General features: G+C 38.4%; 50 protein-coding genes (1 of these 50 only partly in view). 23 read left to right on the forward strand and 27 right to left on the reverse strand.

The window, feature by feature from the left end; all coding sequences use genetic code 11:
* The 7 genes from kynU to LY11_RS03205 form a co-directional block, all read right to left on the reverse strand.
* Positions 1–834, reverse strand: the 5' portion of a protein-coding gene (kynU, locus tag LY11_RS03175) for a kynureninase (RefSeq protein ID WP_111632296.1). Its footprint begins 456 nt before the window's first position; the window shows 834 of its 1290 coding nt (coding positions 1–834); it begins with the start codon at positions 832–834; its stop codon lies off the left edge, out of view.
* A 64-nt stretch (positions 835–898) separates the two neighbouring features.
* On the reverse strand, positions 899–1888 hold the full coding sequence (locus LY11_RS03180) for a Gfo/Idh/MocA family protein (protein WP_111632631.1): 990 nt from the start codon (positions 1886–1888) through the stop codon (positions 899–901).
* A 138-nt stretch (positions 1889–2026) separates the two neighbouring features.
* Entirely contained in the window at positions 2027–3841 is a 1815-nt protein-coding gene (locus LY11_RS03185; protein WP_170132612.1) for an IucA/IucC family protein, read from the reverse strand.
* Between the two features lie 28 nt (positions 3842–3869).
* The gene (locus LY11_RS03190; RefSeq protein ID WP_111632298.1) at positions 3870–5222 is read right to left on the reverse strand and encodes a lysine N(6)-hydroxylase/L-ornithine N(5)-oxygenase family protein; all 1353 of its coding nucleotides are present in this window, start codon (positions 5220–5222) and stop codon (positions 3870–3872) included.
* 13 nt (positions 5223–5235) lie between these two features.
* A complete protein-coding gene (locus LY11_RS03195) occupies positions 5236–7689 on the reverse strand; it encodes a GNAT family N-acetyltransferase (protein ID WP_111632299.1) in 2454 nt (817 codons plus the stop codon).
* Positions 7634–9175 (reverse strand): pyridoxal phosphate-dependent decarboxylase family protein, encoded by a 1542-nt coding sequence (locus LY11_RS03200; RefSeq protein ID WP_111632300.1) that lies wholly within the window; start codon positions 9173–9175, stop codon positions 7634–7636. Before LY11_RS03200 ends, LY11_RS03195 begins: the two co-directional genes overlap by 56 nt.
* A gap of 356 nt (positions 9176–9531) precedes the next feature.
* Entirely contained in the window at positions 9532–10647 is a 1116-nt protein-coding gene (locus tag LY11_RS03205; RefSeq protein ID WP_170132613.1) for a PepSY-associated TM helix domain-containing protein, read from the reverse strand.
* Between the two features lie 97 nt (positions 10648–10744).
* Between LY11_RS03205 and LY11_RS03210 the strand changes: the two genes are divergently transcribed.
* From LY11_RS03210 to LY11_RS03230, 5 genes are all read left to right on the forward strand, one after another.
* Entirely contained in the window at positions 10745–13177 is a 2433-nt protein-coding gene (locus tag LY11_RS03210) for a TonB-dependent receptor (RefSeq protein ID WP_111632302.1), read from the forward strand.
* A gap of 139 nt (positions 13178–13316) precedes the next feature.
* On the forward strand, positions 13317–14447 hold the full coding sequence (locus tag LY11_RS03215) for a thiol-activated cytolysin family protein (protein ID WP_111632303.1): 1131 nt from the start codon (positions 13317–13319) through the stop codon (positions 14445–14447).
* Between the two features lie 5 nt (positions 14448–14452).
* A complete protein-coding gene (locus tag LY11_RS03220; RefSeq protein WP_111632304.1) occupies positions 14453–14875 on the forward strand; it encodes a secondary thiamine-phosphate synthase enzyme YjbQ in 423 nt (140 codons plus the stop codon).
* Positions 14876–14990: 115 nt separating this feature from the next.
* Positions 14991–16106, forward strand: coding sequence for a GNAT family N-acetyltransferase (locus LY11_RS03225; protein ID WP_111632305.1), 1116 nt, complete (start codon positions 14991–14993; stop codon positions 16104–16106).
* 16 nt (positions 16107–16122) lie between these two features.
* Positions 16123–18495: a mechanosensitive ion channel family protein gene (locus LY11_RS03230; protein WP_111632306.1), complete on the forward strand. Its 2373-nt coding sequence runs from the start codon at positions 16123–16125 to the stop codon at positions 18493–18495.
* Here LY11_RS03230 and LY11_RS03235 read toward each other — a convergent pair whose 3' ends face one another.
* Positions 18496–19707 carry a glycosyltransferase family 4 protein gene (locus LY11_RS03235; protein WP_111632307.1) on the reverse strand — a complete coding sequence of 404 codons (1212 nt, stop codon included), beginning with the start codon at positions 19705–19707 and terminating at the stop codon, positions 18496–18498. It abuts the gene before it with no gap.
* Between the two features lie 345 nt (positions 19708–20052).
* Positions 20053–21537, reverse strand: a complete 1485-nt coding sequence (locus LY11_RS03240; RefSeq protein WP_111632308.1) for an aminotransferase-like domain-containing protein — start codon at positions 21535–21537, stop codon at positions 20053–20055.
* Positions 21538–21604: 67 nt separating this feature from the next.
* Here LY11_RS03240 and LY11_RS03245 point away from each other — a divergent pair, with 67 nt between their 5' ends.
* Genes LY11_RS03245 through bioA form a run of 5 tightly spaced genes read left to right on the forward strand, consistent with a single transcriptional unit; the run spans position 21605 to position 26276 of the window.
* Positions 21605–22210 carry a hypothetical protein gene (locus tag LY11_RS03245; RefSeq protein WP_111632309.1) on the forward strand — a complete coding sequence of 202 codons (606 nt, stop codon included), beginning with the start codon at positions 21605–21607 and terminating at the stop codon, positions 22208–22210.
* 1 nt (position 22211) lies between these two features.
* Positions 22212–23339 (forward strand): aminotransferase class I/II-fold pyridoxal phosphate-dependent enzyme, encoded by a 1128-nt coding sequence (locus LY11_RS03250; protein WP_111632310.1) that lies wholly within the window; start codon positions 22212–22214, stop codon positions 23337–23339.
* 5 nt (positions 23340–23344) lie between these two features.
* Positions 23345–23977, forward strand: coding sequence for a dethiobiotin synthase (gene bioD / locus LY11_RS03255; protein WP_111632311.1), 633 nt, complete (start codon positions 23345–23347; stop codon positions 23975–23977).
* Between the two features lie 11 nt (positions 23978–23988).
* Positions 23989–24990, forward strand: a complete 1002-nt coding sequence (bioB, locus tag LY11_RS03260; RefSeq protein WP_111632312.1) for a biotin synthase BioB — start codon at positions 23989–23991, stop codon at positions 24988–24990.
* On the forward strand, positions 24987–26276 hold the full coding sequence (bioA, locus tag LY11_RS03265) for an adenosylmethionine--8-amino-7-oxononanoate transaminase (protein WP_111632313.1): 1290 nt from the start codon (positions 24987–24989) through the stop codon (positions 26274–26276). Before bioB ends, bioA begins: the two co-directional genes overlap by 4 nt.
* A 34-nt stretch (positions 26277–26310) precedes the next feature.
* Here the strand turns inward: bioA and LY11_RS26860 are convergent, their stop codons facing one another.
* From LY11_RS26860 to LY11_RS03290, 5 genes are all read right to left on the reverse strand, one after another.
* Positions 26311–27183, reverse strand: a complete 873-nt coding sequence (locus LY11_RS26860) for a glycosyltransferase family 10 domain-containing protein (protein ID WP_211321472.1) — start codon at positions 27181–27183, stop codon at positions 26311–26313.
* 149 nt (positions 27184–27332) lie between these two features.
* Positions 27333–27524 (reverse strand): cold-shock protein, encoded by a 192-nt coding sequence (locus LY11_RS03275; RefSeq protein WP_068396992.1) that lies wholly within the window; start codon positions 27522–27524, stop codon positions 27333–27335.
* A 78-nt stretch (positions 27525–27602) separates the two neighbouring features.
* The gene (locus LY11_RS03280; RefSeq protein WP_111632314.1) at positions 27603–27929 is read right to left on the reverse strand and encodes a SnoaL-like domain-containing protein; all 327 of its coding nucleotides are present in this window, start codon (positions 27927–27929) and stop codon (positions 27603–27605) included.
* Between the two features lie 247 nt (positions 27930–28176).
* Complete coding sequence (locus LY11_RS03285) at positions 28177–28740, reverse strand: hypothetical protein (RefSeq protein ID WP_111632315.1); 564 nt, start codon at positions 28738–28740, stop codon at positions 28177–28179.
* A gap of 36 nt (positions 28741–28776) precedes the next feature.
* A complete protein-coding gene (locus LY11_RS03290) occupies positions 28777–29271 on the reverse strand; it encodes a hypothetical protein (RefSeq protein WP_146610795.1) in 495 nt (164 codons plus the stop codon).
* Positions 29272–29446: 175 nt separating this feature from the next.
* Between LY11_RS03290 and LY11_RS03295 the strand changes: the two genes are divergently transcribed.
* The gene (locus LY11_RS03295; protein WP_111632633.1) at positions 29447–29779 is read left to right on the forward strand and encodes an SMR family transporter; all 333 of its coding nucleotides are present in this window, start codon (positions 29447–29449) and stop codon (positions 29777–29779) included.
* Between the two features lie 6 nt (positions 29780–29785).
* Here LY11_RS03295 and LY11_RS03300 read toward each other — a convergent pair whose 3' ends face one another.
* Positions 29786–30499, reverse strand: a complete 714-nt coding sequence (locus LY11_RS03300) for a glycosyltransferase family 2 protein (protein WP_111632317.1) — start codon at positions 30497–30499, stop codon at positions 29786–29788.
* 305 nt (positions 30500–30804) lie between these two features.
* Entirely contained in the window at positions 30805–31662 is an 858-nt protein-coding gene (locus LY11_RS26865; RefSeq protein ID WP_211321473.1) for a glycosyltransferase family 10 domain-containing protein, read from the reverse strand.
* Positions 31663–31791: 129 nt separating this feature from the next.
* On the opposite strand from LY11_RS26865, the gene LY11_RS03310 reads away from it, so the two are divergent.
* Together LY11_RS03310 and LY11_RS03315 are read left to right on the forward strand one after the other, a co-directional pair.
* Positions 31792–32436, forward strand: a complete 645-nt coding sequence (locus LY11_RS03310; protein ID WP_111632318.1) for a glycosyltransferase family 2 protein — start codon at positions 31792–31794, stop codon at positions 32434–32436.
* Positions 32433–33155: a glycosyltransferase family 2 protein gene (locus LY11_RS03315; RefSeq protein ID WP_111632319.1), complete on the forward strand. Its 723-nt coding sequence runs from the start codon at positions 32433–32435 to the stop codon at positions 33153–33155. Before LY11_RS03310 ends, LY11_RS03315 begins: the two co-directional genes overlap by 4 nt.
* A 21-nt stretch (positions 33156–33176) precedes the next feature.
* On the opposite strand, the gene LY11_RS03320 is transcribed toward LY11_RS03315, so the two are convergent.
* Positions 33177–33887: a hypothetical protein gene (locus LY11_RS03320; protein WP_146610796.1), complete on the reverse strand. Its 711-nt coding sequence runs from the start codon at positions 33885–33887 to the stop codon at positions 33177–33179.
* Between the two features lie 124 nt (positions 33888–34011).
* On the opposite strand from LY11_RS03320, the gene LY11_RS03325 reads away from it, so the two are divergent.
* Positions 34012–34653, forward strand: coding sequence for a glycosyltransferase family 2 protein (locus LY11_RS03325; protein ID WP_111632321.1), 642 nt, complete (start codon positions 34012–34014; stop codon positions 34651–34653).
* A gap of 6 nt (positions 34654–34659) precedes the next feature.
* On the opposite strand, the gene LY11_RS03330 is transcribed toward LY11_RS03325, so the two are convergent.
* Complete coding sequence (locus LY11_RS03330; protein ID WP_111632322.1) at positions 34660–35379, reverse strand: glycosyltransferase family 2 protein; 720 nt, start codon at positions 35377–35379, stop codon at positions 34660–34662.
* A gap of 132 nt (positions 35380–35511) precedes the next feature.
* Here LY11_RS03330 and LY11_RS03335 point away from each other — a divergent pair, with 132 nt between their 5' ends.
* The 7 genes from LY11_RS03335 (at position 35512) to LY11_RS03365 (ending at position 39177) form a co-directional block, all read left to right on the forward strand.
* On the forward strand, positions 35512–35769 hold the full coding sequence (locus LY11_RS03335) for a hypothetical protein (protein ID WP_111632323.1): 258 nt from the start codon (positions 35512–35514) through the stop codon (positions 35767–35769).
* A gap of 20 nt (positions 35770–35789) precedes the next feature.
* Positions 35790–36485, forward strand: a complete 696-nt coding sequence (locus tag LY11_RS03340; protein ID WP_111632324.1) for a glycosyltransferase family 2 protein — start codon at positions 35790–35792, stop codon at positions 36483–36485.
* A 32-nt stretch (positions 36486–36517) separates the two neighbouring features.
* Complete coding sequence (locus LY11_RS03345; protein WP_111632325.1) at positions 36518–37183, forward strand: glycosyltransferase family 2 protein; 666 nt, start codon at positions 36518–36520, stop codon at positions 37181–37183.
* Positions 37180–37875, forward strand: coding sequence for a glycosyltransferase family 2 protein (locus tag LY11_RS03350; RefSeq protein ID WP_111632326.1), 696 nt, complete (start codon positions 37180–37182; stop codon positions 37873–37875). The genes LY11_RS03345 and LY11_RS03350 overlap by 4 nt, the downstream gene beginning before the upstream one ends.
* An 11-nt stretch (positions 37876–37886) precedes the next feature.
* Positions 37887–38174 carry a hypothetical protein gene (locus LY11_RS03355; protein WP_111632327.1) on the forward strand — a complete coding sequence of 96 codons (288 nt, stop codon included), beginning with the start codon at positions 37887–37889 and terminating at the stop codon, positions 38172–38174.
* A gap of 377 nt (positions 38175–38551) precedes the next feature.
* Positions 38552–38803 (forward strand): hypothetical protein, encoded by a 252-nt coding sequence (locus LY11_RS03360; protein ID WP_111632328.1) that lies wholly within the window; start codon positions 38552–38554, stop codon positions 38801–38803.
* A 122-nt stretch (positions 38804–38925) separates the two neighbouring features.
* Positions 38926–39177 (forward strand): hypothetical protein, encoded by a 252-nt coding sequence (locus tag LY11_RS03365; protein WP_111632329.1) that lies wholly within the window; start codon positions 38926–38928, stop codon positions 39175–39177.
* Between the two features lie 1020 nt (positions 39178–40197).
* Here the strand turns inward: LY11_RS03365 and LY11_RS03380 are convergent.
* The 8 genes from LY11_RS03380 to LY11_RS03415 form a co-directional block, all read right to left on the reverse strand.
* On the reverse strand, positions 40198–41637 hold the full coding sequence (locus LY11_RS03380) for a S8 family serine peptidase (protein ID WP_111632332.1): 1440 nt from the start codon (positions 41635–41637) through the stop codon (positions 40198–40200).
* A gap of 2 nt (positions 41638–41639) precedes the next feature.
* Positions 41640–43478: an FKBP-type peptidyl-prolyl cis-trans isomerase gene (locus LY11_RS03385; protein ID WP_111632333.1), complete on the reverse strand. Its 1839-nt coding sequence runs from the start codon at positions 43476–43478 to the stop codon at positions 41640–41642.
* Positions 43478–44320 carry a hypothetical protein gene (locus tag LY11_RS03390; protein ID WP_111632334.1) on the reverse strand — a complete coding sequence of 281 codons (843 nt, stop codon included), beginning with the start codon at positions 44318–44320 and terminating at the stop codon, positions 43478–43480. Before LY11_RS03390 ends, LY11_RS03385 begins: the two co-directional genes overlap by 1 nt.
* Positions 44321–44323: 3 nt before the next feature.
* The gene (locus LY11_RS03395; RefSeq protein WP_111632335.1) at positions 44324–44857 is read right to left on the reverse strand and encodes a hypothetical protein; all 534 of its coding nucleotides are present in this window, start codon (positions 44855–44857) and stop codon (positions 44324–44326) included.
* A gap of 48 nt (positions 44858–44905) precedes the next feature.
* A complete protein-coding gene (locus tag LY11_RS03400) occupies positions 44906–46096 on the reverse strand; it encodes an NHL domain-containing protein (RefSeq protein ID WP_111632336.1) in 1191 nt (396 codons plus the stop codon).
* Positions 46097–46138: 42 nt separating this feature from the next.
* On the reverse strand, positions 46139–47527 hold the full coding sequence (locus LY11_RS03405; protein WP_111632337.1) for a RagB/SusD family nutrient uptake outer membrane protein: 1389 nt from the start codon (positions 47525–47527) through the stop codon (positions 46139–46141).
* 11 nt (positions 47528–47538) lie between these two features.
* Positions 47539–51252 (reverse strand): SusC/RagA family TonB-linked outer membrane protein, encoded by a 3714-nt coding sequence (locus tag LY11_RS03410; protein WP_111632338.1) that lies wholly within the window; start codon positions 51250–51252, stop codon positions 47539–47541.
* Between the two features lie 152 nt (positions 51253–51404).
* The gene (locus LY11_RS03415; RefSeq protein ID WP_111632339.1) at positions 51405–52592 is read right to left on the reverse strand and encodes a FecR family protein; all 1188 of its coding nucleotides are present in this window, start codon (positions 52590–52592) and stop codon (positions 51405–51407) included.
* A 176-nt stretch (positions 52593–52768) separates the two neighbouring features.
* Between LY11_RS03415 and LY11_RS03420 the strand changes: the two genes are divergently transcribed.
* Positions 52769–54094: a glycosyltransferase family 2 protein gene (locus LY11_RS03420; RefSeq protein WP_170132614.1), complete on the forward strand. Its 1326-nt coding sequence runs from the start codon at positions 52769–52771 to the stop codon at positions 54092–54094.
* A gap of 6 nt (positions 54095–54100) precedes the next feature.
* On the opposite strand, the gene LY11_RS03425 is transcribed toward LY11_RS03420, so the two are convergent.
* The gene (locus tag LY11_RS03425) at positions 54101–54571 is read right to left on the reverse strand and encodes an RNA polymerase sigma factor (RefSeq protein WP_111632341.1); all 471 of its coding nucleotides are present in this window, start codon (positions 54569–54571) and stop codon (positions 54101–54103) included.
* A 421-nt stretch (positions 54572–54992) separates the two neighbouring features.
* On the opposite strand from LY11_RS03425, the gene LY11_RS03430 reads away from it, so the two are divergent.
* On the forward strand, positions 54993–57377 hold the full coding sequence (locus tag LY11_RS03430) for a family 78 glycoside hydrolase catalytic domain (RefSeq protein WP_111632342.1): 2385 nt from the start codon (positions 54993–54995) through the stop codon (positions 57375–57377).
* Positions 57378–57671 lie beyond the last annotated feature (294 nt).

The following is a 57671-nucleotide window of genomic DNA, read 5'->3' on the forward strand; positions in this document are numbered from 1 at the left end:
CTGATAGCCCCACCATCCCGCAAAACGGTTAAGTGTATCGTCTTTAAAATGTTTCTCATGAACAAAAATGCCGCCTATTCCACCGGGACCACTATTCTGGTACTTATAAGAACACCAGCAGGCAAAATCTATATCCCAATCATGTAACTGCACAGGCACATTTCCTGCAGCATGGGCAAGGTCAAATCCAACCAATGCGCCAGCGGCATGACCAGCCTCAGTAATAGCCTTCATATCAAACCATTGGCCAGTAAAATAGTTAATACCGCCAAACAAGACCAGTGCCAGCTCATCTGCATTTTCAGCGATGCGGGCAACAATATCTTCGGTGCGCAAAGTATATTCACCGGCTCTGGGCGCAATTTCAATAATAGCCTCTGCAGGATCATATCCATGAAAACGAACCTGGCTTTCCAGCGCATACTGATCAGAAGGAAAAGCACCGGCCTCCATAATGATCTTAAATCTTTTTTGCTGTGGTCGATAAAAACTAACCAGCAACAAATGAAGATTAACCGTTAGCGTATTCATCGGGCAAACCTCAGCAGGAAGCGCACCTACAATCGGTGCCATTAACTGCTTAAGCTCTTTATGATAAAACATCCATGGACTGTCTCCTTCAAACCAGCCTTCTACTGCCAGGTTTTGCCAGTTGTCCAGTTGTTTGCCCAGCACTTCACGTGCCGATTTGGGCTGAAGGCCAAGTGAATTGCCACACAGATATATAAAAGGTTTACCATTTTGCTGTGGAAATAAAAACTCATCACGGAATTTCCGCAACGGGTCCTGTTCATCCATTGTTTTAGCAAATGATAATGTATTTTGAAAATTCATATTTTTTGTAATTATTCAGCTCAGTGTAATGCTTTCTGCAATTTTAACAAAATAAATAAATGATTTAATTATTATGGTTTGAAAACTGGTCAATAATTTCCATCACGGTCACTCCATCTTCCGCTATACAAGGGTTTGCCGATTGGTTTAAGAAATAGCGAACGGTCGCCTCAATCATTGGTTGTTGTACATGCTGAAGCGGATCGAAATTAAAGAACGTTGTTTCCCCGTTAACTGTTAACTCTATTTTACCCGGTCCAAAAACAGCAAAAGAAATTGTTCCTTTTGATCCGGTGATTGTACAAAGGTCTTTTTGAGTGGCTACGGGCATATCAAAACACCAGGTTCCATTAAAGAATATATTGTTTTTGAATTTCAAAACTCCTGTAACCAGATCATCTGCCTGGTATAAGCCACCCTGATTACCTGAAATTCCAATTGCTTTTTCAATTGGCCCGAAAAAGTATAACATCAGGTCTAATTGGTGCGGTGCAATATCATGAAATAGTCCACCACCAGCAATTGCAGGATCTAAGCGCCATTGTATTTTCGGATCTGCTAATTCCTTCGCAGTCAGAGACGGCTGTAAATAATCAAGCTTAATAAATTTCACCGTTCCAATTGCCTGCTCTTTAAGCAGGGCTTTAATTTTTTTAAAAACTGGCTGTTCTCTGCGGTAATGTGCGATGGTCAGCTTCCCTGCATACAATGAAGCGGCTTCAACCATTTTTTTACCCGCCGCTGCATGCACAGCCATTGGTTTCTCAACGTAAACTGATTTCCCTGCTTTTAAGGCTGCAATGGTCAGTTCTTCGTGCGATAATGGTGGGGTGGCAATGTATATGGCATTGATTTCCGGATCATCAATTAATTCTTGTGTGCTGCTATACCATTTTGGGATTTGATGTCTTTTTGCATAATCTTCAGCCTTTTCAGCATTTCTGCTCATTACAGCTACCAGGCTGGAATCAGCAACTTTCTGAAAAGCGGGGCCGCTTTTAACTTCTGTCACGTCCCCACATCCAATCATCCCCCATTTTATTATATTCTGCATCTTATTCAGTTTAAGCTGGTAAATATGATAAAAATCTGCCTGCTTCATGCAGGTTAAAATCCCTTAGGCTCTAAAATAAAAAGCGTATAACCACTGCAGACATGCAGCGGTTATACGCTTTTCTAATCGCTAATAAGCTTAGACAGCCTGCTGCCTGGCTTCCATGGCAAAAGCCACAGGATTAACCAGAGTTCCAATGACTTCGGGAGTGGGTACGTCTGTACTTTCACTATAGCCGTGTGTCAATAAACGAACTCTATTGATGCAAACCCTCGCAAATTCAGGGACAAATAAGTCAAATTTCGAGAATTTATCCGCCAGTTCAGGATTTTCTTCCTGGAACTCTAAAATAGTATCCGCTACGTTTTTCCAGAATTCTTCCTCCTCTAAACCGACATAAGAATGGAAAACATTGCTTAAGTACCGGAATACAGCATCAAAAATTCCTGATAAAATGAATAACGGAGCTAATTCATCGTCGATTTCTCTCAATACATTAACCAGATCTTCCGGCAATTTCGCTTTCGATTCTTCGGTCAATACGATCTCTTCTACGAAATCTTTGATGATAATCCGCTGAGGGATATAATCTTTCATCACCATAATGGTGTTCTCTCCATGCGGACTAAAGAAAAAGGCATGCTTATAAAATATTCTTAAAATAGGTTTAAGGTAAGCCTTTAAATAAGCCTGAAGCCATTCTTTCGGAGTAATCCCCGATTTTTCAATCATGGCTCCAACCAAACTTTTCCCCTGGTCATCGACGTACAGCAAACTCGCCATCGTCATAATTTTTTCTCCTTCCTGAAGATAATTCTCAGCACTTTCTCTCCAGATAACACCCAAAAACTCCTGGTATTGATAAGGAGACTGCGGGATCGCACTGTATTGAGGATGAGTATACGCAGCAGTGGCTACCTCTCCTAATAAAACTACTTTAGTTTCCTTCAGATAGTCATCACCATCCAGCATATCCTTTGCCCATTGGGTAACTCTTGGCGCAATCGCCAGTTTTTTAGGCGACAAACCTCTGAATATCGAAGTATTTAAAATAGAGATTGCCGTTTTAACGTAGTGTTTGCGTGGATTACTGATATTGAAAAAAGTACGGATACTTTGCTGACATTTATATAAATCTTTTCCTAGAGCCAATGGCACAACATATTGACAGGCAATATCATGGGCAAGTTGTAAGACGATTTTATTATTCCATTGCCACTCATGTACAGGAATAAACAGGTAATCAGCAGGATTTAAATTTTGCGCGCTTAGTATTTCATTAAACTCGTTGATCTGCTCAAAACCTAATTCATCTTCGTAAAAAGATGCCATATCTATAGATGCCAGCGATTTAAAGTCAGCACGTTTTTGATGAACGGCTAACCATGCTAATTGCGTTGACTGCCCTGCTTCTGGCGCATATTTTCCCTGATCACTATGGTTAAACCCAATTCTGCCTTTATTAATCGTTGCCCAGGGGTGCCCGTCCATCTGACTTTCAATAGTCTGATAATCAGCATCAGCAAGCTGATCTGCAGTTAAACGTCCTTTTTCATGGATAAACGCATCAGCATACAAGGTATTCAGCGTTTCTTCCACGAAATGTGCCATGGTAAATGATTTCACGCCAAAAGTTTGCTGTGTTTCTGTGAAAAATGCTGGTGCATTATTTAAAGGTACAGCTGTTTCATCCACAATTTTACGCAGTGATTCTTTCTGGATATGCCAGTAGTCCAAAGCGCGAAGACTTGCAGCAAAGGTGTAATAGATATTTTCGTGATCCGTATTTAAACGGAAATGCGTTAAACCAGCAGCATCTGTTTCTGTAATTTCAGGTACTGCAAGTTTTTCGTGCATAAGTTCTACAATAGCCTTGGCGATATAATTTAAATTCACCTTAGCCCAAACTGCTTTCTTAAGCGGTTTAATATTGTCAAAATGATTGTAATTCATGTTCTGTATTTTAACTTTAGACAGCGACTTAAACTGCCAGGTTTTCTGTTGAAAGAATATCTTTAAGTGGGTTTTCTGATTCATCGGCCGTTGCCACACCAAAAGTCTGGAAGGCAATTTTTTTCTCAACTTTATAAGCTTCTCTGCCTAACACGGTATTGATAATTGAGGAGTTCCGGTAAGCCCCCATCCCTAAATCTGGTGTCACAAAGCCATGGGTATGCAGTTCTGCATTCTGAACAAAAATTTCATCGCCATTGGTATCGATCGCATAATTGCGCCCTACTCCATATAAATTGTCTTCATTCCTTGAAATCCGGTGATGAATGCCTTGCAAGAAAGCAGGCTCTTTGTATTTATAACCGGTAGCTAATACTACAAAATCAGTTTGCTCCACAAATTCTTTTTCTACCTCTGTATGGTAAAAATGTAAGTTAGCGCTGCCATCTTCGGCGGTAGTGATATTATTGAGCTGGCAATTTGGACTTAACTTCACGTTTGGTTCTTCACCATCTACACTTAATTCATATAGTTTATCAAAAATCTGATTGATCAAACTATAATTGATGCCTTTAAACAGTGAATTTTGCTTGCTCAATACTTGTTTGCGTTTTCCATCAGGCAGATTATAAAAATGGTCTACATATTCTGGTGAAGTAAGTTCTAAGGTAAGTTTTGAATATTCCATCGGGAAGAAACGGTCCGGCCGGGTAAACCATTTCAATTTTAATCCATTTTCAGTTTCCGGCAAAAGGTCATAGAAAATTTCTGCGGCACTCTGTCCTGAGCCGATAATACTTACACTTTGCTGCTTCAGCAGTTCACTCTTTTTATTCAGATAAGCAGCGGTATGGATTACATTTACGTGTTTGCCTGGCTCCACAAAGTCTGGCATTTTAGGGATCGTCCCAGTACCTAAAACAAGTTTACGGGTATAATAAACCTGTTTTTCTAAGTTCCGCTGATCTTCTACAATCAGTTTGTAAAGTTGCGTTGCTTCATCATAATCAGTACTTAAGACTTTCTGATTAAACTGGCAGGAAGGCAATTGTGCGATCACCCATTTGCAATAGGCATTGTATTCTTTACGCAGGATATAAAAATCTTCCCGGATATAAAATTTATACAAACGGTCAGTTTGTTTGATAAAATTCAGGAAACTGTAAGGGCTTGTGGGGTCTGCTAAAGTTACCAGGTCGGCCATAAAGGGAACCTGAAGGGTAGCATCGTTCAACATCATTCCAGGGTGCCAGTTAAAAACCGCAGCCTGATCGAAAAATATAACCGACAAATCTTCTAAAGGTGCTGCCAAAGCGGCCATCCCCAAATTAAAGGGGCCGATACCAATACCTATGATGTCGTAAATCTTTTGTGTTTTCATTTATTCTCAGAATTTATACTCCGGCCACCTGGCCCATTAACGCTACATCTTTACTTTCCGGGAATTTTTCCCAATACCATTCGCGATAGCAAAAAGTTAAGTTTGCATCCTTAGCTGGCATTTTTATAACACGCTGGAATTTGAAACCCAGCCTGGTCACGAAAATGTGCATGGCTCTGGACTCGACAGCCGCTTCACCTATACATTTCCCGACAACAGGATTCAGAAATACCATATCCATGATCATTTGCCCGATACAGAAACTGTATTTTTTATTCTTATCGGTCGGGGCAATTAATAAGTGTGCCCCATAATCTGTGGCTAGAGCTTCATAATAAGCGCCTACAGTATCACGCATTGGCCAATAAGGTTCAATAGTGAAAGTAGGTTCGCCATTAATTTCCCCGATAATACTATGTGAATGATCACTTGGGATCAGGGTACGGTAAAAGGTTTCCAGCGCTTTGATTGGCCCGTCCATTTTCCAGATTGGTTTGGCGTGCTCCTGGTTAAACCAGTCATGTGCCATTTCCAGATCTCTGTCTACATCAAATGAACGCAGCGAGATCGTAATGTCTTCTTTAGGAAAATATCTGCTGTAAATGACTTCATCAATTTTCGGTTTGATCAGGTTATCACAAAAGAAATACTTGTTGAGTGGATTAGGATAAGCTCTGTAGATAGCCGGATTTTCAATTGGCGCACTCGCTTCATCTATATTATACAGGTTGGTGAGTAAGTTTCCTTTCACTTCCCAGCTTCTGCTGTTGATCACATAATCAACAAAACCGGTAGTATCTGATTCTTCAAATTGTTTAAATTCAAGGTAAATCAAATCGATCAGCGTTCTTTCATCAGCCAGACCGTTGCAGCCCAGGGCATTCACAATACCCAGCAGATTATTAAGCAGCAGATAGTAGGTTAATTTAGGGAAAATCAAAGCTTCTGGCACTATAGATCCGCTTTCCTGAGCCAGATCTGGCAGATAACTTAATAATTCTTCGGTCTTGCCTGCTCTGAAAAAGAAGCCCTGGTTGTCTCTGAAATAAAGTTTAGCAGGAAAATTCTGGCTGTCCAGCTCTACCAATACATTTTGCTGATGAAATTCAAAAGCCATCCCGTATTTGTTCAGGATTCCAACAATCGGGCCTACACAGATATGCAGGTATTGTTTGAACCAATTAATAGCGACCTGATCAACGGGTTTATTTTTGAGCTTTGCAGCGTTTTGAATAACATTGACCATCCTTGGTTTTTCACCCAATAGGCTATCCTGACATAATGCGGCTAATAAAGTCACATTTTTATCTGCGGCTTCGCCTTTAAATACATTGTGGCGAATGCTGGTGTTAAAGCCATCAATAAATTTACCCTGGTAGGTTACGGAGAAAAAAGCAGGGTCAGTCACAAATTCAAGTTCTGGAAATTCTTTTTTCAATGTTTTGCCCAGCTCCGTTTTTAATAAACGGCTCACATCATACCCGCGGTGCAATTCCCTGGTTAAGTTAACACGCTCAGAGTTTGTAATTTTCACATGCAGTGAGAATTTATACATCCAGTCGCTTTCCCGGTTGTATACGGTACGCACGGAAGAAGTTGGTGTATATACAGCGCCCCAGTTGCCCAGGCTATATAACAGTCCTTCTTTTTCCATCGCTTTTACATCGGCCTGGGTGAGCAGATATTCTGCTTCCCAGGGATGTATTGGCAATACTTTCCATGCAGGATGCTGATCTATCAATGATTTTACGTGGTGATCTGCAGGAACTGCATTCAGTAATTCTGCCTTGAATGTATCAGTAATATCAAATCCTTCCGCATTTTTCTCCACCACCTGACCGGGTGCTATCAAGAAATAAGCTAACTGAAACTCGCCAGCAGTTTCAGGAGAGTATTTCAGGAGCTCTTCGTCGTTTTTGAACCCCATTCTTCCTTTAGTGAGCGGATGTGAGTTATGTCCAAGCGCTAAGGATTGTTCGGCCTCAATAAATTTCATCTTCACGCCGTTGACAAGTTTCCCCTTACGGTTGAAATATTCCTGGTACTTGGTAAGGTTTTCTATACTGTTTGATAAACGCGATTTTACCAGTTGTGCATTGATTTCCGGAAATTCAGCGCTTGCGAATACAATAATCAGGTCCATAAAGCGCAAAGCATCTATAGGCTTGATTTCATCGGTAGCCAGCTCACGTGAAATTACAGGAAAGTGAAATACATGTCTTCCGCTTTCCGCATAGTGTTTTAAAGGGGCAAAGACTTCAAATCCAAACTCAGAAAAATCGAAACGTAAGTGTAATTGGTGGCCTGTCAGCTTCATATAATCTGCCAGAGGGCGATCATATTTGGGAATTCCCTGGTAACGGCTCCAATTGCCAAACTCTCTGCAATAGCTGTTTAAGAGAGAATTGAAATTAATTTCTCCAGAATTCTGTTGTAGTTTTATTAAACTGTAGGTATTCGTTTCCATGTTGTTTGATGATGTTGAAGATGTTTTTAACGTGGTCAATTGTAGTGAGTGGGTTCAGTAATGTAAATTTGAGGTAGAACTGTTTGTTAATTTTAGTGCCCGCAACGAGCGCTTCTCCTCCATTGAACATGCTTTTTTTGATAAACTGGTTCATTGCGCAAAGGTCTGCTTGTCCGTCTCTTGGGTTGTAACGGAAAACAAGCGCACTAATATCAGATTCGTTCATCAATTCAAACGCCGGATCTGCTTGCAGCATAGCAGCAATCTGAGCTGCGGTATGAATGATGGTTTCAAAGTAACCTCCCAATTTTTCTTTCCCCATCATCCTCAGGGTAAACCAAAGTTTTAAGGCATCGAAACGGCGGGTAGTTTGAATGGATTTATTGACCTGATTGGGTAAACCATCATGGTCATGGTCTTTAGGGTTCAGATAGTCAGCGTGATGGGTGATCAGACCGAAAAATTTCTTGTCTTTAATCAAAAAGGCTCCGCTGCTTACTGGCTGAAAGAATGATTTGTGATAATCTACCGTTACTGAATGTGCCATTTCAATTCCATTAATCAGCCTGCGTGATTTGCTGGTTAACAGTAAGCCACAGCCATAGGCAGCATCTACATGGAACCATAAATCATATTTAGTACTTAAACGGCCGATCTCTTGCAAAGGATCAATATTACCGAAATCTGTAGTCCCTGCTGTACCTACAATCGCAATCGGAATGTTTCCAAGTGCAATTTCCTGTTTAATTGCATCTTCAAGCAATACAGAGTTCATTCGGAAACTACGGTCAGTTTTAATTTTCACAACGGCTTTTTCACCTAGTCCTAACAAGGAAGCATTTTTCTGAATGCTGAAATGGGCCATCTCTGAAACAAAGATTCTGAAACGTGAAGCTTCGGCAGGTAAACCGTCTTGTTTAATATTGTGGTTCAAAAGTTTAAAGGCATAATGATCTCTGGCAAGCAGCAGGCCCATGAGGTTACTCTGGGTACCACCACTGGTAAAAATACCATCTGACAATTCGCCGAAGCCGATTTCTTTACAAGTCCATTCAATCAGCTTTTGCTCCATTAAGGTTCCCCCGGCGCTTTGATCCCAGGTATCTAAAGAGGAATTAATAGAAGAGATCATCACTTCTGCCGCAATTGCAGGGATAACCAGCGGACAGTTTAAATGTGCAATATATTCTGGGTGGTGAAAAGCAACTGCATGATTGGTATATAAATTTTCCACTTCGTCCAACAGACTATCGTAGTCTGCTAATGGGGTGTCAAAGTCTACTTTTGCAAATAATGGCCTTAACTCTGCGGGGGTCACCCCACTGAATGGCTTTTTATTGTTATCCAGAAAACGCTTTACGGCAAGACTTACTTTACCTATGGCATCGAGATATTCTTCCTGGTTGTCGTGATGAAAAATGTCCTTTTGGGGATTATTTTCAAATAATGTGGTTAACTGTTCTTCTTGTAGGTTGATTGATAGCATATCGGTCTTAATTATTCACGGTTTTATATTTAATAGGGATTATTAATAAGCGTGTTTATTATCCTGCTCAAACATGAAGTTTGATGCGTATTTAAATCAGCAGAAGGGAAACCAATATGAGCGAAAATAAGGTCTGGAATCCTCTTCTTCATTGCTGTTTAAATTTCTTCGCTAAGTAAGATGTTATTAAGAACAATTACAAATTATATTTAGACTAATTACCGATAACATCATAACAAACTGATTTACAGTCTATTTTTAATATTATATTTTTAATTATTGTGTTAATATTTTTTTAACATAGAGGTTCAATGCGGCAGATCTGCTGCTAAACCGGTAAAATAAAAGGATGGGTTTTAAGCTTGGGTAATGCGTGCTTTTCGTTTATCTTTTCGCTTGCCCCGCCAGAAAAGAAAACCGGTTAAAGGTAAGCTGGCACAGATAAAACTGGACATAAAGGCAATAATTTTACCTGTTGTACCTAGTATTTGTCCGGTGTGCAAATCATAAGACATTTCATTTAATTTTAGCCCGTTGCTTTTGTCACGGTGGGCTAGTTCTTTAACGATAGCCCCCGTATTGGCATTGAAGTAATACCGGTCACTTTTGTAATAGAACAGCGCTTTTTCATAAACGGTGATGTTAAGCACTGCCGAGCCTTTGACAAGGGGAGCAATCAGAAACATGTCTGAATGCGGGGATCTTTTTACACTTTCCAGAAAGGTAACATCCAATAATTTATCGGGATCAAGCGGTTTGGTCAGCCTAACCTCCGGAATTTTTTCTTCCAAAGCATAGGTATTCCCCAGGTTAATGGTATTCTTCACTCCTGTTTTCAACCAGTCGTAACTGATCGACAATCCTGTAAAGGCGAGAACAAAAGCAATTAAACAGGTATAAATTCCTAAAACGCTATGCAGATCGTAATTTATACGTCGCCATTTCCCATTGAATTTAATGGTTAAAGACCGTTTAACTTGCGTTTTTCGTTTAGGCCACCAGATGAAAACTCCGGTGATGAGCATGCCTAAAAATATAAATACAGATACACCAACCACCATTTTTCCGATTGGCCCGGGCAGCAGCAGATAGATATGGATAAATTGGACAATCGTAAAAAAGTCTTTGCGCAGGTTTTGATCATGAAGTACCACACCGGAATATGGATTAATATGAACGGTATAGAATTGTCCCTTCCCTGTTAGGAAGATGACTGCTGCCCTGTTTTTACTGACATAAACGATTCTGCCTACCTGAAGTTCAGGATGGACTTTCTTTGCAATCGCACTCAGCTTTGAGGGTAAGAGCACTGCTTTATTTTGTACTTCGATTTTACGCCAGGGTTCTGTAGCATCCCTTATTTCATCTTGAAATGTATACAGACAACCTGTTACACTCACAATAAATACCACTAGTCCAGAGGTTAAACCCAACCATCTGTGTGCAAGGCGCGCTATCTTCTTCAAGTTCATTCTTAAAATTTGATCAAAAATATAAAAATAAAGCATTATTTGGAATTAATCCAAATAAATCATTGCTTTGCGGTGTAAAAATCAAAAAACCAAACACATGAGAAAAAATCTATACTTAATTTTAATATTAATGATTGCTTTTACGGTTGGTGCGAATGCGCAAACAGTAAGCGGAATCATTAGTAACAGTACCGAACCGCTAAGCGGTGCAAATGTCAGAATTGAGGGCAAAAAGCTGGAAACCAGTACCGACAAGGAAGGACATTTTGAATTAAAGCTTGAACCCGGTACTTATAACCTGGCTGTAAGTTATATTGGTTATAATCAAACTGTTAGAAAAGTAACATTAGTTAAAGATCAGCAGTTGAAACTGGAACTGGCACTGGACCCAAGCAATACGATGGATGAAGTTGTCGTGGTTTCTTCCCGTAAACCAAGTAAGGTCAGTGAAATTCCAGGAACAGTCTGGATCATTGACAATCAGCGTTTACAAGAGCAAATTAAAGGCGGTGTGAGTTTAAAAGAAGCTTTAGCCAGATTGATTCCTGGTTTAGACGCTGGTCCTGAAGGCCGTACAAATTTCGGTCAGAACTTAAGGGGCAGAAATGTACTGGTCATGATTGATGGTGTTTCTTTAAACAGTACCAGATCGGTAAGCAGACAGTTTGATTCGGTTGATCCTTTCAATATTGAACGTATTGAAGTACTTTCTGGTGCAAGTTCAATTTATGGTGGTGGTGCAACTGGTGGAATTATCAATATTATCACTAAAAAAGGACAGGCCGGGCCTCCTGCTTTCACTACTGAAGCTGGTATTCGCAGTGGTCTAAAACAGAATGCGGATCATGATGTGCGTTTTGCGCAGTCTATTTCAGGTGGTAGCGAGAATTTTAAAGGAAGGATCGGTATTGCTTATCAGAAAAACAATGCTGCTTTTGATGCAAATAACAAACAGATCTTCACAGATATTACGCAAACAGATTTACAGTACAATCAATCTTTCGATATTTTCGCGAATACAGAATTCAAACTGACTGCTAAACAAACTTTGAAAGTAAACGCACAGTATTACAATTCTGGTTATGTAGGCAACAAGGATCTTTTTCTGGGTGCCAATTATGCAGGTTTACTGGCTAAGCCAGAGCTTTTAGAAATGAGAAATGGTTTTGAATCTTCTGTAAAACCACAAACTTCACGCGCATCGATCAATGCTGATTACCATGCGGCTGATATTTTAGGTGGTCAGGATTTATATATCCAGGGGTCAAGCAGAAATGAAAAATTCAGCTTCCACCCTTTCCCTGGTCAGGTGATCAACCCGGCAATACCGGGTGGCCGTCTTATTTACGCAGGTTCTACTGTTCAAACAACCAGGTATAGTGCGGTTAAATTAGTATTGGCAAAACAATGGTCAGCTTTCAATTTGACTTATGGTGTGGATGGTGACAATGAAAACTTTATTGGTAATCAAACTGTATTTGACAGAGCGCTTGCTGCTTCAAGCGGCGGAATGATCAACAATGGAATTGCAACGGTACGCCGTTATCCTGGTGTTGACATCAACAGTCTTTCTGGTTTTATGCAGGCACAATGGAATCTGACCAGCAAACTGAGTTTATCAGGTGGTGTCAGACAACAAAGAATGTTTGTAAAAGTTGCTGATTTCGTTGGTATTAATGCACAAGTGCCTATTATTTTTGGTTTAGGTAAAACAGCTGCTACTATTCCGGGTGGCAAAAGTAACTACGATGTGAACTTGTTAAATGGTGGTTTGATTTACAAAATCTCTGCGCCTGAACAAGTATGGGTTAACTTTGCACAAGGTTTTAACCTGGCTGATCCGGCTAAATACTATGGTCAGGGTACTTATGCACTGAATGGTGCAAACTGGGATTTGGTTAAAGGAAGCAGCGTAACTACTTCTCCGCTTACGGGATTAAAAACCAACCAGCTAGAGACTGGATGGCGTCACCGCGGTAAAGTAGTAAATGCACAGGTTGCTGCTTTTTATTCCTGGTCTGATAAAGACATGAAAACAAATACTGCCAACTTTGCTGTTGAAGTAATTGACCGAAAGCAACGTAATTTTGGTGCTGAGGCTTCTATTTCAGCGACCTTACCGAGTGGTTTTGAAATTGGTGGAAATGGTTTATATATCAAATCTCAGTTCAAAGCTGATGATTCGTGGAAATCACAGGACATCAGCAATGCAAGTCCGTCAAAAGCAACTGCTTTTATTGGATGGAGCAACAAATCTATCGGATTTAAAGCGCAAGGCTTCCGCTCTTTCGATTTGAAAGACAATGTAGACAACAAATTGAAAGGATATACAACAGTAGATCTTTTAGGTCATGTGAAGTTACCTCTTGGAACCTTATCATTTGGTGTACAAAACTTATTAAACAAAGAGTATCAAACGATATGGAGCAAACGTGCTCAGGTTCTTTACAGCACGCTGGGAGTTCCTCAAACCTATTATTACTTAGGCAGAGGCCGTACTTATAACGTAAGTTATACGATTAACTATTAGTAGTTACTACCTTTAGTATCCTATTTTAAAAGCGGGTATCCATGATTTGGATGCCTGCTTTTTTTTAACCTGAAATCTATGTCATGTCACCACTTATCTGATTTCATAGTATTATCTTTACGGACAATCACATTTACCCATGAAGAAATTCAACCTATCTGTTTCAGCACTTTCTTTTCTTGTTTTATTATCCGCGGCTTGTAAGAAAACTGACAACCCGGTTGATCCGCCAGTTGTCATCCCTCCGGTAGTAGTTCCGCCTGTCGGGTTAAGCCAGTACATGAAATTGGAAGATATGGCCTCTTTGAGCGGATTCACGGTGCTTAAGGATAGTACGTGGGCGGATGGCAGCAGTCATACGCTTTTACTGGAACCTGCACTTTTCAACGGATTACTCATTTTACCTTCCTTCCAGCAAAAGATTTACCATGGTGCTATTGTAAAAATAAATAGTATCGGTAAAAATATAGCCCCTGAATTAGTGGAGCAATATGAATTAAACCCAGTGTCAGTTAGTTCCAGTAATTATTATCCGGGAGTTAAAAATCCGGTTATAGCAAACCCTTCTTATCTGGGCACCACCACATTTTTACAAAATCTGCTGGCAAATTATTCGGGTGCGAATCAATCTCAAAGTTTCACTTTTAATAGTTTTCCTTTCACACATCTTAACGAACTGAACATTTTTTTTGGTGGAAACGTAGACATAGCCGCCTTATTCCATGTTAAAACAAAGCCTGCTGCTACTGTGGCTAAAGTAAGAAATGGATTGGTATGGAAAGTTTCACAAATTAATTTCAGTGTGGATATGAGTTTGCATACAAGCAGCATTTTCAAAGATCCTGCAAATGATAAGCTGCTTCAGAATGAGAATCTGAGCTATATCAGCAGCATAGAATATGGCAGAATGGGTTTATTAGCTGTTCAGGCCGATACCACCCGTGAGACGCTGAATGTCATTGTAAACCGAATCAAAACTTCCGATCCATTAACTGAAGCGCAGCTGAAAATTGTTGCAAATGCCGAAATACATACTTACCTGAATGGGTACAGTGCCAGCGGTATAGAAGCGGTACAAAATGCTGCTGGTTTACAGAAAATAAAGGGTTTTATGGACCTGATTCAAAATCCGGGAACTTTTTCTGTTTCAAATTATGGTAGTCCGTTATATTATTACATGAGAAATATCGTTGATTATGGCAGAACCCTTCAGGATGGATACAAAGTTCGTATCGATGTACAGCGGGAAAAAATTAACAGCACTAAATAAAGAAAATGAAATTTTATCAGCATTCTATCCTGCTCAGAGAAAGAAAAAGAGGTTTTCACCTGATTACTTCTGATATTCTGCAAGAGTTTCCCGAAATCAGTGAACTAAAAACCGGGATGTGCCAGGTTTTTATTCAACATACCTCTGCTTCGCTAACCATTAATGAGAATGCTGACCCGACAGTGCGCCATGATTTCGAAATATTTTTTAATAAAGCAGTTCCGGAGAATGATCCGGATTATCTGCACGATGAGGAAGGTTCGGATGATATGCCTGCTCACCTGAAAACGGCTTTACTGGACACGTCTTTGATGATTCCAATTCGTAACGGGCGTTTAGCGCTGGGTACATGGCAGGGAATTTACCTGTGTGAACATCGCAATTATGGGGGGTCAAGAGCAATCATGTTAACCGCCTGGGGAGAATGATAGCGGCAAAATGCCAATGAATCATACAATCTATTATCCATTTGAATATATTTGAAGACCGAAATATAAAATCGGCTTATAAACAGGTATACACCTCTCCAATCAAATTATTCATATGAAAAAAATAATTGCGGTAAAATCAAAAAAAGAACTTAAAACATTTATTGATTTTCCTCATGAGCTTTACAAAAATGATCCGTACTATGTTCCGGAATTGTTTATTGCTCAAAAAGATTTGTTAACCACCCATCCTTTTCATAAGCATTCTTCGCTGCAAACTTTTTTGCTGTATGATGGAGATCAGGTAACGGGTCGTATTGCCGCAATCCAAAATAACAATCACAATATTGCCAACAATGCCAATGATGGTTTTTTTGGTTTTTTCGATTGTATCAATGATGCAGAAAGCGCTTCTTTACTGATTCAGGAAGCTGAAAAATGGTTAAAAGAGAAAGGCTTGACTAAAATGATCGGACCTGTTAACTTTTCTACGAACGAGCCTTGCGGTTTACTTATCCAGGGTTTTGATTCCCGTCCGGTAGTGATGATGCCTTATAATGCTTCTTATTATCCTGCATTGCTGGAGCAAACAGGATTGGCAAAACAGGTGGACCTGATTGCCTGGAAGTGGAGTGGTGATGATTACGATGACCGTTCTGTCCAGTTAATGGATAAATTACAGTCACGTTTATTGCGCAGTAATATCACTATACGTAAAATTAACATGAAAAAATTCAAGGAGGAAGCAGAAAACCTTCGTGAAGTATATAATAAGGCATGGGATAAGAACATGGGTTTTGTCCCATTGAATGATGAGGAATATGATTACCAGGCCAAAGACCTTAAATTAATTTTAGATCCTGATTTTTGCCTGGTTGCAGAGCAGGAAGGAAAGATTGTTGGGTTTGGTGTCGCTGTACCGGACATTAATGAGATCCTGATCAAAATTAAACGCGGCAGGTTATTCCCTACTGGTTTATTCAAACTGCTGATGAACAAGAAAAAGGTTTCAGGAATCAGAATTTTGTTGCTGGGCGTAGTGGAGGGTTACCGCAAAATGGGAATTGAAGCTTGTTTGTATGGCAATATCATTAAAGCTTACAAAGCTAAAGGATTAAAGTACGCAGAGGCATCCTGGACACTGGAACACAACGATTTAGTCAACAATGCAATCCGTGCAATTAAAGGAGATCCGTATAAAAAATACAGAATCTACGAAAAACCAATTTAAGGCCTGAGAGGTATACATGAAATTCAACAGTCATTTTTCAATTGCTCAGCGCCCGGGATTGCTGATCCTGTTTATCGTATTATTTTTTACTAGTACGGGGCTTTTGGCGCAGCAAAAGAAAGCTGCTAAAGGGAGTAGCGATCTGTCTTACCTGAATGATTCGACAGTACTCAACAAGAGCGATTATTTGCTCAGGTTGGGTAAAGTATTTGAAACCATCAACCAGGTACAGGTAACTACTTCTTCTTTTTACCTGCTGAAACCTATCGCCACGCACTTAACGCAGGACGAAGCGGCAATCGGCTTGATGAAGAAGCGTTTATCACAAAGTGAGCGCACCCTGAATGTACAGAATCTGCAGATGTACCAAACGTTGCTTGATGAATTGGAAGCCAACAATTTGGGCTGCATGGAAGATCTTCAACGCTATGAGAAGGAATTAAACGGGCTTAAAACCCAGATTCTTACGCTGCGCAAGGATACCGTGCTGATGAAAATCTTCAAAACAGATTCTTTAAAGCGGATGTTTAAAGCTGAATTTGTTGAGCTGGGCAAGAAACGTATTGTGATGGACAGCCTGATTAAAAGCAATACAGGTTTGATTAACAATCTTCAGGCACGCACATCTGCTAATATCATCAATGTCAGGGAATTAAAATATGCAGCTGATACTCAATTGTCTTCTGTAAGTATCAAGGCATTCAGCAAGGAAAGACGATATTTATGGGAATCTGTAGATAAAAAGGCCAATAAAAGTGTCAATTTCCAGCGTTTCCTGGATAGCGAACAGCAGATTTCCAGGTATTACTTTGAGTATACCGCTGGTCTGAGACGTTTATTATTAGTACTTGGTGCTGCTTTTTTCTTCTGGGTCTATTTTAACTTTAAAAGCCTGAAACAAAGAGGAAAATCGGATGCTGTTAAAGATCTTAATTTCACTTTCGTCAGGCCAAAGCCTTACCTGATTACGTTAATCTTCATCCTCACTTTAGCACCTGTTTTTGACTTGCTTGCCCCTGCGCTGTACATAGAGGTAATCCATATTTTACTGGCCTTAAGTGTTACTGCCCTGCTTTTCAAGCGACTTCCGAGAGCAGTTTTCTATAAATGGTGTATTTTTGTATTGCTGTTGATTTTCCCAATTGTCTTACGTGCGATGGGAATGCCTGCACGTTATCAGCGCTGGTTATTATTGATATTCGGCATTGCTTCACTCGTTTTTGGCTTATATAGTTACAAAATTTTAAAAGAGAAAGCAGCAAAATACAGGTTATTGAAGACCGTTGGTATAATTTATATCATCTTTAATTCACTGGCAATTGTCTGTAATTTATTTGGCCGTTTTACTTTAACCCAGATTTTCTACAGCAGCGCTGTAAGTTCATTATTGCATGCCATATCGCTGATTATCCTTGCAGGAATGATTACTGAAGCATTTTTACTACAAATCAAGACGAGCAGAATCAGGAAGAATTATCCGGAACATTTTGACTGGGAGCCTGTGGTAAAAAGCCTGCGCAGTTTGTTAGGCATTGGGGTATTCCTGATCTGGCTAACGTTATTATTGGTCAACCTGAATATATTTGACACATTTTACGAGCTTTTAGTGTCCCTTTTAACTGAAAAACGTCACATTGGAACGCTTATCTTCACTTTTGGCGGTATTGCTTTATTCCTGATCATCATTTGGGTGGCTAATTTCCTTCAGAAGTACATTGCTTACTTTTTTGGAGACACGGGTGATGATTCCCTGGATGATAACAAAGGAGAACGTTCTAAATTGATAGTAACGAAATTAGTATTGCTTATAGGGGGCTTTTTAATCGCTGTAGCGGCTTCCGGACTGCCAATTGACAAGATAACCGTTGTACTGGGTGCTTTGGGTGTAGGTATCGGCTTAGGGCTTCAGAATATTGTAAGTAATTTTGTTTCCGGTATCATTTTAATATTTGATAAAACAGTTCGTATTGGCGATGTAGTGGAGATCAGTGACAAAAAGGGCCGGGTTAAAGAGATCGGAATTCGTGCAAGTACTTTATTGACAGATGATGGCGCGGAGATTATTATTCCCAACGGAGCTATTTTATCTAATAATATTATCAACTGGACGCTGACGAATAATCAGATGCGGGTAGTGATCGAATTTTCAGTCGGCAATCCTTTTCATAGAGAGGAAGTTATTGATTTGATTAAGGATGCAGTCGCTTCGAGTGATAATATTTTTACGGGTAAAGAGCCTAAGGTGATCATTGTTCCAAAAAACAAGACCAGCAGTATGATTAAGGTATATTTCTGGTGTAAGGATATATCAATGGCCGAAAATACAAAGAGCACGATCAACTCAGTTATCTTTGATGAACTGGAAGAAAAAGGCATTGAGATTTTATAATTAAAGTGCATAACGTTTGATTTCCGGCTCCCACAGATCAGAACATCTGTTGATATAATCATTTATAATTTCCTGAGTACAGGGTTTGACCAATGATTGTTCACTCAGCTCAATAGTGCTGTAAAGGTGGCTATATATCAGATTTTCAAGACTTTTGACGATCTTCTCTGCTTTATATTGCTTAGCGGCCTTTCGCTTCGCGGATTCGGATAGTATTTCCCTTATTTTTTCATCTTCATACAAGAAAAAAAGCACATCAGCAATGTTCTTTGGATCACGTGACACCACAAAGCCTGTCTGTCCATTATCTACTAACTCAATTTGTACGTTATCCTGGTTTAAGGTATTCACCGTAATAACCGGAAGCCCAACGGCCATAGCTTCTGCAATTGACTTTCCAAAGTTTTCTCCAACTTTACTTGCAGCCAGAAATACATCCATAGAGCGGTAATAGAGCAACAACTGCTGCAGATCTGATGTAGTATCAAAAACAATTAGTTTATCCATTATGCCGAGGCTTTTTGCGTATTCAAGGATCTCTGCGGTGGCCCCGACCAACAGGAACTTTGCATGGTTCACTTTTTTTGCAAATTCCGCGAATCCATCAAGCGTAACCAAGTCAAATTTAGCGTTATCTGAACGGCCTGCCCTGCCCACGATAAAGGAGTTCTGTAAGTTATTTTGCTGTTTAAATGCTTTCACCTGATGCGGCGCTGGCAGCAGGCTATTGATCTGGCTAATATCAACCGGATTTGACAATACTTTTCTTTTTGAGGTAAAATCGTCTTCCAGATCACGATCAGCAAGCATCCGGCGGACAAGAATCATTTTTGATATAAATAAGTCATAGTCTATCAGCTTGTAATAGCTTGAATGCTCAGCCATACCAGCGTTATTGGTCATCAGCACGAGCTTTGGTTTGTTTGCTTTTACGATAGCAAAGAGCTCCGGATCCAGCGAGCCGTCTCCGTGCCAATGAAATACGTCAGTTTCCTGAAGCAGTTTGGTAAATTTATTGAGATCTGCGTTGAGCAAAATAACATTGACACCTGATTCCCTGATCAATTCCACTCCTTCCCCGCCTTCTTTTACGCCAACAACTGTGACTTCGAAACTCTCTTTGTTAAGGAATTTACTGATTAACCGAATGGTATATCCAGCACCTCTCAGGCCTAATTGATTTCCGGCCTCCATAATTTTTATCCTTTTCATCTATTTATTATTTTTTTGTCAGATGGAGTCTTGATGAATAAAATATTATTGCCTTGCGGGCTTAATACTAAGTTTGATCATGTCGGGTTTATAGCGTAATATTTTCTGCATCAGGCAAACAATTTACGTACTTTTTTAAGCCGTAAAAGGGTCATATGTCCCAAAATACAAGTATATATTATCGGGGCATCTGCATTTTTATCTGAAATTCATCAAGAAAACAACGCTGGATCAACCTATCTTGCCAGCTAAACACTAAAATAATATGAATAATAAAAAACAACTGAATAACAAAATGTTATAAAAACAATACTATCAAATGATAACTTGATTTAATATTATTTTTCAACTTTCTTTTACGGCCTGAGTTAAGAGGTGTACTGCTTCTTCAAGCTCTCCGGTAGTCAGATTTCCGAAGCCTAATCTCATTGCTGTAAAGCTGTCTGTCTGGTACAATAACTCCTGAGGAAGATGCAGGTTTCTCTTCAAACAATTTTTACTGATCCGCATCAGGTTCAATTGAGGATTCCATTTTGTCCAGACTGATAATCCGCCGGGTGGCGAAGAAAAACTAAGCTCTTCTCCGAGCTGCTCCCGGAGTAAATTCACAAAAGTATCACGGCGCTCCTGGTAGATTTTCACTGCCTTTTTCAAATGACGCTGAATCTCTTTTTCTTCGAGTAATTCAGCCAGCGCCTGTTCCATTAACATATCTCCCTGCCTGTCTACCAGCCTTCGGAATTTGGCCATTTCCCTGATCAGATTTTCAGGAGCAATCAGGTATCCTGAACGGAAACCGGGTGCCAGTGATTTACAAAACGAACCAATGTAAACCACCATTCCATTGGTATCTGCACTGGCCAGCGGCAACACTGAATTCCCGTTATAATGAAAGTCATAATCATAATCGTCTTCCAGGATAATAAAGCCATAAGTAAGCGCAAGCTGCAACAATTCGACTCTGCGCTCAGCACTCAGGGTAACTGTGGTTGGATAATGATGGTGTGGCGTGAGGTATAGCATCCTGATCTTTTTGGTCTTGCATAACTCCCGGATTGCGTCTACAGATATTCCGTCTGCATCTACAGGAACAGAGATTATCCTGCCTCCGCACTGCTGAAAACACATATTTGCGAGATAATAACTTAAATCGCCGACAATAACCAGGTCCCCAGGCTCGATCAGCATACTGGATGCCATATAAATACTCATATGAATACCCCTGGTAGTGAGTATGTTATTCTTATTAATATGTAATCCCCTGGTATTATTCAGATAGGATGCAAGTGTTTCCCTGAAGTATTCATTTCCTTCTACGTGAGAATAGCCGAAGTGCTTGTAATTGGTTTTGCTCTTTAAAATTCCGCCATAAACTTTGGACAACCGGTCTAATGGAAGCAGCCTTATATCGGGCAGACCATCATTAAACTCCAATCCTGCTGTGGAACTCACGGTTAAAACGTCGAGCAGAATGCTTTGTTTAAAGCGGTAACCTGTTTCTGCAGGATAACTGGTCAGAATTTTTTCATCATAAGATTGCAGCGCAATGTTTTCCTGTGGCCCTTTATTTCTCACAAAAGTACCCTTATTTGGCCTTATTTCAGTCCATCCTTGTGCATCCAGCTCGTCATATGCAGCAATAATAGTTTTTCGGTGCACTTGAAGATCTTCTGCCAGACTTCGTGTTCCGGGCAGCTGAACACCAGCCAAAAGCACCCCTCTTTGTATCGCATTGATCATTTGATGGGCAATTTGAAGATATACCGGACGATCTAATAACCTATCGATACGAATAACACTTTGAAAAGAAATTTGAACCGGACTACTCATAAACTTAAAACTGGTACCTATTAACTGTCCGGCAAGGTAATACTTTTGGCACAAACAAATGAAACCAATGGAATTAGAAGAGCTTCTTCAACATATAGTCAGCAATGACCACACTCATGCCCGCTTCCTGAACACACTCTCTTTGCAGGAGAATATCGGGGCTAGAAAGATATCAGCGAATGAAAGGCCTGAAACATCCACCTATATGGTATTAAAACATGCGGCGGAAGAACACCGCCATGCCTTCTATCTGAAGAAACAAATAGCCAGGTTAAATGCAACTGCATGCCCTACTTATGAGCCGGACTACCTGCTATCACCTTATAGCAGTAAGTACTACCTGAATAAGCTCGATGTAATGACCAGCCGTTATTTAAGGGACCACCTCCAGTTAACTGGTTCGGCTTTAAAGTTTGCGGCTTATTTACTGGTAACTTATGCGATCGAGGTACGCGCCGACTTGATTTACCCGATTTATCAGGCAGTACTTACCCAGCAAAAGAGCAAGGTTAGCGTACGTTCTATTATTCTGGAAGAACAGGGACATCTGGAGGAAATGACTGTACAGCTCAAAAATTTCTCCACAAACTGGGAGAGTCATGCGGAAAGGATTACTGCTATAGAAGCCGTATTATACCAGGACTGGATCAATGATTTAGCCAAAGCTGTATAGGATGAAACATGGCGCTAACGAAATAATGCTGGATAAATTAAGGCTAAGACAGGCTAATTATACTTTTCGTAGTTTACAGAAAGAGAATGATTTGTATGACTTCAGCTCAAATGATTATTTAGGTTTAGCACGCTCTTATGAGTTGCATCAGGCGATTCAGGAAGCACTAAAAAAACACCCGCAGGCAGCAAATGGCGCAACAGGCTCCAGGTTACTTAGCGGCAATTCTGCTTTTACTGAAGCGCTGGAACAGGAGATTGCAGGTTATCATCAGGCAGCAAATGGATTGATTTTCAATGCTGGATATGCAGCAAATTCTGCGATATTTTCCTGCCTGCCTCAAAAAGGCGATACGATCCTTTATGATGAGCTCATCCATGCTTCGGTTATTGACGGGGCAAGATTGAGTTTTGCTTCACGGTTTAAGTTCAGCCATAATGATCTGGAAGACCTGGAAAAAAAACTGAAAAGAAGTACCGGAGTATGTTATGTCGCGGTGGAAAGTATTTATTCAATGGACGGGGACAGTGCCGATTTGCTTGGCATTGCGAAGTTATGTACAAAATATCAGGCACATTTAATCGTTGACGAGGCACATGCTTTTGGTGTGATCGGCACTGGGTTAGTTGATTCACTGGGAATACAACAACTGGTTTTTGCACGCATCGTTACGTTTGGAAAAGCACTGGGCTTACATGGTTCAATTATATTAGGCACTGATTTACTGAGAGATTACCTCATTAACTTCGCGCGTCCCTTTATCTACACTACCGCCCTACCCTTCTCTCAGCTGCTGGGAATACAAGTTGCTTACAAGCATCTTTTAGCACTCAATGAACCTTGGACTGCTTTACACCATAAATCTTCGCTCCTGAAGGCTAATTTACCGCTTCAGCACCATACAGGATGCATCAGCAATATAGGTGCAATACATTGCCTGGCTATTGCCGGAAATGCGGAGGCCATCCAATTCAGCCGTGCTTTACAAAGCAAAGGTTTTGATGTACGGCCAATTTTAAGCCCTACTGTCCCAAAAGGAAAGGAAAGGCTGCGTATCTGTATTCATACTCATAATACGGATGATGAGATTCTCGAATTATGCTATCATATTAAACAACTGAGTCAATAAATTATATGGACAATAAACCCTTATTCATCACTGGCATTGGCACTGAAGTCGGAAAGACTATTGTTTCTGCCGTAATTACTGAACAACTGAAAGCTGATTACTGGAAACCTGTGCAAGCGGGAGACCTGAACAACACTGATACCGACAAGGTGAAACGTCTGATCAGCAATGACAGAAGTGTTTTTCATCCTGAAACATTTCAATTCGAAATGGCAGAATCACCACATCGCGCAGCAAAAAGTGAAGGAATTGAAATATCTCTTCAGGATTTCTACCTCCCTGAAACGGACAACCAGTTATTAATTGAGGGTGCTGGTGGCTTATTCGTTCCGCTTTCCCACCGGTTTCTGATGATTGACCTGATCAGGCTTTTAGGTGCAGATGTAGTATTGGTAGCCAGAAACTACCTGGGTTGTATTAACCATACTTTATTAAGCATCCATGCTTTAACGAGTAAAAACATCCCACTGAAACATTTAGTGCTCAATGGAGATTTCGATTTTGACACCTTGAATGTACTTCTTCATCATCTGCCAAAAAACAGTACATGGAGCAAGTTGCCTGAATTCAAAACAATTAACAGAGAAGCAATTGCTAATGCACCTTTTCAGTTTAGTCCTATTCCAATTATCAATTAAATTTATTTAGCATGAACAATAATACTATAACTATACGCAATGACTGGTCTATCCAGGAAATCGAAAGCATCTATCATCAGCCGCTGCTGGAGCTTGTTTACCAGGCTGCAACTGTGCATCGTCAATGGCATAAAGCCAGCGAGGTTCAGGTTTGCACTTTATTATCTGTAAAAACTGGTGGCTGCCCGGAGGATTGTTCTTATTGTGGGCAGGCGGCCCGCTATCATACAGGAATCACGGTAAAAGCATTAATGTCAAAGGATGATGTAGTGGCTATTGCACAAAGAGCCAAGGATTCTGGTTCTTCGCGTTTTTGTATGGCCGCAGCATGGCGCGAAGTACGCGATAACCGGGATTTTGAAAACATACTTGAAATGGTACAGGGTGTAAATGAGATTGGTTTAGAGGTTTGTTGTACGCTTGGCATGATCAGCGAAACACAAGCCGCAAGACTACAGGAGGCTGGATTATATGCTTATAATCATAATCTGGATACTTCTAAAGATTATTATCAGGAAATTATCAATACACGTACCTATGATGACCGGTTATCCACCTTGAACAATGTCAGAAAAGCAGGAATTTCTGTGTGTTCGGGTGGGATCATCGGACTGGGAGAAACACATGCAGACCGGATTAACATGCTCCATACTTTGTCAACGCTGGCGCAGCATCCGGAATCTGTTCCTGTAAATGCACTGGCAAGAGTAAAGGGTACGCCATTGGCTGATTTACCAAAAGTTGACGCGTGGGAAATGGTCAGAATGATTGCTACAGCAAGAATCCTGATGCCAAAGTCTATGGTCAGGTTAAGTGCCGGACGCGCAGAAATGACGACTGAAGAACAGTCCTGGTGTTTCATGGCTGGTGCCAATTCTATTTTCACCAGTGAAAGTGAGGAACTGCTGGTTACCCCAAATCCAAGGTTGGATGACGACCGGAAAATGTTTGATTTGTTAGGTTTAAAACCTATGCAAAAAGAGAAATCAATAAACACAAACCCTGTATTATGAGCTTAGTAGAAGAAGATACCTTAAGTTTAACTGAAAGAGATTTAAAAGTCATCTGGCATCCTTATACCCAAATGTTAAATGCAATTATCCCTACAGCGATTGTCCGTGCTGAAGGCTCTTATCTGTTTGATGAGGAAGGACGGCAGTATATTGACGCGATCTCTTCGTGGTGGGTAATTCTTCATGGCCACTCCCACCCTTACATTGCGGACCGGGTAGCTGCACAAATCAAAAAGCTTGACCAGGTGATTTTTGCAGGTTTCACACATGAGCCTGCCGTTGAACTTGCTGAAAAGCTATTGGACATGCTGCCTCAAAATCAGGAAAAAGTGTTTTACACGGATAACGGGTCTACCTCAGTAGAGGTGGCTTTAAAGATGTGTATGCAGTATTGGCACAATCAGAAAAAGTCAAAAACCAAAGTAATGGCTTTTCAAAATGGCTATCATGGAGACACTTTTGGTGCGATGTCGGTTAGCGGCCGCAGCGCGTGGACAGCTCCTTTTGATACTTATTTATTTGAGGTGCTGTACATTGATCTTCCTACAGCAGAAAATTTACCCGGGCTGAAAAAGCAGATTTCTGCGGTTAGTGATCAGCTGGCCTGTTTTGTTTATGAACCTCTGGTTCAGGGATCTGCGGGAATGTTAATGTATGGAGCCGCTGAATTGGATGAGTTAATGAGGCATTGCAGGTCGGAAAATGTACTGATGATACAGGATGAGGTTTTTACCGGATTCGGGCGCACAGGGAAACATTTTGCTGCAAATCATTTGGTAGAAAAACCAGATGTAATGTGTTTTTCCAAGGGCTTGACCGGAGGGACAATGCCTTTAGGGGTAACGACTTGTTCGCAGGAGATTTATAATGCGTTTTTATCAGAAGATAAGATGAAGACTTTGTTTCATGGACATTCTTTTACCGCAAACCCACTGGCCTGTACGGCAGCTTCTGCGAGCATTGATTTATTACTGCGGGAGGAAACTCAGCAGCATATAGACCGGATCTGTGGCAAACATGCTGGCTTCCTTCAAAGGATAAAAGGACACATGCGGGTGGAATCGGCAAGACAGACGGGTACAATTTTAGCTATTGAGTGGCGTAGTGAAACTGGCACTTCTTATTTCGACGACCTGAGGAATTTATTATATGATTACTTTTTGAATAAGGGAATTTTAATGCGTCCGCTGGGAAATGTAATTTATATTCTGCCACCTTATTGTATTAGCGATGAAGATCTGGATCGTATTTACGAAGAGATCGAGGGGGCACTGGGACTTTATTAAGTACACAGGGGGCTTTTTAATAGCCCCCTGTTTTTTATCCAAAGCGTTTCTCTAAAATAATCTCCTTAAGTTTTGTATACAGGTTATAGTGATTGAAATAAATATCTTTATTTCTTGTGGATAGTGGAGCTGGTTCTTTAATAATATTTTTGATATCTGCTAATATAGTGGGACTATCCAGATCAATTGTCCTGATATAACGTTCATCGTAAATATCACTGATATTCGGTGCACCGTTATAGATAGGAATAGTATTACATAAGGCACAATCCACAAATTTTTCTGTCACATAATTCCATTCGTTTGAATTTTCAATTGCAATAGAGTACTCGTAGGGCAGTAATCCGCTAAATTTGTATTCCAATGCGCCTTTAAATCGCCTGTCTTCAATTTCCAATCGCTTACCATAAATATCAATGTCCAGATCTGAGTCTAGTATTTTATTTAAAAGACCTATACGTTTGTGATAGTTTCCTATGGGCTTGTTTAAATAGGAAACTATCATAGAGAGCTTTTTCTCTTTTTTGGTATTTGCAGCTGCATCAAAAAATGCGTGTGGTACATGATCATGATAAAACATATAGGAAGGTGATATGATCACGTCTCCTCCGATATGAAGGTTGTGTGTTTTTTCAAATAATTCAGGATCATGAACGAGCACATAGTCACTGTGCAGCAAGAAATCGATGTATTCATGGGCTTTACTCCAGGAGGGCTCCTGAATGACAGTAATCACCTTAGCTTTCGGGGTAATGGGTTCATCGGTACGGTTGAACACCACAGCATAGTCATAATCGTTTGCAATGGTAAAGGCCAAATCACTGTCTTTAATAAGATAATTTGCTTTAAATCTTTTCAACAGGTTCTCTGAACCGTCATAGTTGGAGAGAAATTTGATTTTTATCATTGGTATTTGCTTTTTATAGATACCTAAGATAAAGAATGGGAAAAGCAGCGCATAGTCTCCACGTATTTTGGGACATATGACCCTATCGGGCATAAAAAAACCGGTCCGATAAATCGGACCGGTCTAGGTCAATTATATAGTTAATAAACTTAAACTAACTGAACATTAATTGCGTTAAGACCTTTACGGCCTTCTTCTACATCATAAGTAACTTTATCGTTCTCACGGATGCTAGCCATTAGGCCTGTTGAATGAACAAAGATTTCACTGTCACCATTTGCTGGTACGATAAATCCGAAACCTTTAGTTTCATTAAAAAATTTTACTACTCCTTCTTGCATTGTATTATTATTATAAATATTCACAAATGTAGTTATATATTTTCATATACTTTAAAAAAACGAATAATATTTTTCTTATCAGACTAAAACGGCCTTGGTATTGTAGTTAAAGAAGCGTTCGTAAACAATCTTGCCCCCTTTGACTTCGAATACCCATGATTCATTTAAAGTGCTTCTACCGATGTCTTTAAGGGTCACATCCATTTTTAGCCGCAAACAAAAATACTCCCCGACTACCAACAGTTCAGAGATTTCTGCAGCATCGGTTTGCTCCATCTTCCTGGAATACAAAAACCCCGGGGTTTGATGAATAGTATGGTCTGAATAAAATGCTTTGATAGCGTCCTCATTTTTACCATCCCGCCAAAATTGAATGAATTTATCCGCAACTTCCTGAGTGTTCATTATTGATTAATTTTGATATATTTAATTAAATACCCGAAATTACAAAAGAAATATTGATACTTAAGTATATGATAATCAAATAAATAAGAAAATAAAATAACTTAAAAAAGCTATTTCGTTTTAGTTTTCCTGAATAATCGATATAGCTTTCTATAATAATTTTTAAGATTATATTTTGCACATAACTTGGTATGGTAGTGGCGATACCTGTTGTATCTTCCGTAATTAAATCTGTTGATATATCCCATTAATATAATCCTAAAGCGACTTCCACCTGATTGTCTTTAATCAAATCCAGGCTGTTCAGTTGTTGCGCCATGTAAATACTGGTTAATCTTCCTGTTCCTTCTACTGCTACATATGGCCCGATCTTGTCTACAGCCAAAAGGGTAATCCCTTGCAGTTTAACTTCTCCGTCTTTGAGCGCGTTGTAGATACCGGTAACCCGTGGATCAAGAAATGGCATTTCATTAATGTTTCTGGCCGCATCGGCTACCAGGTAAGATCCATCTGTATTTCTTTCCCAACCAGGCAGTTGCAGGGTATAAACCATATCAAGATCTGATCTGTTAATTTCCAATATTGCTTTGTACCATTTGACATACAGGGAAATTGAGTCTACCAGACTTTGTTTGAATTCCAATACTACATCTATCCCCTCCCGTTCCAGGTAGCGGTTACCCGAAAAGAGCATTTTCATAGTCTCTTCTCGTCCTGATTCATAAAGTGGGTTGAAGAATTCTGAATATACTTCCCCTATTGCCCATCTTCTGAGGACTTCATGCCGGTCAATTTTTTCTATTATTTTCATCTGATTGGTGGGTTAAATGTGAATGGATATTTTACACTATTGCCAGGTAAAGTCTACCTTTTCGAATAGCTTGGGAGTCCCCATGTTATTGGGCAGTTCGACTACGTTGATGAAGAAATTCGTTTCAGCGATATACAGGGGCACTCTGAATATAGTCTGTTCTTCAAAGTCTGGTTCTTCGCTTACTGGTGTAACATCAAAAGTGATTCTTCCATAGCTCAATTGGAATAATTTCCGGTCTTTGCCATAACCTACGGGTATACATTCTAAAGACTGGATCCGCTCTGCAAGATCTGGAAGTATCCACCGGATGGGATTAAAATACAGCACATAAAACAGGTCAGGAAGATACAGAAACTGATGTTTGAAGAACTCACTGAGACGTTCTTCTTCGGTCAGTATTTTGGGCATAAAATAAACATATTGGGGAATGGCAGTTTCTTCAAAGGGATACATAATTACCCCATCAATAGGTTTTAAAACACGGTCTCTGGCCTCTGCATATGCTAAAAAGGATGTCATACTACTCATAAACTGTTGTTAAATTTAGTGTTGGATTTCACGGTCAGTTCCAAGTTACAAAGAAATCGAAAGGGTAATCAGGTGATTGGTTTTTTGGGACTTTTGACCCTGCAATGCGGGGCCAATGATTTTTAAATTGAGGGTAAATAAATTACTTAAGATAACTGCGAGTAACTCCCTCCTTATGAAAACATATATATTCTTTTTCCTTGCTATCATTTCAGAAATCATAGCGACTACAGCTTTAAAGGCATCAGAGGAGTTTACAAGGTTCTGGCCCTCTGTTATTGTCTTCTGTGGATATGCAGTAGCCTTTTATTTACTAAGTCTGACCTTAAGAAAAATGGATCTTGGAATTGCTTATGCAATCTGGTCTGGCGTGGGCATAGTTTTAGTTACAACGTTGGGAACCATTTTTTACAAACAAAAACCTGATATGCCAGCTGTTGTAGGCATGGTACTCATCATAATTGGCGTAATTGTGATCAATTTATTCTCAAAAAATTCCGGACACTAGCCGAAATTATACACAAGTCCAGCCAGCCATCTTTCTATGGTTCCACTTTTTCTCCAGATAAAAAAATTCACTGGCAGCAATCGCGGCTTCTTCTGCCTGCTGGTCTAAAGTACAACTGTCCAGATGATCTACTACCGAGGAGGAAACCAGTGCATGTCTGAGTTTTAATGCGGCTAATGTATTGGCATAATCATTATCGGCACACCAAAATTGATAGTTTTCATCCAGTTTTCCGGTGAGCCTGAAAACATCACGTTTCAAAAACAGACACCATCCCGCAACTTCATATCTGCTGCGGTAGCCCGTATAAAGCCCATTATCCTGCTCAAATCCCATTTTTGGGTGATGAAGAGAACAAAAAGGAGATGCGCTCGACAGGTCATAATATTTATGGAAGGATTTTAATATTTCAGTAGCCCAGCCTGGGTGGAAATGCAGGTCGTTATTGCACAGGCAAACATATTTGGAGGAAGTAATATCGATTCCAATATTCATATACCGATGATAACCAAATGCTTCTTCAGGGTATATTGTAGTCGTATTTTTATATTGAAAGGGCTTCATCTCTTGTTGTGACTCCATGACAACGACGTTGAACTTAATGGTTTCCTGATCTTCTGAGGCCATTAAAGAGTTGATGCAATGCTGTGTAATCAGTTTTAGCTCTTCGTTCTGTGCGAAGCTTAAGATAATGATGTCAATTTCGGTCTTGCTTTTCATAGGATACCTGTATTTGTTATGACAAGTTACAAACAAAATCAGATGGTTATCCTCAGTCTTGTATTTAGGGACATTTGACCCTGTTTATTGCTTTTTTATAGTAATTATGGAACTTTTGACCCATTTAAATCAAGAAGTAGTTAATTACCTTCAAGTCAAAACAAAGCTATGTCAAGATTTCTCAAAATCATTTTGTTCGTCTTAATGTCGGCGATAGTCGCTGACATATTTGTATTTTTATATCGGACAGGAACGCGGCCTGAACCACACCGAAAGGTAAATCCGCATTCTATATATACAGGTTATTAACCGTATATAATTTCTTTCAATTTGGTGTACAGGTTATATTTTTCAAAGTAGATGTCTTTATTTATTACTGAACCTGGTGCAGGATGAACGATTATTTCCTTAAGATCCTGAACGATATGAGGACTATCCAGACTTATCGTCCTGTAGTAACGCTGGTCATATACTTCTGCAAGGTTCGGTGCTCCATTGTAAATGGGTGTAGTATTGCATAAAACGCAGTCTACAAATTTTTCTGTGATATAGTTCTTCTCATTTGAGTTTTCTATAGCTATAGAATATTCATAAGGTAACAAACCGGTGTATTTGTATTTCAAATCTCCCTTATACCTTGGGTCCTGGATAGTCAGACCACGGCCATAAATATCAATATCCAAATCTGATTCTAAGATTTTAACTAATACATCTATTCTTTTGTGATAATTGGCAATATTAAAATATAGGCCAGATACAATCATAGAGAGCTTTTTCTCTTTCTTGATTTGTTCTGTGTGATCGTAAAAAGAATGGTCTACATGATCATGGTAAAACATAAAAGCGGGAGTTTCAATGATCTTCCCTCCTAGTTTCACATTATTGTTTTTTTCAAACAGCTCCGGATCATGTACCAGGATATAATCACTATTGGTTAAATAGAATTTGTTTTGGTGCGCATCGCTCCAGGAAGGTTCCTGAATCACAGTAATAACTTTGGCCCCGGGTTTCAGAGGGTCATTCGCTCTGTTAAATACAACGGCATAGTCGTAATCATCGGCCGTTGTAAAGGTTAAAACCTCATCATCAACCTTATAATTTGCTTTGAATCTTATCAACAGGTTTTCAGAAACCTCGTAGTCAGAAAAAAATTTAATCTTCATCGTTTATAATTTTACTTATTTCTAAGTTAAAAATTAGCTGGTTGAATCGTGCTACACATAGGATTATGGGACTTTTGGCCCTATCATCAAGCGTGAATCCTTTCTAAATTGTGATTAAAAGACAGTATTATGAATTCACCAATGGTATCCTGTATTATGCCCACTGCAAACAGAGAAAAGTTCATTCCTTTTGCTATTGCATATTTTTTAAATCAGACTTATCGAAATAAGGAACTGATTATTGTAGATGATGGAAAGAAGTCTGTAGCTCATTTAATACCTAAACATCCAAGTATCAGGTATTATTATGTAGATGATCCAATTGGAACAGTAGGATTAAAGCGTAATTATGCTTGTGAACTTACCAGGGGCGAGATCATTATGCACCTGGATGATGATGATTGGTATGCGCATGATTGGCTTAGACAACAGGTTAATTTTCTATTAGCTTCTGAGGCAGATATGTGCGGTATACAGCATATCCATTATTATTCGGTTATTCTGGATAAGATTTATACCGTGGTAAGGGAGTATAAAGGTATTCCAAACCCAATGAATTGGGTGGCCGGGGGAACATTGGCTTATTGGAAATCATTCTGGAAGGCGCATCCTTTTAAAGATTTACAGACAGGTGAGGACGATGATTTTATTCAGAATTCTGGCGGCAAGCTATTTATACATGATTATAATGATGGGTTTGTTGCGTTATTACATCCCCATAATACTGTAGTGAGAAGTTTTGAAAATCCTAAACACAAATCGCTAAAGTCATGAAAGTAAAATTATCACATCCGCTGATTTCCTGTATCTGTATTACGCAGAACAGGCCGACGTTATTGCTTAAGGCAATTGTTAGTTTTGATACACAGAATTATCCTAATAGAGAGTTGGTTATTTCTTATCCAAAACAGGATTTGGAAACGAAACTTTTAATAGATAGTATACTTGAGCTATCAGATTTGAGAATTGTACGGGTAGAACGTGAAGGAAATGAATCATTAGGTTCGGCAAGAAATAATGCAATTGCAAATTGTAATGGAGATTATATTTGTTTATGGGATGACGATGATTGGTATCACTATCAAAGACTTGCGCATCAATACAATACAATGCGGATTAATGGGCAGTTCCGTGAAGCTAGTATAATGACACGTGTGATGTTATTTGATGTCACAACTCAGCAGGGCTATCTATCTTTCCCCTATCTTTGGTGTGGAAGTCTATTATGCAGAAAGGACCATATTTTGCAACATCCATTTACAAATACTAATGTTGCTGAAGACTCGCACATTGTCAAGTACCTGGAATCCAGAAAACTCTTGCATTATATCTCCGATAGTGCTTTTCTATATCTTTATGTTTATCACGGTAGCAACACCCTTAATTATTTCCATTTTTCTTATTATTTAAAGAAAAGTGAAACGCTGGATCAGGAAACTACGAATTGGATGCGTAATCTTATGGACATTAAAGTGGAGGTATTACCCTCCTGATTATTGATGGTGCCAGCTTTATCATTTCAACCGGGCTGCCCAGATTGGATAAGGCTGGCCATCCCTGACAAAATCAAGAAAATAGGTTTCATCGGGAATAATTCCTGATTGATAGGTTTTTCGTAATACGCTGAATATACTTTGATCATGACGATGATCGATAAATTCGCTATGCTGAGCATTTTTATCTTTATCATCAGTAAATAATAAAGGATTTTCACACAAAGCACCATACCATTTATTAACTAATAAAGTGGTGTGGGCACATTTTCTTAGCAAAAGTACACCAGCTACCAGCTGATTTGATCTGATTACCGCTTCTGAGGTTTTGAAATAATCAAATACTTCTTGCTTAGTATATTCGATTTCTTTGTGTGGCAGTTCAAAACTGAGACATCCGGTTTTTGATTGGTTCAATAGTTCGATATATTCTTTAAATCGCTTTTCTCCTTTATTATTAATCATACAGCCAGCATCACAATAAATCAGGATGTCATTCTCCTCCATCGATTCTAATGTCTTCTGAACGAAATAAGGTTTCCAGATCCAAAATCCTCCTCCTTTGCGATAACTCAGGGTGTCTTCAAAATACGTACTAAATGCAGGGTCAATATCCTCAGGAGTAAAGACTGTCACCTGATCAAAAAAATGTGATGCTAATGCTGTTTCTTTAAAAAAATCTCTTTGCGACGCATATTCGGCATCCCCATAACTGATTAAATGTATTTTCATATAAATCATTTTTAACAAGTTACAAAAAATAGAAAATCAAGTATGGTCATAGTGATTTTGGGGACTTTTGACCCTATCCCCGGTACTTAAACGTTGTTAAATTAGGCATATATAAATTAAACATATGACAAACCAACCACTAGTATCTTGTATTATGCCTACTGCGAACAGGCAGAAATATATTCCTCTTGCCTTAAATCATTTTTTAAATCAGGATTATATTAACGCAGAGTTAGTCATTATTGATGATGGGAAAGAATCTATAGCACCCCTGATTCCAAATGATTCCCGTATCAAATATCTCTATACTAAACCTTTAGGAACTATTGGAGCTAAAAGGAATTTCGCCTGTACCATGGCAAAGGGAGAAATTATCATGCACTGGGATGACGATGACTTTTATGCTCCGGACTGGATTAGTAAACAATATGATTATTTGATAACATCAGGAGCAGATATTTGTGGGATTGAACATATCCATTTCTTCTCACCGGTAACAGACACCTTATGGATGGGGACTGCGATGAATAGAAATAATCCATCAAATCCAAGTCAATGGCTAAGCGGAGCAACTTTAGCCTATAGAAAATCTTTTTGGGAGACTAATCCGTTCACAGATGTGCAAACTGGAGAAGATGATAATTTTATCTCTAAACCAGGAGCTGTAGTTTTTGCACATGATTATATTGACGGGTTTGTTGCTGTTTTACATCCGCGTAATACTACAGTTAAGTATTTTGAAAACCCTAAACATAAAGTACCTTAGACTGGGTTATAATAAAACCCAGTCTTGACCTGTCCTGTATTTCCACTTTTTATCAAAATAAACAGTTTCCTTTTCTGTAAGTTCATCCTGCCTTTCTATAGTTTGGCTATTCAACGTTTTGTTTTCCAGATGATCTACAAATGAAGAAGTAACTAACATGTGGTTCAACTTCAACACCCAAAGGGTATTGGAATAATCGTTATCTGCACACCAGAATTTATAATTCCGATCTGGTTTCCCCGTAAGACGTAATACATCACGTTTAAGAAAAAGGCACCAACCTGCAACTTCATTTCTGATTCGATAGCCTAGCTTTGGGCCATCATTCTTTTTAAATCCCATTTTTGGATGGTGGAGTGTACAAAATGGAGAAGCGCTGGAAAGATCTGTAAACTGGTTAAAAGGTATAAGAATTTCTGTTGCCCACTGGGGATGAAAAATCAGATCATTATTGCAAAGACAAAGATATGGAGCTGAAGTCATTTCAATTCCAATGTTCATGTAATTGTGGTAACCAAATTCCTGGTCCGGATAAATGGTTTGTGTATTTTCATACTGAAAGGGTTTAATTGATTTCTCCGATTCGACTACAATGACGTTAAACTTGATTTCCTCAGGATCTTCAGATTTCATCAATGAATTAACACAGTCTATAGTAACCTTTTTTAATTCATCTGTTTGGGCGTAACTCAAAATAATGATGTCAATTTCTACTTTTTCTTTCATCGTTTAAATCTATTTCCGACAAGTTACAAAGAAATCAAAATGTCATATAACAGATTAAACTTTTGGGACATTTGACCCTATTACCTCCATGCTGATTCATGTAATTTTAGCCTAAACATTAAAAAATTCATTATGGCAAGATCATGGTATGCGTTTATACCGGGCGGCGACCCGACTGACATCGAGAGATATTGGAAAGCATCAGTTAAGCATTCCTGTTTATGTGGAACTCAGATTTGCGCGATTTATGCAAAAGGTGTGGGTATTACTCCAGATGTCCCTCTTTCTCCAAATATTCAAGAATATATTAAGAATGCTCTTATAACTGGTCAATTACAACCAGAAACTCCTATAGACAGTAAAAAACATGTGTACTTGAGGCTTCCTTAAACTTGACTTAATACTTTCTTATGAATCAGTCCTATCCTTTAATTTCCTGTATATGCATTACGAGTAACAGGCCTGCACAGCTCAGCGTAGCAATTTCTTGTTTTGTTGCACAAAATTACCCGAACAAGGAGTTAGTAATTTCTTATCCTAAAAATGATTTGTCTAGTAAAGAGGTAGTTGAAAACGTACGAAAAGATGAAAGCTGGAAGATTATGTTAATAGAACGTCCGGCAGATGAATCTTTGGGCAATGCCAGAAACCATTTGATTGCTAAATGCTCTGGAGATTATGTTTGTATATGGGATGATGATGATTGGTATCATCCCAGCAGATTGACTTATCAATTCAACAGCATGCAAATTATTGGACAACGCTATCAGGCAAGTGTACTGTCACAGATTTTACTCTATGATGCAACTACAAAAAAAGCTTATCAATCTTTTTCATATACCTGGGATGGAACCATATTATGCAGGAAGGAAATATTGCTACAAAATCAGTATGCAAATGCCAATCTCGGAGAAGACACACATGTCATTACATTTTTGTCAGGCAGAAAGCTTTTACATCAAATAGAAGGTGTTCCTTTCTTATATGTTTATATCTATCATGGAACAAATTCATGGAACTATAAACATTTTGAATATTTCATGAATAAGAGTCTGTTGCTGGATGAAGAAATAACAGCCGACATAATCAAAATGATAAATAACTGACAAATTACGCTTAATTCTTAAAAAACAATCTTATGATAAACTTACCTCTTGTGTCCTGTATAATGCCTACAGCAAACAGACAAAAATTCATCCCTTTTGCTATCGATTATTTTTTGAAACAGGATTATCCCAATGCGGAACTCGTGATTGTAGATGATGGAATCAACTCCATTGCCTCGTTGATACCGGACCATCCAAAAATTAAATACTATTATACGGAACCTTTAGGAACTATTGGTATTAAGCGTAACTATGCTTGTGAGAAAGCAGAGGGCGAAATCATTATGCACTGGGATGACGATGACTATTATGCACCCAGCTGGATTAGTAAGATAACAGATGCGTTGCTGACTTCGGGAGCTGATATAGCAGGCTTGAACCGTGTGATTTTTTATTCTCCATCTGTTGATAAACGCTGGATGTATGAAGATTCAGAATTAGACAAACCATGGTTATGTGGTGCCACAATGACTTATAGAAAATCTTTTTGGCAACAACATCCTTTCATTGATCTCCAAGTTGGTGAAGACTACGATTTTGTCTGGAATTCTGGAGCCAAAATCTTCGCATTGGACTATCTGGAGGGGTTTGTAGCCATCTTACACGCGCACAATACAAGTATAAAACCTATTGAGAATCCCAAACACAAAAAGCACGCAACCAGCTGGGATGAACCTGAAGAAGAAAAGGAATCATGAACACGCCCTTGGTATCCTGTATTATGCCAACTGCCAACCGACCCAATTTTGTCGCATTAGCAGTAGATCATTTTCTAAACCAGGATTTTAGAAATGCAGAGCTGATCATTATAGATGATGGAAAAAAATCAGTGAGGTCTTTATTACCCGATCATTATCGAATTAAATATTTTTATACTGATCCTCTAGGTAGTATCGGGGTAAAAAGAAATTTTGCTTGTGAAAAGGCCGGGGGAGAAATCATTATGCATTGGGATGATGATGACTGGTATGCTTACGATTGGATCAGCAAATCAGTTAATTTCTTGAATGAATCTAAAGCAGATATATCAGGTTTGGCAAAGATTATCTTCTTCTCTCCAAGAGCCGGTAAATTCTGGAAATATGATGGGGATCGCCTTGAGCATCCATGGCTTGCTGGAGCAACAATGGCTTACAAAAAATCTTTCTGGCAAACGCATCCATTTAAGGATTTACAGATTGGAGAAGATTATGATTATTCCTGGAATACCGGTGCCAGAATTTATGCACATGATTATTCTGATGGTTTCATTGCCACTTTACATAATTCAAACACGACTTTAAAACCTTTTGAAGATCCGCGACATAAAAGAGAATATGCAAGTAACTGGATGGAAGTTCAATATGAGGGGAAAACCGAAAACCCTAAAAAGAGTAGGTATTACTATTAAAAAATTATTCTATGCCTTGGTATCAATTTATTAACAATGAAATGGACATTTGTGATCCAGATAGTTATATTATATTAGACAAAATACCAGAAACAGCAGATGGACCTTATTTAAGTGCCATTTTTGCAGATGAGATACCTGATGATCCTGAACGCAGACCTGATATTGAAGGTACTCCGGGACTGCTGATTTATATTATTCGTGCACTAGCTAAAAGCAAAGGTCAGCCCTTTTCCAATTTTCCACCTGTTCCATTAGAAGTAAGGATGTCTGCTAAGCCTGCCGGAGATATTTTATAATAGTCTCACATGTAATAATGTGAGCTTAATTACGAATAAAAAACCCCTTAATCAAAAGGGGTCTTTTATTCAAAAAAAATTGCAGAGAATAAAAGATGGGGACTACTGACCCTAGCAAAGCGATACTCATCTTCGTAAATTAGTAATATGAAATCATTGATAGAAGTAATTGCTTATCACCCGAAAGATAAAGCAAGTATAAATTAAATTTAGAAAAAGCTTTTGATTGTCTGCAGCAATAAAGGCATTGATCCAAATAATTATACAATCTGACTTATATGCAATGATTAATCATGGGGAAGCCGAAAACCTTAAAAAGAGTAGGCATGAAATAAAGTTTTTTGATCTCTTTTTGATATACAAAAGAATCATTTATTATGGCAAGATCATGGTATGCATATAACGGAGTTGGTGACCCTGTAACACTTTCAAGTTACAATTTCGCTTTTTCTAAACCGGCTTGTATTAGCGGTGGTAGACTTTGTGCGATTTATGCAACAGGAACTGGAGTAAATCCATCAGTAATATCTGCTAATCTAAGAGGTTATATTGCTGACGTTCAATTAACACTGGTAGCAAGACCTGATGGAAGTGCAGCTATTAAAAAATACGCCTACGGTAAAGCTTAATTGGCTTTATAAAATCAGGCATTCTGTTAAATGAGAACAAGGGCAAGCCGAAAACCTTAAAAAGAGTAGGCATAAAATAAAGTTTTTTGATCTCTTTTTGATATACAAAAGAATCATTTATTATGGCAAGATCATGGTATGCATATAACGGAGTTGGTGACCCTGTAACACTTTCAAGTTACAATTTCGCTTTTTCTAAACCGGCTTGTATTACCGGTGGTAGACTTTGTGCGATTTATGCAACAGGAACTGGAGTAAATCCAACAGTAATATCTGCTAATCTAAGAGGTTATATCGCTGACGTTCAATTAACACTGACAGCTAGACCTGACGGAAGTTCGCTTGTTAAAAAATACGCCTACGGTAAAGCTTAATTGATCTAATATTTAGTTATCCAGGGAACCAAAATGGTTCCCTGGATAATTTAACTCCATTAAAACACAATATTACATTTATGAGCTTCAAAATTATGAAGCCACAAAGCTCCTTGTTACATATTGGATTCTATAACCAATTTAGCTATCTGGATATCAATATTAATGATAAAAGAAACATATCAAATTTCTAAATATCTGTTAGACTAAAAACACACTACCGATTTTGAAGTCAAATCCGGGAGATGCCGAAAACCGTAAAAAGAGTAGGCATGCAATTAAAGTTTTCTGATCTCTTTTTGATATACAAAAGAATCATTTATTATGGCAAGATCATGGTATGCATATAATGGAATTGGTGATCCTATAGTATCTGCAAGTTATAACCTAATGCTTGACAAACCTAACGCCAACTGTGTAAACGGTTGCGCTATTTGCGCTATTTTTGCAACAGGTACAGGGATAACTCCAACAGTATTATCAAATAATATCAGAACATACATTAACAATCTTCTTGCGAATCAAGTTTCGCAACCCAATGGAGTAATAACCATTAAACGGTATGTTTATGGAAAAACAGGCTGCTAACTCTTATTAACAGAATACAGTCTGACGATTGATTACAAAGGAGAGATTCAAACCTTAAAAACATTGAGTCCAAAATAAAGTTTTTCGATCTCTTTTTGATATATAAAAGAATCATATATTATGGCAAGATCATGGTACGCTTATGATGGAATGGGAAATCCATTTTTAACTAATAGTTATAATTTTACATTTATCAAGCCTGCTTGTTTGCACGGATGCAAAATCTGTGCAATCTACGCAACGGGTACTGGAAATTCCCCATCAGTATTATCTGGTAATATAAGATCATATATCATTAATATGATGGTGTTACCTGTTGCACAACCAGCCGAACCTGCGGGGATTAAAATATATGTCTATGGAAAAAATTGTTAGTTATAAAATCATTTTCAATATAATACAATGGACTTATTATTATGCTTCATTGTATTATTATTCAAATTTAGCTAGTTTGAAAGCATTATAAGCATTGATTACTCCACCTGAAATACATTTATCCTTTAGCCCATACGTTTCTGCAACAGATCTCATGATCATTATTTTCACTTGTGCTGCAGATAATTTGGGACAGTATTCTCTAATAACAGCAGCCAGCCCTGTAACTACAGGTGCAGCCATACTTGTACCTGTATCATCAAGATATGCTGAACGGGGAGTCGTAGAAGTAATCTCTATACCGGGCGCATATACGTCTACACTATGCTTACCGTAATTAGAAAATACACCGGCTATATCTTTATCATTTTTCCATCCCGAAGCTCCTACTTCTATCCAATTAGCTGCTATAGTCTGTCCTTCTGGAGTCTTGCGATCGGGATAAATAGTCATTTGATCAAGGTCTTGTCCTTCGTTACCCGATGCATGAATGATTAAAACATCTTTACTTACTGCATATTTAATCGCTTCATCAACTTTAACTGACGGCTTAGCCCAAGGTTGGCCAAAACTCATATTGATTACTTTCGCACCATTATCGGCAGCGTAACGTATTGCCTCTGCAATAGCCAATGTCTTTTCATCCTGACTTATATCATCTTGCTGACTAAAAGACAATTGACCCACAACTCCACTCATAGGATCAAGTCCGGGTATAGCTCTGAGTACCATTATTTGTGTATGATCAGCTACTCCCTTTATACCTATATTATTGTCACGAACAGCTGCAATAATACCTGCAATATGGGTGCCATGGTAAGTTGAGGGGCCGCCCATCAATGTTTCAAAATCACGTTTTTCATAATAGGCAAGCTGCATATTATAGTAACTCATTGCTCTTTTCAAACCGATTTTTTTGTAGTTTACAAAGCTCGGGTAGTGTTTCAATCCGGATATTATTGTAGACTGCATTTTTAGTTCCTCTGCACTTTCTGGAGTGTAATTTTTAAAATCATCAATAATCGAGGCAGACTTACCCATCTTTTTCAGAACCTGATCCAATATTTTTTGATCTGCCTCTACCACTTTCATTTTTTTGTTTATCAAGGATATCTCGGCTTTTTCATCTTCCTTTATTCCTGCACTATAGAAATTCCATCCATGTAAGTCATCGATAAAACCATTTTTGTCATCATCTTTTTTATTGAAAGGAATTTCACCAGGGTTTGTCCAAATCACAGATTTGAGGTCTTCATGATTTATATCCACCCCTCCATCAATTATTGCGACTATCACAGGTGTTGCTTTTTTCCCAGCTAGCAATGCTGTATATGCCTTTTCCATGCTGATTCCAAATACACTATCAGTTTTCAGATCCAGATTTTGCCAATTGCCTTTGACTTTTTCTCCAGTTTGGGCAAATAAAAGATTTGTCGATAGTATTATAATTATTACTACCCTGTTAAAGCAAATAATTTTTATATTCTGGATTCTCATCTTTACTTTATAATTTGCAGTAATTCTATTTCGAAAATCAATGTACTATTTGGTGGAATCTGCCCAGAATTGCTTCCCTTTCCATAAGCAAGATTTGCAGGAATATAAATTACCCATTTAGATCCAACCGACATTAGTTGTAAAGCTTCCGTCCAGCCTTTCATAAGTTTATCGACATATAACACATACGGCAACCCATTCTCAGAAGAACTGCCGAAAATCTTTCCATTAACTAATGTGCCTGTGTAGTTTACACTAACTTTGTCTGTTAAACCAGGCTTAATTCCTTTCCCCTGAAAGATAATCTTATACTGCAAGCCAGAAGGTAATGTTACTACACCGGGCTTTTTCTTATTCATCATCAAAAAAAGATTATTTTCTTCGGGTGATGGCCCTTTCATATCCTTTTGCGCTTCTCTTTTCGTGTTTGCTTCTGTAATTAATTTATTGTTAGGTATCCCTCCTCCCTCAACTTCAGTGAATACAAATTTATCTACCAATCTTTCTTCTTCTTTTAAATCCAAACCATAAGGTTTTAATGCCTTCTGTATTCCGGAGATGTCGGTCCACGAAGAAAAATTTAAATCCATATCTAAATTCCCTGTAAAATCGGTTTCATCGAAAACATATGGATTATCAGCTCGCCGATTCATCTGAGTGATTAAACTACCCAATGGTAAATCTTTGAACTGATGTAAAGATCCTTTAATGATTAAACGATCATCATATTGAGATGTTAGTTCTTGTTTACTTTTTAACAATATATTTTTATTGGTTCGGACCAAAATAAGAACCTTTTCTTTCCGCTTCTCCCAACGAGCATGTAAACCAAGGAGGCGATCTAAATCTTTTATAATTGACTTATGGACTTCGGCATCTGTCTGCCCGGTATCAGGATTTATAGATTCGAAGCAGATACCATTTTTTGTTAACCAACTTTGCTGCGCACCAGAACCTTCAACAAAGATATATTTAGATTTATCCAGGACTTCCCATACGATTTGGTTCGGCATCAATGTAGAAGTTGGCTTGACTAAATCAGTTGATTTAATTAAATAGTTCCAATTAATCAGGTAAGCATTATAAATAGCATGATTTAAGAAAAAAGCCCTGATAGTTTTTTTGCGTGCATCTCTTATTATACCAGATTCACCAAATCCTTCTGCATTAACAGCTGCTTTATAATCCGATATGGCTGCATACTTCATAAATGTTGACGCTGTATCTAACTGATTTGGATCAGGTACAAATAGTAAATGTTTGGTTGCATCAAAAGTATAAAAATCATTTTTTACCGGCCAGTTAATTTGCTTGCCGTTAAGCACTGTTTGGATGTTGTCCACATCCACGAAATCTGAAGAAGTGATCCCTACCACTTTACCCTTGTAAATCCAAACTTCATGTGGGATAGTCCGATGTTTAAAGTAAGCAGCAAAAATCTTATCTTCTGTTACTGAGGGTAATGCCAGGTTTTTAGTGTTTTTATTATTCTTCCAGAAAACAATTACATTATCCTCTTTTTCATATGTCACCGGCAGAATCTTTATTTTAGAACCAAATTTCTTTTGTAAAGTATCCATTTTAGGAAGCGCCTCTACACAACCAGAACAACTAGTTGACCAAAAATCTATGATTAACAACTGACTCTTATAATCCGCTGTATTTGCTGCACTTTGATTTGCATTGATGATCTTTGCTATGGCAAAATCAGGCAAAGAGTCTCCAATAGATAGATTTGGAAGATTGGATTTTTTTTGATCCGGCACAGCATAAGTTTGTTGTGCATTCGAATTGAAAACCGTCAGAAACAACTGTATGGCTATTATCTTTATTAACTTCATTAGTTATTTTTTTTTATAACAAACATTTCCAATTCGCGCATTCCATCGATCAGATCGAGATCATACCGATGTAATTCTTTACGCAAATCAAGAAGATTTGACCATGAATCTATCTTAAGATCCAGATCTACAGTATTATTATAACCTGTTTCATTTATCATTGGAGGTAATCCAGCTTCAGCAATCGGTAAACTTAACCTATCAAGAGAAGTATTATTAAAATACCCCTTCAAATCATATTTCTCTTCACCTTTCCCAGCAGATTTAAGTTTATCGACCTTTGATGTGCGTACCAGAATAAGTACTTTAACCATTCTTTTTTCTGTACCGAATTTGACACCAAATGCATTGGCAAGATACTCATCTAATGTTGTACGACCTTTGATTACACCGATTGGGAGACCCAGTTCGTAACAAAATGTATTTTTCCTAATCCAGCTCTCTTTATCGCCATATTTAGGTTCATAAAGATATTTTGACGGATCATCAACTTCCAGCACTATGTTGTTATGTCTGACCATCCCATAGGTGAGTATGTCTGCAATAGATGAATTATACATAGTGACCAGCTGTAAGCCAGTCACTGTATCTATAGAAGAATTAAAATTTGATCCATATTGACCTGAGATTGGCTGCACACCTTCTCTATATCCTGTAACTACAGAAAAACGCAAAAATTTATTCTTGTTGGTCAACTGTTCATTCTCTAGTTTAAAAACAGGCTTCTGATAAGCAAAGTCAAAAAGAGGTTTCCGGTATTTAAAAGAAGGAGTATCTGTTTGTGCTGCTGCTCTTATCGAAAAAAGGAGTAAAAGGGGGGTGATATAGTGTGTTAATTTCATTTTTTAGTTTAAGTTGAAATTATAACTGATTCGTACTCCAGCAGAAGAATATGTTCTTGCAGAAGATGCAATGTATACAGCTTCATATTTAAACAATACATCAAAACGTTTAGAAGTCCGAAAACCAATACCAGGTACATAAGTAAAATACTTTTCACCACTACCTCCTCCATTACCATCTTCCCTGCCTCCGTAAAATGAAAGACCTGCCTGACCTGAGGCATAAATTTTAGGAGTTATATAATATTTCGCGCCTAATAAAACAGGTATAAAAGAAACACCTTTACCTCCGCGTTTGGCTACAAAGTCAAGATATCCAACACTTGCAGTAACACTTGCCGATTTGACAACCGGATATTCTGCCTGTAGTGACGCACCAGCAACTAATGACGAATAAGCTGACACATAACCTGTTGGCACTCCTACATCTGCACCAAAGCTATAGGTTATTCTTTTCTTAACTTTCTCTTGCCCTTGTGCGCTAGCTGTTAAGATGGTGATTACAAAAATGGTGATTGCCAAATATATTTTTTTCATTTCACTAAACTTTTATAGAATAAATATTGATAATTATATGATCTTTAATTAATGAGCATTACCCCAGGTTTGGGGATTATTCCAATTGTTTTGCGGCTTATCAGAAGTAGTTAGAACCTCTATTTTACATACTCTGTTTGGTTCTGAGTAATAGATAATACTTCCATCATGATTACTTGCCACTGATGATGGAGTATTAAGCTGAACATCAGCACCATTTCCTATAGTTTCTCCTTTTTGACCATTACCAATCAAAGTTGATACAATTCTATCTGTTGAAATTTTTCTGATCCGCTGATTAAGTGAATCAGAGATATACAAGTTTCCTGCATCATCAGAAGCGATACCACTTGGACCATTAAACGACGCAGATGGCCCAAACCCATCTTTGTAAATACTTACATCAGCAGACGGCAGAGCACCATTTCCTGCCCAAGTTGTAGCATGTCCATCAGGAGTAATCTGATATATATAATTGTTAAGCTGATCTACAGCGTAAACGTTTCCGGCAGGATCTGTAGTAAGTGAATTTATAAATGGACCAAATTTAAGCTGATCAGCAGGTCCATCATACGGAGCGGGGTTACGCGCAGTGTTATAAAGAACACCGGCATAAGTACTTACTATTCCTGCAGTAGAGATTTTCCTTATTACAGCACTACCATCTCCTACATATACACTACCAGTTTTATCGACCGCTATACCAAAAGGTGAGTTAAATTTTGCAGCAGCAACTGGTCCATCCTGATAGCCCGGTTGCCCAGTTCCCGCAAAGGTCGAAACTACTCCTGTTGGGGTAATTTTACGAATAACATTATTACTGTAATCAACTACATACAAATTATCAGTAGCATCAATTGCTAAACCTTGAAGAGAACCAAATTGAACTGCTGCCCCTGTTCCATCAACATAACCATTTATTCCACTGCCAGCAAAAGTACTTACAACACCATCGGGAGTAATTTTACGAATACGGAAATTAAACTGATCAACTGCGTACACGTTTCCAGTGCCGTCTACCGCAGCGGCAGCTATATTGTTAAATAATGATTTCGTCCCCAATCCGTTAAGATAACCACCGTATGCGAAGGGACCACCACCGCCTGCAAAAGCGGAGGTTTGATAATACTTCTGGCTTGGTGCTGGTATTTCTGGTGCTACTTTTTTGCATCCGCTTGCCGCTAAAATCGCCATTAATCCTATACCGGGCAATTGAAGCCATCTCATCAATCGTTTCATGTTAATTTATTATTTATGATTACATTTGGTTAAATACGCATTTTAGCGAGGGTTCTGTTCTATACCCGAATTTGTGATCACTTCATCAGGAATCAATAAAACATATCTTAAATCATTCGCTGGAAGCTCATAAGCCCCAAGACTCCCCAGGTCTCTTTTTAAATTTTCCGCAGTTCCTATAGTTTTATTCAAACGACGTAAATCTGTCCAACGCTGCGCACGCATAACAAGCTCTTTTCTCCGCTCTGTTAATACTTTATTTAAAGCATCAGTAGCATCAGTAGCAGTCATATTCAAATAAGTACCAGTTTTCCATCTGGTCACAAGTAACGTATTGAGATCTGCCATTGCTTCATTTATTTTATTAGCTCTGGCATAACATTCTGCACGAACCAGATACAATTCATCCACAGCCAATCCATTAAAGAAAATAGATGCCAAAAATGAACCTTCGTAATTTCCAGTAAAACGATAAGTGTTAGTTGATCCGATCAGTTTAAAATAGGCCTGACCTCTCAAATCATTACTATCATAAGATGCCACCAGATTAGAATCAATTCTTGCTGTATTAAGATTTGGTATTAAAGTTTTCCCTCCATAAGTAATAGAATGAAAGATTACCTCTTTATTGAAACGAGGAGCAAAAGGAGTATTAGAAGATGGATTAATATCAGAATTATAATTCAGCAACTGACTATTTAACTGCAACGCGGAACTTGCAGCAGTTAAAGCATCTGGATAATTTTCCATCGATAAGTAAGTACGCGCTAACATAGCATACGCCACCGCCTTATTTGGCCTTGTAGGAACACTGGAAGTTGCAGGTAAAAGATTGGATGCATCCTTAAGATCCTGAACAATCCTGTCATAGGTTTGCTGAACTGTACCACGCACCGATTTATCATTCAAATCAGTAGACATCTTCAGTGGAATACCTAGGTCCTGACCAGCACTCGACGCTGTATAAGGTTTAGCATATAGCTGTGCAACATTCCAAAAAGCATAGGCTCTGTAAAATAAAGCAGCTCCTTTTAAAGCATTTAAGGTAGCCACATCTGTACTGCTGCCCTGTAGTTTTTGAACAGTTTCCAAGACCAGGTTTGCCTCGAGTACTGTTTTGTATGGATTCTGCCACTGCGGCGATGCAACGGCTCTTCTTGTGTTAGCAGACCAGATATACAAGTTCCGGTCAATAGGATCAGTAAGGTTACTGTAATTAACAGACTGTATAAAATAATCATCGGCAGAGAGCTCTCCATCACTTGGATATCCCGTATTCATTACCGTGTAATTATCTAATAGTAGCTGGCAATCTTCAGCTGTCTCAGCTTTGGTTTGTGTACTATCAGGTTTAACATCAAGATACTTTTTACAGGAGCCCAGTATTAAACTAAGCATAAGAATTGATAACAAGAATTTATAAATCTTCATTTTCTTCAATTTTAGAAATTAGCACTTAAACCAAGACTATAGGTTCTTGGCAACGGATAGTCGAATACATCCGGGTCAAGCCCTTGTTTATTCGCTCTCCAGATCACGCCCAAGTTGGATACATTGGCATAAATTCTTGGGTTTTTGAGCACCCAGTTCTTTTTATTAAAAGTATAAGACAGATTGATTTCCTGTAAGCGGATATGATCACCTTTCAGGACATTGATATCTGAATTTCTATAAAAATCATCTCTGTCTGCACTGCCTGGATAAACTGCGGCGGGTACATTTGTGAATGCCTCATCTCCTGGTTTTTGCCAGCGATTGGCATATTCTGCTCCTTGTAAGTTACCAGTAGTATATAAGTTATTATACTGAACCAGAGTACTAAGAGGTCTTCTGAACCAATATCCCAGCTTGTAAAGTAGGTTAACTGAAAGCGAAAGGTTTTCATAGCTGAATGTGTTGCGGAAAGAACCGTAATAAACAGGAATCAGTGAGCCAAAATAATGTAAAGAACTCAGCGGCTGATTCTGAATAGCACTTAGCGCATCAATACCGGCTTGTGAATTGTCCAGGACAACAATATTTCCATTCAAATAACCTCTGGGACTACCTGTGGCGGGATCTAAACCTGCCCATCTATAAGCATATGCACGAGAAAGGTCATCTCCTTGCGTAAAAAGAGAGGGGCTTGATACGATGTTACTCGCAGTATAATTAATAGGCGCATATAGCTTAGTGACCTTGACCTTATTATAGCTGAATAAGAAATTACTAGTCCAGCGGAAAAGCCCAGTCCGTACATTTAATGAGCTTAAAGTCAGATCTACACCCTTGCCAAATAAATCCCCGGAATTGAACTCTAATTGATTAAAACCTATACTCGGATCAGCTGCATTATTTGCCAGCAAATCCTTAGTTCTTTTTTGATAATAGTCCACACTTCCTGATAAACGACCACCTCTCAAACCGAAATCAAGGCCAAAATTTAATACAGCAGTTTTTTCTGGCCTTAATTTAATATTAGTAGGATTCAATATATCTGCATATCCAAGAAGATTACCATCAAGTACCAAATTTTTTGGTGTAATTGATAAATTCGGTGTGGCAGAGGAAACAGGATTTGTATTTCCGTTATATCCAAAGGTCGCTCTTAGTTTTAGAACAGGGAATAAAGAAAAATTATAGAATTTCTCATTATTAATAATCCAGCTGGCACCAAGAGAATAAAAAGGGGTTCCACCACTATTACCCGCGGTACTAAATATATTAGATAAATCCCTTCGGAAACTTGCAGACAGGGTATACTTATTAGCATAGGTATAGGCTGCATTAGAAAAATAGCTGATAGTCCTTCCTTCTGAAGCCGACATGAAAGTTCCTGGAGGAACAGTGCGACCAAATCCTGCAAAAGTGATAGGATCTGCGAACAATAGCAGGTAGTTATAGTTATAATTTAAATTACCAGCAGTAGAAAAATCTTTTTCGTTATATCCAAAATACCCATTGGATGTAAGCATAGTATGACTTTTAAAAATATCGATTCCTGCAATAGCAGAAATATTATGTTTATCATTCCAGATTTTATTAAAATTTAACTGCCCCCTTAAAGTTTGATTATTAGCTTTAGTAGCAGATTTTGTATACTGTCCTCCAAGAGGTAAGTTTCTGGTACCAGCTATCGGAAATAAGGTGGAATTTTGAGGATCAAAAGCGTTTATAGGTGAGGTAAACGAATTAATCTTGTCCCGCATATACCATGAGTCCTGACTCGACAAATCTGTGATGTCATTTGAGGTGACATTATAATTATAGGATACATTAGCAGACAACTCTGGGAGTATTTTATAAGTCGCTCCTAAATTTATATTAATATTCTGCAATTTGGAAAGATTGTATCCCTCATTAATATCTTCTAATGGCTTGTAATCATAGCTTAATAAACTGTTTCCATAGGTTGAGTGCAAAAGATCTAGAAATGCCTGACTATATGCTTTGGGAATCGACATGGGATTACCTTGACTGTCAACTAACCTGCTGTAAGGAAAGACACTTATATTACCAGTTGGATTCGTTGCTCCATTAAAATCATCGACACTCGCTTGACCGCTTGTATTTGATTGGGTGTATATAACACTTGCCTGAAGTTCCAGTTTAGTGATAGGTTTCGCCGAAATGGAATAATTCAAATTCTCCCGGTTCAATCCGGATTTTACCGTATTGTTTAAAGTTTTATCATAACCAGCAGAAAATCGCTGCGCTATTTTTTGGCTTCCACCAGCAATTGCCATGGAATAGGACTGTGTAACAGCATTACGGAAAAAATATTTGTTAAGATCATTCCGTAAATCATTACCACGTAAGGCATCTATTTGAGATTTCGCCACATCCGGACTAATTTGTCCTAGCCGTTGTTGATCCATGATTTGTGCTACTGGCGAAATTACTGATTGACCAACTTGAATTATTGGTTCAGGTGAATGATCTCCTGAACCTGGGTAATCCTGACTATATTTATACAACTGCGCATCAATATAATCAGATGTGCTCATTGTTTTTTGATAGAAAAGATTGGGTTTTTCAGTAATATTCAGGTTAGCATTGAATGAAATTTGTAAAGGGTTCTCGTAATTCCCTTTCTTTGTTTTTACGACGATAACGCCGTTTGCCGCCCTGGATCCCCAAATAGAAGCTGCCGCCGCATCCTTTAAAACAGTAATGCTCTCCACATCATTTGGATTGATCAGATCAATAGAATAGGGATCTGCAATTCCGTCTATAACTACAAGAGGCCTGCCACTATTATTACTTAACCCTGCAATAGTCAAGGTGTTTTTTCCACGGATAGTTAAATTTGTAAGTGGAGATCTTGCATTTATATTTGCTCTATTGGCCGAATTTGTAGGAGTCAGATCATTCCTAAAATCCATACTGGTTGTTATGCCTTCTAAACGTTTGAGTAAGTTTGTATTCGTAGTGTGCTGTAGTTGTTCTTTACTAATTACTTCAAAAGAACCTGTAATACGTTCTTTAGGAATATCCTGGTAACCATTACTCGCAATAGTTACTTCACCCAGCTGAATATTAGACTGAGGACTCATCTTAATAGTAATCATGTCAGCAGCATTCAAACTGGCTAAAGAAACTTCTTTAGTATTATATCCTATATAAGAGATTACGAGAACACTTTTTTTAGTGCCATACCGTTCAAAATATCCACTTTCTGTAGCTACAGAACTTCTTGTTCCTCCTTTTAAACGGATAGTCGCACCAGGTAATGGCTTACCTTGTTCATCTAAAATTTTCCCTTTATAAACAATAGAATCCTGAACAAACGGCATAATACTCACTGGCCGAACCTTAGCAAGTTGTTGTTTAATCACAACACTATTGTCCTCAATCAAGAATGTTAAATTTTGTCCGGCAAGACACTGATCCATAACCACTTTAAGGTCAGTTTTATTGAAATTTGCATTGACTATCCTGTTTTCATTCAACTTTTCTGACTGCCATAGTACATCATACCCGGTTTGTCTTTTAATTTCTTTAAAAAGTTGTGTGATTTTTATTTTATTTTGGTTCAGGGTTATTTTCTGTCCATAGATCGCACCAGACACTTGCATCATTCCCACAAAAAACAAAATAATCATCAGCCGCATTACTAATAAAAATTTATTCAGGTTGCCAGTCAGGCACCCTAAAAGTTTAGTATAATAATTCATACCTTTATCTGCTTGGTTTTTTTTGCAAAGAGAAATATCTTGTAGGGTAACCTCTTCGCATTGGTAATAGGTTGCTTAAATCTTACTATAAACCAAATAGTTAGGGGTGTTTCCGCACCCCTGACTTATTTGATTTTTATTTGAGTAGCGTTTCATTGCATAACTATAATCCTCCTCCCTTTTATCTTAAAATGAATCGATTCTGTCAACTCCAGCTTTCTCAATACTTTGGAAACATCGCTATATTTAGATAGTGTACCACTAAATAATAGCTTATCCAATTTCTCTCCTTGCGGGTTTTCAATTTCTACATCATACCACCTGGACACCTTTCTTAAGATACTTGCAAGTCCTTCTTTTTCAAACATGAAGTATCCATTTTTCCAGGCAACAGCTTCATCTGGATCTATGTTCTTCACTTTAATCCCCTTATTATCAGCATCATCGCTATCGATAAGTGATTGCTGTCCGGGTTTGATAACTTTATAGGCATTTGCCACAGGGCTGATTACTTTAACACTTCCTTCGAGTAAAGTAGTACTGACAACAGGCTCATTTGTATAAGCATTTACATTAAAATGTGTACCCAACACTTCCACGACCTGTTTGCTTGAAGAAACTAAAAATGGTTTAGTTGGATTTTTAGCGACTTCAAAGTAAGCTTCCCCAATTAATTCAACTTTACGCTCACCCTGGCCAAAGACAGAAGGATAACGTAAAGAAGATGCTGCGTTTAACCAGACCTTTGTTCCATCGGATAGAATCAATTGAAACTGTCCGCCTCTAGGAGTTTCTATCGTATTATAAGCAGTAGCTGTAGAAGAAACAGCAGATTGCTGATAGACTAACTGACTATCTCTGTTTTTAGTAATTACAGTGCCAGATTGATTAGCAATTTCTCCATTTTTCATATCAGTTAATGATATTTTAGATCCATTAGCTAAAGTTAGAACCGCTTTATTTCCTCCTGGGGTAATCTTAGCTACCAGCTGACTACTAACAGGTTTAAGCTCATGACTTCTTTGGTATATATAAAGACTCATTGGAATCACAAAAACAGCTGCTGCAGCCAAATATAAATATTTCGAAAATGAACGTGCATGAACTGTCTTACTAGTGGAAACACTAGTTTTTTTTTCAATTTCATTATTAATCTCCGAAAGCATACGGTCATGTATATCTTTCACATAAACCATATCCAGAGAATCCAGAACATCATCCGCCTCTAAGAAGAGATCAAAATACTGTTCTAGAAATAATAATTGATCTTCGTCTGCAGTCCCCTCTAGATAGGCTTCAACTGCATTTAAAAATTCGTCTTTAATTTTTTTTGAGTTCATTTAATTGGTGTACTTTGATAACCTTTATTATAACAGTATACCAAAACGAATCAATCTCCTATCTCTATTGAAAATATCCTGAATGCAGATACCATAAATTATTTAAACTGCAGCTTTTAGGGACATTTGTCCCTCTGAATTTAGTCCGCTCTTGTCTAAATTTAAAAAAAATGATTATGGATTTCCCACTCGTCTCTTGCATTATGCCTACACTGAACAGGCAGATTTTCATTCCCTATGCCGTAGATTTTTTTCTGCATCAGGACTATCCTAATATAGAACTGATCATTATTGACGATAGTGAAGAATCAATTGCTTCATTAATCCCTGAACACCCGAACATCCATTATATATATGGCAACTCAATTGGCAACAATCTTGGTAAAGTAAGCAATATCGCCTGCGAGAAAGCTTCTGGAGAAATTATTGTTCACTGGGACGATGACGATTGGTATGCCCATGACTGGGTAAGTCGACAGGTCAATGCTTTGATCATTTCTGGTGCAGACATTACCGGGCTATGTGACATTAATTTCTTTTCCGCCTTCACAAATAAAAGGTGGACCTATAGAGATACTGAAAAAGGAAAACCATGGGTTTATGGTGGAACTCTGGCTTACTGGAAATCTTTCTGGAGAAAGCATCCTTTCCATCGTTTGCAAGCAGGAGAGGATAATGAGTTTATATGGAATTCTCCCGAAGCCAAAATACATCCGCATAATTACAGTGACGGTTATCTTGGTTTCATTCATGATGATAATTCTGGAATTCTGATGTATGAAGATCTAAGAAAAAAAATAAGAATAGAAAAATGGATGATGAAAATAGATGCTCCGGAAAAATGTGAAAAGCACTCTATTCTTTCCAGCAGTTCAGACTTGCCATTGGTAAGTTGTATCATGCCGACAGCTAATCGTAAAGACTTTATTCCTGCTGCAATAACTAATTTTCTGAAACAGGATTATATGAATGCTGAACTAATTATTATTGACGATGGAAAAGAATCTATAGTTGACTTAATCCCTGAAAACCCCCGAATCAGGTACTTCTATTTCGAGCCATTAGGAAAAATAGGAACAAAACGAAATATTGCTTGTGAAATAGCCAAAGGAGAATTGATCACACATTGGGATGACGATGACTGGTATGCGCAAGATTGGATTTCGCATCAAGTACAAGCATTAATCAACTCTGATGCAGATATTTGCGGTATAAATCAAGTGCAATTTTTCGAAGCCACTTTTAATCGTTACTGGATGACCAAAAACAGTAATTCTAAATCTCCATGGTTAAAAGGGGCAAGCTTGATCTATCGAAAATCATTCTGGGAGCAACATCCTTTTAAAGATCTGCAAATTAGAGAAGATGATGATTATGTCCGTAATTCAGGGGGGAAAGTTTTTGCACATGACTATTTTCAGGGCTTTATTGCCAGATTACATCCAAATAATACAAGTCTCAAATTCTTTAAAGATGAAGAACTCATGTTTAATCGGGAATAAACATTATTATAAATACAAAAACGCCATAATCCTATTCAACCCCCCCCTCAAATCAGAAAAAGCATGAAGTAACTGGTTTTGCACCGTTTTCTGGGAAATATTCAGCACCTCACTAATTTCTTTGGTAGAGCGGTCATCCATATACTTCATTCTGAAAATTGCAGCACGCTTTACAGGCTGTATTGCTAACCAGACACTAATACACCATTTAAGTTCTTTCTCCTTAAACAAAGAATCTGCCTGCATCGAAGATAATAACAGATGATCAAGCGGTGCTTCAAAATGCGGTGTTGTCTTTCCTTTCTTATAAAGCATATATACCTGGTAGCGGATAGCCCCTAAAAGATATGCGTAGATATTATCAATGTTCTTCCTCTCCTTTTTCATCCACAGATCACTAAAGACATCCTGAACAACCTCTTCCACCAATTCCTTATTTCGTAACCGTTTAAAGTCTCGTTGTACAGTTTTTTCCAATACCTCTCATAAATTTCTTCGAATGCAGCCCTGTCCCCCTCTTTTAAATGGGCAGTTAGTTCTGTATCGGAATAAGAATGATAAACTAATTGTGTAGATCTCATATCCATATAGCTAAAAGGTTAAATCTTATTTTTTCAGTCCTGATAAAAATCTATTTGATAAATCCCTGTTTAACTTTAATCAATAAAAAGTTGAATTTGGCTAAATGCTTTTAAAAAATAACGATCGCATTTATTCCAGAAAAACTAATTTTAAACCAGCGTATTTACACCTATTTTTTAAAACTAACTATCTAAAATATAAAGAATTATGTAGATTAGACGTGCCGATTTTCATATTTACACATATGTGTAGAATCGGTTTTTTAAGCATTTTAGTAAAACCAAGTATAGCTAACACCCTTGTATAAACTGAGCGTATGAAATTCAGATTAATCCTTATTATATGCACCATATTTTGTGGAGTAAATCAGGTATTGTGCCAGGCACTACCTCCTGTTAACCCACAATTACTTAAAAGTGCATGGCCGGCATTCTGGATTACCTCCCCCGCAAACCAACAACGTGAATACGGAGTCTATCATTTTCGAAAAACCTTTCTTCTCCCTGCAGCCGGCAAACCAAAATCTTTTTTAATTCATGTAAGCGCAGACAATCGCTATCGCCTGTTTATAAACGGTAAAGCAATCAGTTCAGGGCCCGCCCGCGGCGATCTGTTTAACTGGTTTTTTGAAACTATAGATATTGCTCCTTATTTGACAGAAGGTGAAAACATTCTTGCCGCACTGGTATGGAATATGGGCAGTCTAGCTCCTGTCGCACAGGTTTCCAATCAAACAGCCTTTGTTGTACAAGGTAATTCTGCAGCAGAACAAATGGTCAATACCGACGTAAGCTGGAAAGTCAAAAAAAGTAAAGCCTATACCCCCTGCGCTCTGGATAACGGAGAAAGATTAAAAGCTTATATGGTTGTTGGCCCTGGAGATCAGGTAGATGGAAAATTGTATCCATGGGACTGGGAAACCCTTGAATACAACGATGCCTCCTGGAACGCTGCCGAGGAACTCACACATCCCCAGCCTGTAGGTTATGGAACAGATAACCTATGGACTTTAGCACCAAGAAATATACCCTTATTAAAGGAAAGCATATTGCGTTTTCCAGTTATCCGCCGTACAAATAGTATCAAAGTAAATAAAGATTTTCTCACAGGAAAAAGGCCGCTCACAATTCCTGCGAATCAAAGAGTCAGCATTTTACTGGATCAGCAGTCAATGACAGCCGCTTACCCCGAACTCATAGTATCAGGCGGTAAAGGATCAAGAATCAAAATGACTTATTCCGAAGCATTATTTGATAAACAAGATAATAAAGGGAATAGAAATGAGATAGATGCCAAAGAAATTAAAGGGAATTACGACATTTTTATACCAGATGGTGAAGGGAACAGAAAATTCCGCCCTTTATGGTTTAGAGCCTACCGTTACCTGCAGTTAGACATTATGACCACTGATGATCCATTAATTTTAAACGACATCTATGGGATGAAAACCGGTTATCCGCTTAAAATGAATGCCTCGTTTTCCAGCAATGACCCTTCATTACAGGAAATATGGAAAGTCGGCTGGCATACCGCACAACTTTGTGCAGGCGATATGTATTATGACACCCCTTATTATGAACAATTACAATATACAGGTGATAGCCGTATACAAGCTTTAATCTCTCTTTATACCTCTGGCGATGACCGGCTTATGCGAAAGGCGATTCTTGACTTTTATCATTCCCGCACTCCTGAAGGATTAACACAAGGCCGCTATCCAAGTAACAGGCTGCAAATTATCCCAACCTTTTCTTTATTCTGGGTATCCATGATCCATGATTACTGGATGCACCGCCATGATGATGCCTTTGTAAAACAATTTCTCCCGGCTATTCATGAAACGCTCGAATGGTTTCATAATCGTGTAGACCAAAAGAAAAAAATGCTGGGTCCGCTAACCTGGTGGAATTTTGTAGACTGGGATAATTTCAATGACTGGGGTACTGCACCGGGCGCAGAACAAGGAAATTCCTCTATTATTACTTTGCAATATGCCTACACATTGAATCAAGCCGCAGAATTATTCAGAGCATTTAATCATCCCGCACAAGCAGATTACCAGGAATTGCTTGCTTTGGAACTGAATGCCCATACCTATTGGTATTGTTATAACGAAGCGAACGGTTTGATAGCGGATACTCCCGAAAGACAAACTTATAGTCAGCATGCGGGTATCTGGGCTATATTAAGCGGAGCCGTGACCTTACAAGAAGGGCAAACGCTGATGAAAAAGATCCTGAATGATAAATCCATCGGCCAGGTTACCTTCTTTTATCGTTTTTACCTTACACAAGCCTTAAAAAAAGCCGAAATGGGTGATTTATATTATAAAGAGCTCAGACCATGGAGAGATATGCTGAAAATGGGATTAACAACTTTCGCAGAAAAACCTGAGCCTACAAGATCTGATTGCCATGCCTGGAGCGCAAGTCCTGATTATGATTTTCTGGCTACAATTTGCGGTATTATGCCAGGAACTCCAGGCTTTAAAACCGTGCTGATTAAACCCTCTTTAGGTGAACTAACTGAAGTTACCGGAACAATGCCTATTCCTGCAGGAAAAGTATCAGTTATACTCAAACGAAATGGAAAAGAAGGAATTCGTGCAGAGATATTACTACCCGAACAAACCACCGGAATATTTACCTGGAAAGGTAAAGAGGTCAAACTACATGAAGGCAAACAAATTATTTCAATTTAAGACCAGGCAAGCCATGAACTCAACAAACCTTAATACTCCAGCTATGATCAGAAATCACAATCCACCTTAAGAACAAATCTGTCACAATTCATAAAAACCTTTATATCAGGTAAATAAAACATATAAAAGCGTAAAAAAAGGAGAATTAATGGCAGAATCCCAGAAAAAATCAGAACAGATTTAATATTTTGATAATTAACCGTTTATAAAAAACCCATAATAATAAACGCAGATTATAATTTTTCCGTTCAAATTTCCCGGTACTAATGACATCAAGGTACAGCACAAATAAAA

The sequence above is a fragment of the Pedobacter cryoconitis genome (assembly GCF_003259615.1).
Lineage (GTDB): Bacteria > Bacteroidota > Bacteroidia > Sphingobacteriales > Sphingobacteriaceae > Pedobacter > Pedobacter cryoconitis.

What these genes read in the sequence shown, in the direction of transcription:
- LY11_RS03180 (WP_111632631.1), bottom strand. Translation starts at nt 1,888, where the DNA reads ATGCAGAATATAATAAAATGGGGGATGATTGGATGTGGGGACGTGACA.
- LY11_RS03185 (WP_170132612.1), bottom strand. Translation starts at nt 3,841, where the DNA reads ATGAATTACAATCATTTTGACAATATTAAACCGCTTAAGAAAGCAGTT.
- LY11_RS03190 (WP_111632298.1), bottom strand. Translation starts at nt 5,222, where the DNA reads ATGAAAACACAAAAGATTTACGACATCATAGGTATTGGTATCGGCCCC.
- LY11_RS03195 (WP_111632299.1), bottom strand. Translation starts at nt 7,689, where the DNA reads ATGGAAACGAATACCTACAGTTTAATAAAACTACAACAGAATTCTGGA.
- LY11_RS03200 (WP_111632300.1), bottom strand. Translation starts at nt 9,175, where the DNA reads ATGCTATCAATCAACCTACAAGAAGAACAGTTAACCACATTATTTGAA.
- LY11_RS03205 (WP_170132613.1), bottom strand. Translation starts at nt 10,647, where the DNA reads ATGAACTTGAAGAAGATAGCGCGCCTTGCACACAGATGGTTGGGTTTA.
- LY11_RS03210 (WP_111632302.1), top strand. Translation starts at nt 10,745, where the DNA reads ATGAGAAAAAATCTATACTTAATTTTAATATTAATGATTGCTTTTACG.
- LY11_RS03215 (WP_111632303.1), top strand. Translation starts at nt 13,317, where the DNA reads ATGAAGAAATTCAACCTATCTGTTTCAGCACTTTCTTTTCTTGTTTTA.
- LY11_RS03220 (WP_111632304.1), top strand. Translation starts at nt 14,453, where the DNA reads ATGAAATTTTATCAGCATTCTATCCTGCTCAGAGAAAGAAAAAGAGGT.
- LY11_RS03225 (WP_111632305.1), top strand. Translation starts at nt 14,991, where the DNA reads ATGAAAAAAATAATTGCGGTAAAATCAAAAAAAGAACTTAAAACATTT.
- LY11_RS03230 (WP_111632306.1), top strand. Translation starts at nt 16,123, where the DNA reads ATGAAATTCAACAGTCATTTTTCAATTGCTCAGCGCCCGGGATTGCTG.
- LY11_RS03235 (WP_111632307.1), bottom strand. Translation starts at nt 19,707, where the DNA reads ATGAAAAGGATAAAAATTATGGAGGCCGGAAATCAATTAGGCCTGAGA.
- LY11_RS03240 (WP_111632308.1), bottom strand. Translation starts at nt 21,537, where the DNA reads ATGAGTAGTCCGGTTCAAATTTCTTTTCAAAGTGTTATTCGTATCGAT.
- LY11_RS03245 (WP_111632309.1), top strand. Translation starts at nt 21,605, where the DNA reads ATGGAATTAGAAGAGCTTCTTCAACATATAGTCAGCAATGACCACACT.
- LY11_RS03250 (WP_111632310.1), top strand. Translation starts at nt 22,212, where the DNA reads ATGAAACATGGCGCTAACGAAATAATGCTGGATAAATTAAGGCTAAGA.
- bioD (WP_111632311.1), top strand. Translation starts at nt 23,345, where the DNA reads ATGGACAATAAACCCTTATTCATCACTGGCATTGGCACTGAAGTCGGA.
- bioB (WP_111632312.1), top strand. Translation starts at nt 23,989, where the DNA reads ATGAACAATAATACTATAACTATACGCAATGACTGGTCTATCCAGGAA.
- bioA (WP_111632313.1), top strand. Translation starts at nt 24,987, where the DNA reads ATGAGCTTAGTAGAAGAAGATACCTTAAGTTTAACTGAAAGAGATTTA.
- LY11_RS26860 (WP_211321472.1), bottom strand. Translation starts at nt 27,183, where the DNA reads ATGATAAAAATCAAATTTCTCTCCAACTATGACGGTTCAGAGAACCTG.
- LY11_RS03275 (WP_068396992.1), bottom strand. Translation starts at nt 27,524, where the DNA reads ATGCAAGAAGGAGTAGTAAAATTTTTTAATGAAACTAAAGGTTTCGGA.
- LY11_RS03280 (WP_111632314.1), bottom strand. Translation starts at nt 27,929, where the DNA reads ATGAACACTCAGGAAGTTGCGGATAAATTCATTCAATTTTGGCGGGAT.
- LY11_RS03285 (WP_111632315.1), bottom strand. Translation starts at nt 28,740, where the DNA reads ATGAAAATAATAGAAAAAATTGACCGGCATGAAGTCCTCAGAAGATGG.
- LY11_RS03290 (WP_146610795.1), bottom strand. Translation starts at nt 29,271, where the DNA reads ATGAGTAGTATGACATCCTTTTTAGCATATGCAGAGGCCAGAGACCGT.
- LY11_RS03295 (WP_111632633.1), top strand. Translation starts at nt 29,447, where the DNA reads ATGAAAACATATATATTCTTTTTCCTTGCTATCATTTCAGAAATCATA.
- LY11_RS03300 (WP_111632317.1), bottom strand. Translation starts at nt 30,499, where the DNA reads ATGAAAAGCAAGACCGAAATTGACATCATTATCTTAAGCTTCGCACAG.
- LY11_RS26865 (WP_211321473.1), bottom strand. Translation starts at nt 31,662, where the DNA reads ATGAAGATTAAATTTTTTTCTGACTACGAGGTTTCTGAAAACCTGTTG.
- LY11_RS03310 (WP_111632318.1), top strand. Translation starts at nt 31,792, where the DNA reads ATGAATTCACCAATGGTATCCTGTATTATGCCCACTGCAAACAGAGAA.
- LY11_RS03315 (WP_111632319.1), top strand. Translation starts at nt 32,433, where the DNA reads ATGAAAGTAAAATTATCACATCCGCTGATTTCCTGTATCTGTATTACG.
- LY11_RS03320 (WP_146610796.1), bottom strand. Translation starts at nt 33,887, where the DNA reads ATGAAAATACATTTAATCAGTTATGGGGATGCCGAATATGCGTCGCAA.
- LY11_RS03325 (WP_111632321.1), top strand. Translation starts at nt 34,012, where the DNA reads ATGACAAACCAACCACTAGTATCTTGTATTATGCCTACTGCGAACAGG.
- LY11_RS03330 (WP_111632322.1), bottom strand. Translation starts at nt 35,379, where the DNA reads ATGAAAGAAAAAGTAGAAATTGACATCATTATTTTGAGTTACGCCCAA.
- LY11_RS03335 (WP_111632323.1), top strand. Translation starts at nt 35,512, where the DNA reads ATGGCAAGATCATGGTATGCGTTTATACCGGGCGGCGACCCGACTGAC.
- LY11_RS03340 (WP_111632324.1), top strand. Translation starts at nt 35,790, where the DNA reads ATGAATCAGTCCTATCCTTTAATTTCCTGTATATGCATTACGAGTAAC.
- LY11_RS03345 (WP_111632325.1), top strand. Translation starts at nt 36,518, where the DNA reads ATGATAAACTTACCTCTTGTGTCCTGTATAATGCCTACAGCAAACAGA.
- LY11_RS03350 (WP_111632326.1), top strand. Translation starts at nt 37,180, where the DNA reads ATGAACACGCCCTTGGTATCCTGTATTATGCCAACTGCCAACCGACCC.
- LY11_RS03355 (WP_111632327.1), top strand. Translation starts at nt 37,887, where the DNA reads ATGCCTTGGTATCAATTTATTAACAATGAAATGGACATTTGTGATCCA.
- LY11_RS03360 (WP_111632328.1), top strand. Translation starts at nt 38,552, where the DNA reads ATGGCAAGATCATGGTATGCATATAACGGAGTTGGTGACCCTGTAACA.
- LY11_RS03365 (WP_111632329.1), top strand. Translation starts at nt 38,926, where the DNA reads ATGGCAAGATCATGGTATGCATATAACGGAGTTGGTGACCCTGTAACA.
- LY11_RS03380 (WP_111632332.1), bottom strand. Translation starts at nt 41,637, where the DNA reads ATGAGAATCCAGAATATAAAAATTATTTGCTTTAACAGGGTAGTAATA.
- LY11_RS03385 (WP_111632333.1), bottom strand. Translation starts at nt 43,478, where the DNA reads ATGAAGTTAATAAAGATAATAGCCATACAGTTGTTTCTGACGGTTTTC.
- LY11_RS03390 (WP_111632334.1), bottom strand. Translation starts at nt 44,320, where the DNA reads ATGAAATTAACACACTATATCACCCCCCTTTTACTCCTTTTTTCGATA.
- LY11_RS03395 (WP_111632335.1), bottom strand. Translation starts at nt 44,857, where the DNA reads ATGAAAAAAATATATTTGGCAATCACCATTTTTGTAATCACCATCTTA.
- LY11_RS03400 (WP_111632336.1), bottom strand. Translation starts at nt 46,096, where the DNA reads ATGAAACGATTGATGAGATGGCTTCAATTGCCCGGTATAGGATTAATG.
- LY11_RS03405 (WP_111632337.1), bottom strand. Translation starts at nt 47,527, where the DNA reads ATGAAGATTTATAAATTCTTGTTATCAATTCTTATGCTTAGTTTAATA.
- LY11_RS03410 (WP_111632338.1), bottom strand. Translation starts at nt 51,252, where the DNA reads ATGAATTATTATACTAAACTTTTAGGGTGCCTGACTGGCAACCTGAAT.
- LY11_RS03415 (WP_111632339.1), bottom strand. Translation starts at nt 52,592, where the DNA reads ATGAACTCAAAAAAAATTAAAGACGAATTTTTAAATGCAGTTGAAGCC.
- LY11_RS03420 (WP_170132614.1), top strand. Translation starts at nt 52,769, where the DNA reads ATGGATTTCCCACTCGTCTCTTGCATTATGCCTACACTGAACAGGCAG.
- LY11_RS03430 (WP_111632342.1), top strand. Translation starts at nt 54,993, where the DNA reads ATGAAATTCAGATTAATCCTTATTATATGCACCATATTTTGTGGAGTA.